This is a genomic window from Shewanella sp. MM_2022_3, assembly GCF_022557375.1.
In the GTDB taxonomy this organism is placed as follows: Bacteria; Pseudomonadota; Gammaproteobacteria; order Enterobacterales; family Shewanellaceae; genus Shewanella; species Shewanella xiamenensis.
In genome coordinates this window covers 1-57,671 of record NZ_JAKZGV010000018.1, presented here as the reverse complement: position 1 = coordinate 57,671, position 57,671 = coordinate 1, and the positions used below count along the sequence as shown (strand labels likewise).

Below are 57,671 nucleotides of genomic sequence, written 5' to 3'. Positions count from 1 at the left end.
TAATAAGGTGTTTCAATATGTATCACTCCGTGTTAAAACGCTGAGCTGAAGTTCTATTGGTAACAGAAATTTAATCGATTCCTGTACTGAATAAATATTAAAAATTGAACTTTATAGAAATAAATCGATATAGCGAAGGAAGCGACAATGAAAACAAAAATTGCACTAGCAGTGTCTATGGCACTGTTGTCATCTGCAGCAAATGCACAGACAGTATTATCTCCAACGGGTGAAACAATACAGTTAGATATTCCAGCCGAATTATCAAATGACTCAACTCGAGGCAGATTAACCGCAGTTAATAACCAAGATGTAAAATTTATTCCTGAACCAGAATTTGCCGAAGGTGAGCATACTTATATTGTTCGCTTACGTGACAGTGCTGTCGCGAATTATCAAGGGGAGATTCCTGGCTTCAAAGCAACTAGCCCACAACATGTAAAGTCGACCTCACAGGCAAAAGGCACTGGAAAGACTGGCAATGTTAAACTTAACGCCGCGGCTCCTGAGGTGAAAAACTACGTTAGTTTCCTTAAGGTTAAGCAAGAGCGCTTTTTGACGAGTGCCAGCGCAGCGATTGGTACACCGCTAGAGCCATTAACCACCTACCAATATGCACTCAATGGTATCGCTGTGCGTATGACGCAGGCGCAAGCGATAAAAATGGCTGAACTACCTGAGGTGATTTATATCGAACGTGAGCGTATTGAGCAGCTTGAGACCGATGTGAGTCAGGCACTGATCGGCTCCCCAAAGGTGTGGGACGGTAGTGCTACTGGCACCAAGGCTATGGGTGAGGGTGTGGTAGTCGCGATTATCGACTCGGGGATTAACTCTGATCATGCCTCGTTTGCCGATATTGGCGGGGATGGTTATGACCATACAAACCCCTTAGGCCAAGGGATTTATATTGGTGATTGTAAAACCGATTTTGCCAGCATGTGTAACGATAAGCTGATTGGTGTGCGTAGTTACCCTGAAATCACCGATATCTATGACGACGAAAAGATTTTTGGTGCGACGCCTCCCGCTAAAAATGGTGAAGACTACGGTGGTCATGGCTCGCATGTGGCCAGCACCGCGGCAGGGAATATCTTGCTTGATGTGCCTTATGTTGATGGGGAAGTTGGCAAGCTAGAAGGTGATGGTATCGCAACTGGCTTAAAGTTTGCGCAAATCTCTGGTGTGGCTCCCCATGCAAACATTATTGCATATCAAATCTGTAGACCTGGGGATGCGGGTGACAAGTATTCTGGTTGCCCGACTGTACCGATTCTTAAAGCCATAGATGATGCGATTAAAGATGGCGTGGATGTGATTAACTTCTCCATCAGTGGTGGCGGTAATCCATGGAATAGTGCCACTGAACAGGGTTTTTTAGCGGCGCGTAATGCGGGTATTTTTGCTGCCGTTGCAGCAGGGAATACGCGCCCAGCAACCGCAACCAGTGCCGCAATCACCCAGTCACCTTATTCGACTCCCAAAAATGCCCCATGGTATACCTCGGTGGCTAACTCGACTCACAATCGTGAAGTGGTACGTGAGCTGGAATTTAATGGTAAGACATTTGAATTCACCCCTGGCTCTGGCCCTGTGCAAACCGAAGTGATTAAAGGACTTCCTGTGTTTGCTGGCTCTGTCGATGCGACCAATGTGGAAGGTTGTAAAGTCTTCCCCGCCGATGCCTTTAAAGACAAAATAGCGGTCATTAAACGGGGAACATGCGATTTTACAACTAAAGTATCGGGTGCATTAGCTGCGGGTGCTAAAGCGGTGATCGTCTATAACCGAGATGGCGAAGGCAATGATCGTTTAAAAATGGCTTCGCTCGAGACATTAAATATACCTGCGGTATTTATTGGTAATACCGATGGTGTAGCCTTAATCGAGGCCATGGCCGCCAATCCTGCTGTAGAGTTAACTTTAACCCCGACACCGCAAGCGATTAGCCGTGAGGCCGATGTGTTATCGGCTGGCTCACTGATTGGCCCAAATGCGACCAATGATGTGATTGTGCCTTCGGTGGCCGCGCCTGGTTCGGATATTTACGCTGCTTATTCTGATCAACAATTTGGTCACGATAAATCGGGCACAAATCCTGCCGACTTTACCCTCATGTCGGGCACTTCAATGGCAAGTCCCCATGTTGCGGGTGCGGGCGCACTGTTAAAGTCGCTGCATAAAGATTGGACGCCGGACAATATCCGCTCCGCATTAATGCTGACTGCAACGACCGCTCAGGCGATGAAAAAAGCCGATGCTAAAACCGTTGCCGATCCGTTTGACGTGGGCGCTGGCCGTATTCGCGTGGATTTAGCCGCTAAAGCCGGTTTAGTGATGGATGAAAGCGCACTGAACTATGAAATTGCAAATCCTTTATTGAACGGCGATCCTCGTAAGCTCAACGTGCCTAGTATGGCTGATTCTCGTTGTGTCAATACCTGTACTTGGACCCGTACCGTAACCGCAACCCAAGATGGTAGCTGGACGGCGAAGGGCCAAGCGGTGACCGATAATCTGGCACTAACGGTATCGCCTGAAAGCTTTACCCTGAAAAAAGGTGCGAGCCAAATCATTACTGTCACCGCCGATGTAACGCAAGTGGGTGCAGATTGGGGCTTTGGCAACTTAGTGCTCGAGTCAGCTAACTTCCCTACGGCGACTATGCCGATTGCGGCTAAGATTGGTAAGCGTAACCTGCCAAACTTGGTAAGCATTCAAGCGACTCGTAATGCGGATGAGATCACTCTTGAAGGCTTGAAGGCGGTGGATTTTGCTAGCGTTGGTGCCGAAGTGACGGGCCTCAAGCTGAGCCAAACCATTGAGTCAAGCGTGAAGCAAGACTCGAATAATGCTTCATATACAGATGATCTTGATGATGGGGTCAAAGTGTTTAAGTTTGACGTTAATGAAAATGCTCTGTATTTCCGTACCTCAATTAGTTACACCACATCGCCCGATCTTGATATGTATGTGCTACTCGATAAAAACGATGGCAGCAAACTTGCTCGAGTGGCCTCATCAGCCAGAGATGGTTCAGAGGAAAGTGTCTTACTCAATAATCCTGTTAAAGGCACTTACTATGTGATTGTGCAAAACTACAGCGCTTCATCAGCGACGGCCGATGACGTGTTTGGTTTAAAACAATTGACCCTCTATGACACGGCTGAGGATAACCTCACTGCGACGCTTTCTGGCGATACCAATGACTTTGACGTTAAGCTGACGTGGAAGGATGCGCTTAAAGTCGGTGATGAAGGTTTAGCTATGCTGACCCTCACCACTGGCGATGACAAAGTAGCACCAGTGAAGCTCCCCGTCGTCTTTGAACGTGTCGGTGATGATGTGCTGTCGCCTCTGGGCAATACGCTGAGCGGTCAGTTAACACCGGGCGTGGCTAAGATGATGAAAACCCGTATCGAAGCCAATAAAACCCAAGTAACACGTGTTTATAACTTAGAAGCTATGCTGCCTGAAGGCCATGAAGTGGCTAACATCAGCCATGACGGTAAGCAAGATGGCAATAAGATCACTTGGACGATCGAGATGCCATCGGGCGCTGAAGCGAAAGACATCAGCTTTGAGCTGGTTCCACGTAAGGCGGGGGTTGATAATGAGTTAAGCCTGTCGAACAAGGTCAACAATGCGTCGTCAGAAACCTTGACTCAGCGCTATCAGTTTGATGTTGCTGAAGTGGCGCCTGTGGCCAAGGTGGAAGCGCCAACGTCAGTACAAGAAGGCAAGCCGCTGTTTATCGATGCCAGCAAATCATCGGATGCGAATAATGATCCGCTGACCTACAAGTGGACTCAGTTAGGTGGCGCAAGCTTTAATTTTGACCCCGCAGCGGCCAAATTAAACTTAGTGGCGCCAAGTGTGAATGGCGCGGCACAAACCGTATCATTCCAACTGACGGTATCCGATAACCACGGCAATAGCGATTCGAGCTTAGTATCTGTCTCTATTACCGATACTCCGCCGAAGAAGGATGACGGTGGTGCCTTAGGCTGGTTAAGTTTATTACTGCTGCCATTTGCCTTTGGTCGCCGTAAACTGCGCTAAGTGGTTCGAGCTGAAACCGGTTAACCTTAGCATGTTTAAGGGTTAACCTTGATGAGGGCCGAGATTATCGGCCCTTTTTTATTGCCCGTTTATTATCGATTTTTCATTAAAAATTCCACAAAGGCGCGGTCGGCTTGGCTGACGGGGCGCTGTTTTTTCCACGCAATATGCAGATTTAAAAACACTGGCGGATCAAAGGGTTTGGCGAGAATATCGTCTTTTGGACTGATGGCCATTTCGAGCACGCTGGTGATACCAAATCCCTGCGACACAATCTGTTTGATTAAGTTAATCAGATTGGTCTCAAAGGCAATATTGGGCTTTTTACCCAAGTCTTTTGCCTGAGAGAGGATCCACTCGCGGTGAAAATAGCCGGTTTTGAACATCACCAGTTCATGGTCAAAGAAGTCGTTTAAGCTCACGGCAGAATGCTCGGCAAGTGGATGCTCGGCGCCCATGGCGATCACCATCTGCTCACGGATCAGTAATTGGCTATCAAAATCACTCTGCAGATCTTGGGCAGTAATGATAGCAATATCCACTTCTTCCTGTTGTAACATCCGCAGCGCGTCACGGGTACCGCCTTCGAATAGTGACAGCTTTAACTCGGGATATTGATGGCGAAACGCCATAAGGCGTGAGGGCAGATAGAAGGAGCCCAACATACCCGGCACCGCAATCCGCACTTCCCCTGAGGTCAAATTCGCCATGGCGCGGATTTGCGCTTCGGCCTGCTTGATTTGTTTTAGGATTAACGTGGCATGTTGGTGCAGTACTAAGCCTTCGGCGGTGAGTGCGAGGTGCTTGTCATTCTTATTACTGGTGCGATTAATCAGTGTCACTCCAAGTGACTGCTCAAGCCGTTTAATACTTTGGCTTAGGGCAGGCTGCGCCATATTGAGCTTCTTGGCCGCGGCGGTAAAACTGCCGGTATTAGCAAGTGCATCTAAGTGTTTAAGTTGGCGTATATCCATGGTGTGAGCCTTTTGCTTGTGATGCACGCTTACGCGCGACAATTTGCGATAACCATGTCAGTTATCAAAGATTTGCCATAACAAAAATCAATAATGTCGATATAAATTATCTATTATTGTTATGTTATGCCCAGTGCTAACCTTTGTCTATTCTTAGAGTGAGGCGTTATCGAGGCTAAAAGTGCAAGCCGTGTTAGACACTATTATCGACAATAAACAACGTGATACCCGACTGATGTGGGCCCTGTGTGTGGCTTCCGTGGTGGTATATATCAATCTGTATTTGATGCAGGGCATGTTACCGCTGATCGCCGAGCATTTTTCTGTGCCAGGCTCGCAGGCTACGCTCATTCTCTCTGTGACCAGTTTTTCATTGGCGTTTTCGCTGTTAATTTATGCGGTTGTGTCCGACAGAATTGGCCGGCATACGCCGATTGTGGTGAGTCTTTGGTTATTGGCATTGTCGAACCTGCTGCTGATTTGGGCTGGGGACTTTAATGCGCTTGTGTATGTGCGTTTTTTACAAGGCGTATTGCTCGCTGCGGTGCCTGCCATTGCCATGGCTTATTTTAAGGAACAACTCTCGCCAAGCACTATGCTCAAAGCAGCGGGCATTTACATTATGGCCAATAGTATTGGCGGGATTGTTGGGCGTCTGCTGGGCGGGTTGATGTCGCAGTTTTTATCTTGGCAGGAGTCCATGTGGCTACTGTTTTTAGTGACCCTCGCAGGTGTTGCCTTGACCAGTTTTTTATTACCTTCTGGCGCAGATGCTAAGGCGATATCTGGCGGGCAAACCTCGGCGCCTTCAGTCTCAAAACGGGCTCGGTTACTTCAGGATTTTTACGGCTTTAGTCACCATCTAACCGATCCACAAATGCGGTTAGCCTATGCCATCGGTGGGATCACTTTTATGATGATGGTGAATCAATTTAGCTTTATTCAACTGCATTTGATGGCGGCGCCCTACGAGTGGAGCCGCTTTCAAGCGACCTTGATTTTTTTGTGTTACTCCAGTGGTACTGTGGCCTCCTATTTTACTGCTAAGTGGCTGGCAAAATTTGGTCAGCACAAGTTATATCAATGGTCTTGGTGTTTGATGCTGTTGGGCAGTTTATTGACCCTGTTTGATACCACAGCCACCATTTGCATGGGCTTTTTGATGACGGCATGTGGATTCTTCTTAACCCACAGTTGTTGCAACTCTTTTGTGGCGATGCGCGCAAGCCGCGATCGCGCCAAGGCCACCTCGCTGTATCTGTGTTGCTATTACTTAGGCGCCGCTTTGGGTGGACCTTACTTGATGCTATTTTGGCATAAAGCCGAATGGCAAGGGGTGGTGATGGGGTCGTTAACGCTGCTTGCGTTAATTGCATTGTCAATCAGTCGTCTGCGTTACCACCAAACGAAGATGAGCCCAATTGCGGCATAAGCTGCTTTAGTGCTTGACCTAAATACCCATAGATGACTATAAAAGCAAAGGCCAACAATTCAGTGTTGGCCTTTGCTTTTGCAATTAATAAGGTAAAACAACCCCATGACCCAAGCTAAGTTTGTTGAAGGTTCAATTCTTCGCCATATTCTCGTGATGAGTTCAACCGCTGCGGTGGGGATTTCTGCGTTATTTGTAGTCGATTTACTGGATATATTTTTCTTAAGCTTATTGGGCGAACATGAATTAGCTGCGGCTGTAGGTTATGCGGGCAGTATTTCATTTTTTACCACATCAATTGGCATAGGTCTCTCCATTGCGCTCGGGGCCTTGGTGTCTCGCTCTATTGGCGCTAAGGATATCGAATTAGCGAAACGCCTATTACTTAACAGTGCGGTGGTGACCACGATCATTAGTGTGTTGGTCAGCATTGTGGTCACGACTTTTATTCCTGAGTTAGTCACGCTTGTGGGGGCCAGCGGTCATACTGCCGAGCTTGCAGAGAGTTATCTGTATATTTTGGTACCTTCACTGCCTTTTATTTGCCTTGCGATGGCCCTTGGCGGTGCGCTGCGTGCCGTGGGAGATGCAAAACTTTCGATGATGTCGACCTTAGCGGGCGGTGGTGTGAATGCCGTGCTTGATCCGATTTTTATTTTCCTGTTTGCGATGGGGATTGAAGGGGCTGCACTGGCATCAGTATTGGCTCGTATTGCGGTATTTATCATCGCGGGTCGGGGTGTTGTGGTCAAACATCAACTCCTTGGCAGGTTTAATCTTCGCTATTTTAAAGCCGATCTTAAACCGATTTTCGCGATTGCAGGACCAGCCATACTGACCAACATTGCCACACCAATTGGGAATGCGTTTGTGACCCGGGCAATTGCGGATTTTGGTGATGCTTATGTTGCGGGTTGGGCGGTACTCGGCAGGTTAGTGCCTGTCACTTTTGGGATGATTTTTGCCTTATCCGGCGCTATTGGGCCTATTGTTGGGCAAAACTTTGGAGCTGGACGATTCGACCGGGTGCGCGAAAGTTTAACGAAGGCGATTCAATTTTGTACCTTGTATGTGGTGGTGATGTCGTTACTTTTGTTTTTACTTAAAGCGCAGATCGTCAGTTTGTTTGATATGAAGGGCGATAGTGCGGCACTTATTGAATTTTTCTGCAGCTATATTGCGGTGTTTTTTATCTTCTCTGGGATTTTATTTGTCGCAAACGCCTCCTTTAATAATTTGGGTAAGGCCAAATATTCCACCTTATTTAATGTGGGCAAGGCGACTTTAGGTACCGTTCCCTTTGTGTATATGGGCGCGCAGTGGGGCGGGGTTTATGGGGTACTTATTGGCCAAGTCATAGGCTCAATTCTTTTTGGTATTTTAGGGGTTTGGGTTGCCTATCGTTTAGTTGATAAGGTCGCGTTGACATCGACCGGACATGGTGTTGCTGGCTTAGCAGCCGATGTGGACGAATTGATGACGAATGAGGTGGCACAGAATCTACCGAGTGCAACTAGCCCTCTTTCATCCTCCTGCGCGCAGATGGCACAATTGACGGAAGAGCAAGAAATGGAGCCTGTTATACCCTTTATAGAGCAACAGGATAATGCTAAGCGTTAATGTATTTAGTGACTAACAACTGACTATTTAAAAGAAAAATGCCACAGTTTGGCTGTGGCATTACTTATTGGTCTTATTAGCGCATAAGTTTGTTTTCATTAAACAATATTATTGCTCAGTTGTTGCCTCTTGTGGCTCACTTGCTGCTGATTCTATTTCTGCAGCCGCAGCAACTGCTGCGATCTTGGCGCGTTCAGCCTTAGAGATATAGCCTGATTTTGCGGGTGCGCCAATGGTGGCAGGATCGACTTTATTCAGTCTGGCTTTAGCACGTTTCGCAATTTTTTTGATGATCTTTTGTTTCTTGTTCATAAAGTCTCTAATGTCGTTCGCACCCGCTAAGCGCAGGAATATGAGGCCAATGGCTCAATTGAGGTCGAATTCTAACTTAAATCGCGCAAACTGACCATGTTTTGCTGTATTTTGTGCCGTACTATCGGCATTTTGACTGGATAAATAGAGGGATTAATCTTGTTAACTGACATCACTTTTTTTGAACGCTTTGAACACGATATTTTGATGGGCAAGAAAACGATTACGTTACGTAATGAAGCTGAATCCCATGTGATACCAGGGCAAATCCTCCCCGTATCGACCTTTGAAACTCATCGTTGGTTTTGTGACATCCAAGTGTTGGAGGTAATGCCAATAACATTGTCTGGACTCACAACATTGCACGCCCAACAAGAAAATATGACCTTACCCGAACTGCACCAGGTGATTGCCGAGATTTACCCAGGTCTTGAACAGTTATATATGCTCCGTTTTAAGGTGCTAACAAAATAATAAAGGCTGCGATGCAGCCTTTTTAATGAGCGATGTCATGCTATCCCGTCATATCATGCTTTGGCTGTCCACGGTAAGAGTTTTTGGGCGATACGATTCGATTCGCCAAGTCGGACTGCGGCGCGGTAACGCATTCTATAGAGGAGTTGATAACACAATGGCACCAAATATAGGCTAGTTACGGTTGAGAAAGACAAGCCGCCAATAATGGCAATTGCCATCGGATAATATGGCGGGCCGCCGCCACCAATTTGGGTATCGCCCATCGCCAATGGAACAAGGCCCAGTACTGTGGTTCCAACCGTCATTAACACCGGGCGCAAACGGGTAATACACACTTCGCGAATGGTGTCCGACAGCTTATCGAGATCGGGTGTCATTTGGTTGATTTGATCGACCAAGACGATACCGTTATTTACCACGATGCCCATTAAAATCAGGATACCGATCATCGCCATGACCGACATAGGCGTGCCTGTGAGCAGCAACGCCCAAAACACCCCGGTTATCGAGAAGAGGATTGAGGTAATAATGGCCGTCGGTAATAACAAGGACTCAAATAGTGCCGCCATCACGATGTAAATCATGGCGATAGCAAGTAACATATTGATTGCCATGATACTTTGGTCTTCATCTTGGCGTTCAAAACCGCCCCGTAGCGAATAGTTATAGCCATCAGGAAAACGCACATTCTCCATCACTTGTTTGATCTTAGTTTGGGCTTCCTCTGTGGTGAGATTATCCAAGTTCGCTCCGATAGACAGCGAAGTTTGGCGATTATAGTGCTTGATGGTATCGAATCTAGGTTGGATTTCGATACTGGCAAGGTTATCAAGTGTGTAAAGGCGTTGATCAATTCGCACTACCGGCAATTGCTTAAGCTTATCGAGGGATTTTTGCCATTCCTTCTCATAGGCCATTTCGATACGCAGTTCCCCGTTTGGATCGTGCCTAAATGAGCGCAGTGGTGTCCCTCTTAGTGCCATTGAAATGCTGGAAGCTACTTCGTTCAGTTTTAAATCCAGTCTTGCCGCCATTTGCCGATTAATTCGGATAACCACTTCCTGCTGAGCACCGTTGACTTCAGAACGTACATCCACTAAGCCTTTGATCGTCGAGAGTAATGGCAACACTTGTTCACTCAAATAGATAAGCTCTGAGGTGGAGCGTCCAGTGAGGGTGACGCGTACACCCGAGTTATCGTCACCCCAGCCAAACTGAGGTTTAGCGATGGAGTACTTAGGAAAGCCACTGCGAATATTCTTCTTCAGTTCATCAAGGGACATGGGCAGATCTTTTTTCAATAAGATGACCGATGAGGCTTCGTCGGGAGCATAGTAGCTATACACAGAGTCAATATGGAATTTTTCTTTATTTTTATAAAGATACTCCTCCATTTGACCCACCATCGCTTCGGTCACGTTGAGATTATGGCGCCCTTCAACTTGGTAGTTAATGTAAATTCGCTCTTTACTTTGACTGTCCTCTTGATCCTGCTTGACCATTGACAAGGGCAGGGCGGTAGATGCGAGAATCGCGATGGCGATCAGCCCTGAACGCCAAGGTCTGAGAAGCACCCAATTAAGACTGCGATTGTAGAAACTTTGCAATTTACCCGCAGATTTCTCTGGTGCAATCTCAAAGTGGAACTTAGTCAACATCAATGGAATTAATGTTTTAGCCACCAAAAGTGATGCTGCCAGCGAAATACAAATCGCAATTGCTACATGCTCAAGGAAAATAGTCAGCTGAACTTTTACCCCAAAAATATTGGGTAAAAACACAATCGCTGTAGTCATAGTACCCGCCAGTACCGCAAGACTCACCTTATCGACCCCCGTCATAACGGCGTTTTCATTATCTTGGGCGCTGGTTTTGAGTGAGTTACCTTGTTTTTCTTGCAGTACACTTTCGGTGACCACAACGGCGTTATCGATAAGCATACCTACAGCCAATAACAAGCCCATCATCGATAGAATATTCAAGCTGTAACCGAGCAGATACATGGCGGCTAACGTCATACCGATAGAAATTGGTACTGATGACACCACAATTAGGGTCATCTTGAGGTTTCTTAGGAACAGATAAAGCACGACAAATGATAACAACGCACCGATCAATCCCGACAGCAGTAGATCTGATAAAGAGGATTTCACGCCTGAGGCTTGATCTTCCATAATAAACAAGCGAATACCTTGAAATTGTTGGTCTTGTTTGGCCTGTTCAATCACCTTAAGCACGCGATCAGACACGTCCACCAAGTTTGCACCAGACTCCTTAAACACATCCAGACCCACAGCATAGTGTTGATCTAGATGACGTCCTTCACTGCGCTCAGGTAGAGAAAACTGCACATCGGCCACATCACCTAAGGTTAAGCCTGGAACTAATACTAACGCCTTAATATCCTCAAGGTTTCTAAATTCCCCCTTAGGGGAGACTTGATAAACGAGGTTACTTTCTCTCAAGGTGCCAGCACTTAACACGAAGTTTTCGCGCCCGAGACGAGCTTGTAATTCAGTCGCTGAAAAACCGCTTGCGGCGAGTCTATTTGCATTGATCCGCACTTCAATCTGCTTTTGTTCAACCCCATAGAGACTCACCTTAGAGACGCCCTCTACCCGCTCTAATGGTCGTTTTAGCTGCTTATCGAGTAAATCGAATGCACCAGAGAGCTCGCGGTCGCTCGAAATGCGTATGGTCAAAACGGGCATATCGGCCGTAGAAAATTGGCGGATAAATACCCGCTCAACATCCTTGGGCAATAAATGCCGCACGGCATCGATTTTTTCGCGTGCTTCTAAGCTTTTTGTGGCAACGTTTTCGCCCCATTTCATATTGATTTCAATTTCAGCGCCCTCTTGGGAGGACTCTGATTCAAGTTCATCGATACCGCCCATGGTGGCGAGCGACTCTTCGAGCACCTTAGTGATATCGCGTTCCACTTCTGCAGGAGTCGAGCCTTTGTAAGGCACTTGCACCACAATCTGCGGAATATCGATACCAGGGAACATTTCGAGCGGTAACAGGCGGCTAGAAGCCAGACCAAACAGCAAGATTGCAAAGAAAAACATGCTGGTGGTGACAGGGCGCTTTATCGCTAGATGGGTGAGGTTCATAGGCGAGCCTCCGCAGTTTCTGCCGTGTTGTCTTGCTCAGTGGCAGTATGCGTAAACTCTTTACGGTCAAACAGGGCATAGAGCACTGGGATCACAATCAAGGTTAATAACGTCGATAAGCTCAAGCCAAATATCACGGTAATCGCCATTGGTGCGCGAACTTCTGAGCCATCGCCTAGCCCTAATGCCATAGGGAGCAGACCTAGTACAGTGGTGAGCGTTGTCATCATAATCGGGCGAAGACGGGATTTAGCTGCGACTTTAATGGCTTCAAGCTTCTGCACGCCCTCAGCACGTAGTTGATTTATTCTATCCACTAATACAATGGCATTATTGACGACGATCCCCGCCAGCATGATAAGGCCAATAAAGACCACCACGCTTAGATGGGTTTGGGTGATATAAAGACCAAGCACACTTCCAGCCAGTGCCATTGGTACAGCGAATAAAATGAGCAATGGATGCAGCAGTGACTCAAATTGGCTTGCCATCACGAGGTATACCAAGAACACCGCTAGGATCAATGCAATTTTTAGTGATTGGAATGAATGCTCCATTTCCTCATTCTGGCCACCGAAACGGGCTTGCACCGATGCCGGCAATACCTGCGTAGACAGGATTTGCTGCGCCTGGGCTACGGCATCACTTAAGTCGCCGTAGGCAAGGTTTGCCGATACCAAGGCCACCCTTTGTTGACTGATACGGTTAATCGCCGATGGGCCTAATTGCAGTGATACTTCTGCTACTGCGCTAAGGGCTATGGGTTGGGAGCTGTCTGGGTTGATAATTAAGGTATCGATGTCGCTAATTTGATCCCGCTCATCCAGTTGACTCCGAACGAGAATATCAATCTTGCGGTCACGAACCGTATATTGACTGGCGACAGTGCCACCAACACGTTGGGCAATGCGATTAGCAACCGTAGGGGCATCCATTCCTAATGCGGCTAAACGAGCATGATCGAAACGGATGCTCAATTCTGGCTGACCATCACGCAGGCTAGTATTTACATCGGCAAAGCGATCAGATGCTGACAACGCCTTAACAAGGTTATCGGCACTGCGTTTTAGTAAGGTTAAATCGTAGCCTGTTAGCTCAATCTCCAATGGCGTCTTAAAGCTAAAGAGTTCAGGTTGCTCGATTTTTGCCTCAAGCTCGGGGATGCGGCGCGCCGTGTCTCGTAGCACTTGCGTCACCTGATGATAGGCGTTGTGATCTCCAAGTACGACCTGTAATCTGCCCCAGTTTTCGCCGCCACGAGCGGTATCTGAGGTCATTAACCCTCCGCTACCCGCTTGGCTGTAGGCATGTTTCACTTCTGGTCTGTCTTTAATCGACATCGCCAGTTGTTGCAAGACCCTATCGGTTTCACCCACAGCAGTGCCGGGTGGTAGCAGTATTTCAACATAGAATTCCCCTTGGTTCATCGGTGGAATTAATTCCATTCCTAAACGGGGAAGCAAGCTAATACAGGCACCAGTGATCCCAATCGTCAGTAGTAACGTCATGATTTGCTTACGCAGCGCCAAAGCCAGTAGCTTATGGTAAATAGACTCTATACTGTGGTACACAACATTAAAGCCATTGCTCAGCGGGCGCATCACTAAGCCAAACAACCAAGAAAAGAAGCGGCCAATAATCAACACTAAGGTGAGTAAGGCACTCGGCAAGTAACTAAATAGCAACACAATCGGGAAGGAGAACACCGTCGCACTATAGTGTTTTAATTTGCCAAGTTTAGTGGTCGGTTTTTCCTTCGGCGTTTTATTCATGAGCTCCGGCAAAGCTTTAAATCCTTCCCGTGAGGCCAGCATAGGAATCGAGGTTAAGGCAACCAGCAAGGAGGCCAAGAGCGCAAAGGTTACCGTTAAGGCTTGATCTGAAAAGAGGGCGCCAGCAATACCGTCGACAAAAACTAAGGGAACAAACACCGCGAGCGTCGTCATTGTCGAGGCGAAAATCGCGCCAGCAACCTCCTTTGTGCCCGTTACCGCAGCATCCAATTTACTCATGCCTTCACTGCGACAGCGGTCGATGTTTTCGAGTACCACAATCGCGTTGTCAACCAACAGACCAATCGCCAGCGCAATACCACCTAATGACATGATGTTTAAGCTGATATCGGCAAAGTACATCATGTTAAAGGTAGCGATCACCGAGAAGGGGATTGAGATAGAGATAATCAGCGTCGGGATAATATTTCGCAGGAACAGATAAATCACCAGCATGGACAAAATACTGCCTATTAACGCTGAAGAGGTCACTTCACTGACGGCACTTTCGATAAATTCTGATTGATCGTAAATCACTTCCAGTTTGTTCTGCTGAGGATCTTTGTTGATCTTCAATAGTTCATCGCGCAATTTTTTGGCAACGGCGACCGTGTTGGCATCACCTTCCTTATAAATAGCCAGTTCTATCGATTCTTGGCTACCGATACGGGTGATATCGCTGCGCTCTTTAAAGGCATCGGTAATCGTAGCGACTTCAAATAGACGTACTAAGGTTTGTGCGTCGCGATAGACGATCACTTGCCCTAGTTCTTCCAATGAATTGAATTGGTTAAGGGTTCGTACCAGATATTCGCGGTCGCCTTGGATCACTTTGCCCGCAGATAAGTTGATGTTTTCCTCGTTGATGCGACGCTTAATGTCATCGGCATTCAAATTGAGTTGGGATAATTTTTCCTGATTGAGCTGAATATGCACTTCCTGTTCTAAACCGCCGGATAAACGCACAGCGGCAACCCCAGAAAGAGCCTCTAGGCGGCGCTTAAGCTCTTCTTCTGCGTAGGTACGCATCTGTTTGAGCTCTGTCTCAGTGGCATTTGGTACAGACAGCGCTAGGCGCATGATAGGATCAAGGTTGGGGTTAAAGCGCAGTAGTAATGGCTTTTTAACATCGAGCGGCAGAGCGATAGTGTCGAGTTTTTCACGCACATCGAGACTTGCCATATCCATAGTGGTGCCCCATTCAAACTCGAGTACCACATCGGACATGCCTGAGCGAGAAATCGAGCTGATTTTACGTAAGCCTTTAACCACGCCGACGGCTTCTTCAATCGGTTTAGAGACAAGTTGCTCAATTTCAACGGGGGCCGCGCCGTCGTACATGGTGCGGATCGTCAGGGTAGGATAGCTTAAATCGGGCAGGAGTTTTACCGCTAAGCGCGAAAACCCGACCATACCGAATAACATAATGGCCAGCATGAACATCCATACCGTGACTGGCCGTTTAACTGAGGTGCTAATGATTGACATGAAAGACTCCTATCAGTTCTTCGCTGAGGCCAAATCGAGTGGGGTAATGACTTCAACTAAGGACTGGTCTTTCAAATTTTGCTGACCACGGGTAACGACGAGTTCGCCAGGCTTGATACCAGAAACAATTTCAATTAAATCACCTTCGCGGTATCCGATTTGAACTTCGCGATGGTTAGCATTGGTGCCGTCAATGACGTACAAGGCTTGCTTATTATCTTGATTGATTAAGGCGCTGTAGGGCACGGTAATCACATTTTCATGGGTGTCATATTTTAATTCGACCCGAGTGAACATCCCCGCTTTTAGGCGGGCGTCTTGATTTGGTACGGCCAAGGTGACTTTAAATGTGCCGCTTTGTGGATCCACCACAGGGCTGATACGTAGCACAGTTGCATGGATAGCATTTTTACTCTGTTGATTGCTAAATACTTGAGCCTCTTGGCCTAAGCGCAAACTGGTTAATTGCTGCTCTGGTAGATGCACAATGCCGTGCAATTCATCTTGGTTAACGATATAAAACAATTCGCCATACTCTTTAGCCATATTGCCCGCTTTTACATATCGCTTGGCAATAATGCCATCAATCGGCGAAACCACATGGCTTTCCTTCACTTGTAGTTCGGCAAGATCCCGTCTAGCAATAGCTGCTTGCAAGTTGTATTCAAGCTTGGCCATAGAGTCAGCGCTAACAAATTCTTTATTATTCATTTTCTTTAAGCGGTTTAACTCTTGCTCAATGATTTTAACTTCCGCTTCGGAACGATCTAAATCATATTGCTGACGTTTGGCATCAATAACCGCTAGTATTTGTCCTTTCTTAACGCGGTCGCCTTCTTCCACATTAATGGCTTCGATTAGGCCAGCGATTCGACTGACAACATTCGCCTCCTGTGGGGCTTCAAGGGTGGCCGTAGTACTGTAAAAAGAAGAGACATTACCCTGAATCACGGTCGTCGTTTCAACGGGAATAGCATATTTTTCTTCTTTTTTAGCTACTTCCTCTTCACCACAAGCCGCCAACATTGACACTAATAAAACGGGTAGGGCGAACTTAATCATTTTAGACTTTTCCATAAGAACTGTTACCTATTGTTTGAATATAATGATGCTAAACAGCATAAAACGTGCCACTTGTTAAGCTGCTGTTTTTACTTGTTAATTATTATTTTTGACGATTTTGCGCTAAGATGAATACGCCATATGTAGCTAAAAAGTTTAAAAAGTGATGAAAAATGCTAAATAAGTTTTCATCGTGGGGCAAGAAGCATGTCATCGGGTGAGGGGCTACTGTCTTAGTAGAACATGCTTAGAGTTAGAGTGAGATAAATGGCAATAAAAAAGCGCCCTTGAGGGCGCTTTGAATCAATAAACCGCAGTGCTTAGCGTTTATCTAGGTCGACGAAGTCACGCGCAGTCTCGCCAGTATAAAGCTGACGTGGACGGCTGATCTTGTGACCAGGTTGATCCAACATTTCTTTCCAGTGAGCAATCCAACCCACAGTACGCGCTAATGCGAACAGTACAGTGAACATGCTGGTAGGAATACCAATGGCTTTCATGATGATGCCTGAGTAGAAGTCGACGTTTGGATAGAGTTTCTTCGAAATGAAGTACTCATCTTCCAGCGCAATACGCTCAAGTTCCATGGCGACATCTAATAATGGATCTTGTACTTTTAGCTCTTTTAACACTTCGTGACAGGTTTCACGCATCACTTTGGCACGTGGGTCAAAGTTTTTGTAAACACGGTGACCAAAGCCCATCAGACGGAATGGGTCGTTCTTGTCTTTCGCACGGGCAATGAATTCAGGAATACGGTCTACTGAACCGATTTCCTCTAACATTTGTAGACAAGCTTCGTTCGCGCCGCCGTGTGCAGGGCCCCATAGAGAAGCAATACCCGCAGCGATACACGCGAATGGATTCGCGCCTGAAGAACCGGCTAAACGTACGGTTGACGTTGACGCGTTTTGTTCGTGATCCGCATGAAGAATGAAGATACGGTCCATAGCACGTTCAACAATTGGGTTTACCTTGTACTCTTCACAAGGAACGGCAAACATCATGCTTAAGAAGTTGCCTGCATAGCTTAAGTCATTACGTGGATAAACGAATGGCTGGCCTGAAGAGTACTTGTAGCACATAGCAGCAATCGTTGGCATTTTGGAGACTAGGCGATAAGCGGCGATTTCGCGGTGGCGAGGATCGTTGACATCGAGTGAGTCTTGATAAAATGCAGACAATGCACCAGTAACACCACACAACATCGCCATAGGATGAGCATCACGACGGAAGCCTCTAAAGAAGAAGGCGATTTGCTCATGCACCATAGTGTGGGTTTTGACTGTGTGTACAAATTCAGCATATTGCTCTTTTGTCGGCAGTTCACCGTAAAGCAGCAGATAACACAGGTCTAGGTAATCGGAGTCAACGGCAAGTTGCTCGATTGGATAGCCGCGGTGTAACAATATACCTTGATCACCATCAATATAGGTAATTGCAGATTCGCAGGAGGCTGTCGCAAGAAAACCCGGATCAAAGGTGAAGTAACCTTTGCTGCCAAGTTTACTGATGTCGATTACGTCAAAACCAGCGGATCCTTGCTTTACTGGCAACTCTATCGAGTCATTCCCTGGTAATTCTAATTTGGCTTTTAAATCAGCCATACCCCGTTCTCCTTACTTCGTTCTTATCTGTGAGTGCGGCATGTCAAACCGCCATTACTTTACAGCCATTGTAGATCACATTTCAATTTAAATAAGCGTTTAAATTTGTTAGACCATGGTATAAAACGCTTTACTTTCCTTGCTACAGCTGGCACTTACGCGAAAATTTTCCTAAAAAAACAAAATTTGCATTCTGTGATGTTTGTATTTGACATTTCCCGCGAGTATACTTGCCTCCGCCTAATAATGGCTGCAAACGATGATGTTAAAGCACCCTTTGTTTACATGTTAAATGAGTGAGTGTTCAAATAGTTATCTGTTTGTTTAAACTTTGCTTTTGTGTTTACTTTTGCTGTGATTAATCACTCAGTTTAAAGTTTGTACAAAAGCGGTTCACATAACAAAAAAAATGCTCAATGGAGCTGAGTGAGCAGAACGTGAAAAAGCAAAGACCTGTCCATTTAGATCTGCAGACCATTCGCTTTCCTGCAACAGCGATTGTGTCAATTCTTCACCGTGTATCCGGTGTCATCATGCTGTTCGCTGTTGGCATTCTTATTTGGTTGCTAAATTCATCTTTAGCCTCCGCTGAAAGTTTCGCAGGCGTTCAATCTCTGTTTGATAACTTTGTTGTGAAGTTCATCATTTGGGGCATTTTGACTGCTTTGACCTTCCATTTATTCGGTGGCCTGCGCCACTTAGTGATGGATACTGGTCGTTGGGAAGAGTTGGCTTCGGGCACCGCCTCAGCGAAAGCTGTATTTGTGTTAACGGTAGCCTTTTCAATTTTAGCGGGGTTATGGGTATGGTAACCAATGCAGCAAGTTTTGGACGCAGTGGTGTTCATGACTTTATTCTACTACGCGCTAGTGCAGTAATCCTCGCCTGTTACACCATTTTCATGGTTGGCTTTATTGCATGTAGTTCCCCTCTCACCTATGACGTGTGGCATGGCCTCTTCAGTGCTCTGCCAATGAAAGTGTTTACACTGCTCGCGTTAGTTGCATTGCTTGTTCACGCTTGGATTGGTGTATGGCAAGTATTGACGGATTACGTCAAGTGCACATCGTTACGCGGTGTTTTACAGTTCACCTTTGTCGTTACCGTTTTCTGCTATTTAGCGGCCGGCATTGTTATTGTGTGGGGTGTCTAAGTGAGTATTCCAGTACGCGAATTTGATGCTGTAGTGATCGGCGCCGGTGGTGCAGGTATGCGTGCAGCACTACAGATTTCTAAAGAAGGTAAGAGCTGTGCGCTTTTATCTAAAGTATTCCCAACCCGTTCTCATACTGTGTCTGCGCAGGGTGGTATCACCGTTGCGCTGGGTAACGCCCATGAAGACCATTGGGAACAACACATGTACGATACCGTAAAAGGTTCCGACTTTATCGGTGACCAAGACGCTATCGAATTTATGTGTCAAACCGGCCCAGAAGCCATTATTGAACTTGAGCACATGGGGTTACCATTCTCTCGTTTCGAAAATGGTAAGATTTACCAACGTCCTTTTGGTGGTCAATCTAAAAACTTCGGTGGTGAACAAGCGGCTCGTACCGCAGCAGCGGCAGACCGTACCGGTCACGCACTGCTTCACTGCTTATACCAGCAGAACGTAAAACACAAAACCCAAGTGTTCTCTGAATGGTATGCCCTCGATTTAGTGAAGAACCAAGACGGTGCCATCGTAGGTTGTACTGCGATTGAAATCGAAACCGGCGAAATCGTTTACTTCAAAGCCAAAGCCACTGTATTAGCTACAGGCGGTGCTGGTCGTATCTACGCTTCTACCACTAACGCTCACATTAACACTGGTGACGGTGTCGGTATGGCAATGCGTGCTGGCGTTCAGATGCAAGATATGGAAATGTGGCAATTCCACCCAACCGGTATCGCTGGTGCGGGTGTACTTGTGACAGAAGGTTGTCGTGGTGAAGGTGGTTACCTGCTAAACAAAGACGGTGAGCGTTTTATGGAGCGTTATGCACCAAACGCGAAGGATTTGGCATCTCGTGACGTAGTTGCACGTTCTATGATGACCGAAATCCGTGAAGGCCGTGGTTTAGATGGTCCATTAGGCCCACACTGCTTACTGAAACTCGATCACTTAGGTAAAGAGACTTTAGAAGCCCGTCTACCAGGCGTGTGTGAATTATCTCGTACCTTCGCTCATATCGATCCGGCTGATGGTCCGATCCCTGTTCTGCCAACTTGTCATTATATGATGGGTGGTCTGCCAACTAAGGTGAGCGGTCAGGTTATTCGTAAGAATGCTGACGGCACTGAGCAAGACGTAGTGGGTCTGTTTGCTGTGGGTGAGATTGCCTGTGTGTCTGTACATGGCGCGAACCGCTTAGGCGGTAACTCATTGCTAGATTTAGTGGTCTTTGGCCGTGCAGCTGGTCAACACTTAGGCAAAGCGCTCGATGAGACTGCCGATCCTAAGGATGCGACTGATGCTGATATTCAAGCTTCTCTGGCACGTTTACAACGCTGGGAAAACAATAAAGATGGCGAAGATCCTGTGCAAATCCGTAAGGATTTACAACTTTGCATGCAATTAAACTTCTCTGTATTCCGTCGTGGCGATGCCATGGCCGAAGGTTTAGAGCAGTTAAAAGCCATCCGTAAGCGTTTAGAAAATGCTAAATTGTCTGATAACTCTCGTGAGTTTAACACCCAACGTATCGAGTGTTTAGAATTAGACAACTTGATGGCGACGGCGATTGCTACTGCTTATGCTGCTAACTTCCGTACAGAGAGCCGTGGTGCTCACTCACGTGAAGACTATTTAGAGCGTGACGATGAAAACTGGCTATGCCACAGTTTGTTTGACCCTGTGACTGAAACCATGGACCGTCGTGCTGTGAATATGGCGCCTAAGTTGCGTGAAGCTTTCCCGCCGAAGAAACGTACCTACTAGTAGGAGTTGCAAAGATGAAATTGGAATTTGCAGTTTATCGCTACAATCCTGATGTAGATACAAAACCTTACATGCAGGATTACAGCCTTGAAGTGGCTGCTGGCACTGACATGATGGTGCTCGATGCACTGATCAAGTTAAAAGAACAAGACCCAACCTTAGTGTTCCGTCGCTCTTGCCGCGAAGGTGTTTGTGGCAGCGATGGCCTGAACATGAACGGTAAAAACGGTCTGGCTTGTATTACCCCAATCTCTACTTTTAAAGGTAAGAAGTTGGAAATCCGTCCACTGCCAGGTATGCCAGTTGTACGTGATTTAGTGGTTGATTTAACTCAGTTCTACAAGCAATACGAGAAGATTAAACCCTTCCTTATCAACGATGATAAGCAGCCTGCTCGTGAACATTTGCAGTCACCTGAACAACGTGCCCATTTAGATGGTCTTTATGAATGTATCATGTGTGCCTGTTGTTCAACGGCTTGTCCATCATTCTGGTGGAATCCTGATAAGTTTATCGGTCCTAGCGGTCTGCTGCATGCTTACCGTTTCTTGATCGACAGTCGCGATACAGCAACAGAAGAACGTCTTTCTGAGCTGGACGACGCCTACAGCGTATTCCGTTGCCACGGCATCATGAACTGCGTTGACGTTTGTCCAAAAGGACTTAATCCGACCAAAGCAATCGGTCATATTAAGTCAATGCTGCTTAAGCGAGCGGTGTAATGCGAGAACCTGAGCTGAAATCAATAATAATATAGCTCTCAAAGAGTCACTTTCTGGGCATAGAAGGTGGCTCTTTTGTGTATGTAATGGAAGACAACGCGCCGTGAAATCTGGATATTCTAGGGGCGGCAGAAATTATGTATCAAAGGTCCTGACCTGAGATCACATAAAAAAACTATGGCTAAGCACGTGTATAAAGTTTGAAAGGAATAGAAATGCACCAAGGCATCATGAAAGCCTGGCTCGAATCATCTCACTTAAGTGGTGCAAATTCGACCTACGTAGAAGAGATGTATGAAGCCTATCAAGAAGACCCTCAGTCAGTTTCTGACGATTGGCGTGCGGTTTTTGATAATCTCCCTCCGGTGAACGGTGCCTCTAAAGACGCGCCAGAAGCGGCCCACTCAAAAGTACGTGATTATTTTCGCAGTTTAGCGATGGAAGGACGTCATAAGAGCGCAGCTCGTGTGACCGATCCTGAGTTGGATGCTAAGCAAGTTAAAGTGCTACAGCTAATCAACGCCCACCGTTTCCGTGGTCACCAAGGTGCTAACCTTGACCCGTTAGGTTTGTGGAAACGTGAACCTGTTGCCGATTTAGATCCCGCATTCCACGGTCTAACTAAAGAAGACATGGAGCGTGAGTTCAACACTGGCTCATTCGCCCATGGCGGCGAAACCATGAAGTTGGCTGATTTAGTCAAAGCGCTAAAAGCCACTTACTGTGGTTCTATCGGCGCCGAATACATGCATATTACCGACACCGATGAAAAGCGTTGGATCCAACAACGTCTCGAACCATCCTTAGGTAAAGCTAACTACGATAAAAACGTTAAGACCCGCATTCTTGAAGGCCTAAATGCTGCTGAAGGCATTGAAAAATACTTAGGTGCTAAATTCCCTGGTGCGAAACGTTTCTCGTTAGAAGGCGGTGATGCACTAGTACCTATGATGCGCGAAATTATTTATCGTGCAGGTGAAGCGGGCACTAAAGAAATCGTCGTCGGTATGGCTCACCGTGGTCGTTTGAACGTCCTTGTGAACGTATTAGGTAAGCGTCCTGCTGAACTGTTTGATGAGTTTGCGGGTAAGCATGCTGATACTCATGGTTCTGGTGACGTGAAATACCACCAAGGTTTTTCATCTGACTTTGAAACACCGGGTGGCAATGTGCATTTAGCGCTTGCCTTTAACCCGTCTCACCTTGAAATCGTTAACCCTGTGGTTATGGGGTCTGTACGTGCTCGTCAAGACCGCCGCGGTTGTAAAGATGGTTTACAGGTGATGCCAATCACTATCCACGGTGACTCTGCCATTACTGGTCAAGGTATCGTACAAGAGACATTCAACATGTCTCAGACCCGTGGCTTTAAAGTGGGTGGTAGTATCCGCATCGTTGTTAACAATCAAGTGGGCTTTACCACTTCAAATCACCACGATGTGCGTTCAACTGAATACTGTACTGACATCGCTAAGATGGTACAGGCGCCGATTTTCCACGTAAATTCAGACGATCCAGAAGCGGTTGCCTTTGTTGCGCAGTTGGCCGTTGATTACCGTAACGAATTTAAACGTGATGTGGTGATTGATTTAGTGTGTTACCGCCGTCATGGCCACAACGAAGCTGATGAGCCAAGTGCAACTCAGCCACTGATGTATGCCAAGATCAAGAAACACCCAACGCCACGTAAGATTTACGCTGACAAACTGATCGCAGAAAACACCATTGCTGCCGATGATGTGACTAGCATGATCAACACTTATCGTGATGCCTTAGATCAAGGTGATTGCGTAGTGAAAGAATGGCGTCCAATGACACTGCACACCGTGGATTGGACTCCTTACATTGGTCGCGAATGGGATGAAGCCTATGACGCTTCACTGCCTATCGAACGTTTGCAGAAACTAGCCGATAAATTGAGCTACGTGCCTGAAAGCCATTCACTGCAATCCCGTGTTGCTAAGATTTATAGTGACCGCGTCGCGATGGCAAAAGGTGAGAAGTTACTCGACTGGGGTTTTGCTGAAACCTTAGCTTACGCAACGATTCTTGAAGATAAACAACGTGTTCGTATTACTGGTCAAGACTCTGGTCGTGGAACCTTCTTCCACCGTCATGCGGTTCTGCACAACCAAAACGATGCGACTACGTATTTACCATTGCGTAATATTGCCGAAAACCAAGGCCCAATCGACATCACTGACTCAGTATTGTCTGAAGCGTCAGTACTCGCCTTCGAATACGGTTATGCAACCGCAGAACCCGGCGGTCTGGCGATTTGGGAAGCCCAATTCGGTGACTTTGCCAACTGTGCGCAAGTGGTTATCGACCAGTTCTTGTCCTCTGGTGAGCAGAAGTGGGGCCGTTTATGCGGTCTGACCATGCTGTTACCACATGGCTATGAAGGCCAAGGTCCAGAACACTCAAGCGCCCGTTTAGAGCGTTTCTTGCAGCTATGTGCTAACCACAACATGCAAGTGTGTGTGCCATCAACGCCAGCTCAGGTTTACCATATGCTGCGTCGCCAAGTGGTGCGCCCAATGCGTCGTCCACTGGTCGTGATGTCACCTAAATCATTGCTACGTCACCCATTAGCGGTTTCTAGCATGGAAGAATTGGCTAATGGCAGCTTCCAAAACGTGATCGGAGAAATCGATACGTTAGAGGCGAGCAAGGTCGATCGCGTGGTGTTCTGTAGCGGTAAGGTATACTTCGAGCTGCTGGAAAAACGCCGTAAAGAAAATATCAATAACGTCGCAATAATCCGTGTCGAACAGTTATATCCGTTCCCGCATGAAGAAATGGTTGCAGCCTTAGCTGATTACCAACATGTGAAGGATTTTGTATGGTGTCAGGAAGAGCCGCAAAACCAAGGTGCTTGGTACTCTAGCCAACATCACTTCTGGGCTGCTATCCCTGCGGGTGCAAAACTGACCTATGCTGGCCGTGAAGCGTCTGCTGCACCAGCTTGTGGTTACCCAGAGCTGCATGCTCACCAACAAGAATCTTTAGTGAACAGTGCGTTAAAGCTCTAATTGATAAGACTGTAGTCATAGACATTTTATAAAAAGGATCGTTTTTCATGAGTATCGAAATCAAGGTACCCGTACTGCCAGAATCTGTTGCCGACGCAACTATCGCCACTTGGCACGTAAAAGTGGGTGAACAAGTTTCTCGTGATCAAAATCTGGTTGATATTGAAACTGACAAAGTGGTGCTAGAAGTGGTTGCACCAGAAGATGGTCATATTGGTGAATTTCTATTCCACGAAGGCGACACCGTTCTGGGCGAGCAAGTGATTGCTAAGTTCATTGCTGGTGCGGTTTCTGGACAAGAAGTGACTAAAGCGCAAGCTGAAGCTGCTGCACCTGCTGCTGCGACAGAAGAGTCTAACGATGCGTTAAGCCCATCAGTACGCCGTTTACTGGCTGAACACAATGTTGATGCTAGCAAAGTGAAGGGCACTGGTGTGGGTGGACGTATCACTAAAGAAGACGTTGAAGCCTTTATCAAGTCTGCACCTAAAGCGGCTGTAGCACCTGCGGCTCCTGCGGTACAACCTTTAGCGGCGGGTCGCAGCGAGAAACGTGTACCAATGACACGTTTACGTAAGACTATCGCTAACCGTTTATTAGAAGCGAAAAACTCTACCGCGATGCTCACGACCTTCAACGAAGTGAACATGAAGCCCATCATGGATATCCGTAAGCAATACCAAGATATCTTTGAAAAGCGCCACGGAATCCGTTTAGGTTTCATGTCTTTCTACGTGAAAGCGGTGACTGAAGCCCTGAAACGCTTCCCTGAAGTGAACGCGTCAATCGACGGTGACGACATCGTTTACCACAACTACTTCGATGTGAGCATCGCAGTATCTACACCACGTGGTCTGGTTACGCCAGTGCTGCGTGATACCGATACCATGAGCCTGGCTGATATCGAAAAAGCAGTACGCGATCTGGCGATCAAAGGCCGTGATGGCAAGCTGACTGTGGCTGATATGACAGGCGGTAACTTCACTGTGACTAACGGTGGTGTATTCGGCTCGTTAATGTCTACCCCAATTTTAAACCTGCCACAAAGCGCGATTTTAGGCATGCACGCCATTAAAGACCGCCCAATGGCAGTGAATGGTCAGGTTGAAATCCTGCCCATGATGTACCTAGCTCTCTCATATGACCATCGTATTGTCGATGGCCGTGAGTCAGTTGGCTTCTTAGTCGCCATTAAAGACTTCTTGGAAGACCCAACTCGTCTGCTGCTTGATCTGTAATCCAACTCTATAAACGATTCAGTTTAAAGAGTTTATTAAAGACAAAAGTAAGACATACCCTCGTGACTGGTCCAAACGGGCCAGTTGGATTTGATTAGAAGTATACGGATAGATCATCATGAATTTGCATGAGTATCAGGCAAAATCCTTATTTGCCGAATATGGTTTACCAGTGTCAGAAGGTTTTGCTTGTGATACAGCCCAAGAAGCTGTAGAAGCAGCTGGCCGTATTGGCGGAAATTTATGGGTTGTTAAGTGTCAAGTACACGCAGGCGGCCGCGGTAAAGCGGGTGGCGTTAAAGTCACTGGCGATAAAGAAGAAATCAGAGCCTTTGCCGAACACTGGTTAGGCAAAAATCTGGTGACTTATCAAACAGATGAGAAAGGTCAGCCAGTTGCTAAAATTTTAGTAGAAAGCTGCACCGACATCGCTAACGAACTGTACTTAGGTGCAGTAGTTGACCGTAGCACCCGTCGTGTGGTGTTTATGGCATCAACTGAAGGCGGTGTTGAGATTGAGAAAGTGGCCGAAGAAACGCCAGAACTCATTCACAAAGCGATCATCGATCCCCTGACGGGTCCTCAGCCATACCAAGCGCGTGATCTTGGCTTCAAACTGGGCTTAAGCCCAACTCAAATGAAGCAATTCACCAAGATTTTCATGGGTCTGGCAACGATGTTCGTTGATCACGATTTCGCACTGCTGGAAATTAACCCACTGGTTATCACCACTGAAGGTAACCTGCACTGCTTAGACGGCAAAATTGGTATTGATGGCAACGCACTGTTCCGTCAACCAAAAATCAAAGCAATGCACGATCCATCACAGGATGACGCCCGTGAAGCTCACGCTGCAATGTTCGAACTGAACTATGTTGCGCTGGACGGAAACGTAGGTTGTATGGTGAACGGTGCTGGTCTGGCGATGGGTACGATGGACATCGTTAACCTGCACGGCGGCAAGCCAGCTAACTTCCTCGACGTAGGTGGTGGCGCGACGAAAGAACGTGTTGCTGAAGCATTCAAGATCATTCTGTCTGACAGCAATGTTAAAGCCGTTCTGGTTAACATCTTCGGTGGTATCGTACGTTGTGACATGATCGCAGAAGGTATCATTGGCGCGGTTAAAGAAGTTGGCGTTAAAGTTCCAGTTGTCGTGCGTTTAGAAGGTACTAACGCTGAATTAGGCCGTGAAGTATTAGCTAAATCAGGTCTTGATATCATTGCAGCTAACAGTCTGACTGATGCGGCTGAGCAAGTAGTTAAAGCTGCGGAGGGCAAATAATGTCTGTATTAATTAACAAAGATACCAAGGTAATTTGCCAAGGCTTTACCGGTGGTCAAGGTACTTTCCACTCTCAACAAGCTATCGATTACGGTACGCAAATGGTCGGTGGTGTATCTCCAGGTAAAGGCGGCAGCGAGCACTTAGGTCTGCCAGTGTTCAACACTGTGAAAGACGCTGTGGCTGCGACTGGTGCAACGGCTTCTGTTATCTACGTTCCAGCGCCTTTCTGTAAAGACGCTATCCTCGAAGCTATCGACGGTGGTATTGAGCTTATCGTTTGTATCACTGAAGGTATCCCAACACTGGATATGCTGGAAGTGAAAGTGAAGCTAGAAGAAACTGGCGTTCGCATGATCGGTCCAAACTGCCCAGGTGTTATCACCCCAGGTGAATGTAAGATTGGTATTATGCCAGGTCACATCCACTTAAAAGGTAAAGTGGGTATCGTTTCTCGTTCTGGTACGCTGACCTATGAAGCGGTTAAGCAAACCACTGACGAAGGTTTCGGCCAATCTACTTGCGTAGGTATTGGTGGTGACCCAATCCCAGGCACTAACTTCATCGACGTATTGGAAATGTTCCAAAACGATCCACAGACTGAAGCCATCGTGATGATCGGTGAAATTGGTGGTACTGCTGAAGAAGAAGCGGCGGCATACATCAAAGCTAACGTGACTAAACCAGTTGTTTCTTACATCGCGGGTGTTACTGCTCCTGCGGGTAAGCGTATGGGTCACGCGGGTGCGATTATCGCTGGCGGTAAAGGTACTGCTGCTGACAAATTTGCTGCATTAGAAGCAGCGGGCGTGACCACTGTCCGCTCGTTAGCGGATATCGGCAAAGCGCTGCGTGCTAAAACCGGTTGGTAATCTAACCGTTAACACACGAAAAGGCGCCTAAGGCGCCTTTTTTATTGTGCATCTGTTAGCCAGTACTCTGGTGGAAGTGTGAGAATGGACAAAGCTAACACCATGCAGGCTAGCATTTTAGTTGGCAAAGGGTTAGATTGGGGTTCTCTACTGGGCGTCATAATCTGATTGACGTGCAAATGTATCCGTAGAGCCACAACCCTAAGCCTTACGCTTATGGCACCATGGCTGTTCAGCTATAAATCTTGTACTTAATTATCACACGATTGCGGCATTAAGCTGCGAGCGTATTTTTTATTGGCTTATCCCATTGGGGGAGGATAAGCCCAGAGCAGATGGCTAACCCTAAGGGGCATCTATTTACATGAGGGAAAGACTGTGAAAACGCCAAAGATTATTATTTCAGAAATCGATTTAGAAAGACTCGAGCGTCTGCTGGAGTCATTACCTGCGAATGCATTTCCGGGACGTGCAGCATTGGAGGCGGAACTCGACCGAGCAGACATTGTGCCCGCAGCGCAGATGCCCGCTAATGTGGTGACGATGAATTCTGAAGTGAAATTTAGTGTGTCATCCAGTAACGACACTTTTTGTTTGCGTTTAGTTTATCCTAAGGATGCGACGGGTGAGGGCACGATTTCCATCCTCGCTCCCGTAGGCAGCGCCTTATTGGGCTTATCACAAGGTGATGAAATCGAGTGGCCAGGCCCAGGGGGCTCAATGGTAAAAGTCCGTATTGAAGAAATTGTTTATCAGCCAGAGCGTAGCGGTGATTTTCATCGTTAGTTGCTAAGCTGGACATGAGTGAGTATATAGAGGGCAATATGAAGGAAGCCAATATGATTATACAGACAGAGCGTTTAATTCTTAGACCCTTTACCGAGCAGGATATCGATGCCCTCTATTTGATGAACAGTAACTCTGCGATGTTGAAATACATTCCAACCGAGCCTTTTACTGAGCGTGAGCAAGCTCGTGAACTGTTCCACAATGTGATCCTTCAGGATTATCAACAACGGGGATTTGGCCGCTGGGCTGTTGAGCATAAGGCTGATAGCAAGGTGATTGGTTTTTGTGGGCCAAAATTTATTCCTGAGTTTAACGAAGTCGAAATTGGCTATCGTTATTTTCCTGAATATTGGGGCAAAGGCATCGGTACCGAAGCTGCTCAAGCAGCAATCAGCGTGTTCCCGCAGTTTGGCATTACGCAAATCATCGCTTTGATCTTAGAGGGGAATTTAGGTTCTGAAGCAGTGGCTAAACGCATAGGAATGCATTGGCGTGAACCTAGCGAGTTTATGGGGTATAAAGTCAACGTCTACGCCAAAACTTTATAACTAACCATTTGTATTTTAATAAAAAAACCAGCCGATGGCTGGTTTTTTTATGATATAGCTTACAGCTAAGACACTATTGAAATATGCCTTCGAGCGAACTTATTCGTCGTTATGATCACAGGTGTCATTTGTGCAATGGCCGTACAAATATAAACTGTGGTTTGTCAGCTTAATATTATGTTTACTGGCCAATTCTTCTTGACGACGTTCGATCACTTCATCTGAAAATTCAATTACTTTACCGCAAGACAGGCAAACTAAGTGATCGTGGTGATGCTGAGTCGATAACTCGAACACGGCTTTACCACTTTCAAAGTGGTGACGACTGACTATGCCGGCATCATCAAACTGGTTTAATACACGGTAAACTGTCGCTAGACCAATTTCTTCGCCTAAATCGAGCAGTTTCTTATATAAGTCTTCTGCACTGATATGTTGGTTTTCAGGTCCTTGCATCAGTTCTAGGATCTTGACTCGTGGCAGGGTGATTTTCAAACCGGCTTTTTTTAGCGCTTGATTTCCATCTGTCATTGCTAATCTCTTGATTGCAGAACCAATAGGTTCATCCGTGGATAGTGATTGCCATTATAGAGGCTCAAATTAAAAACTTAAACCTTTGTTCTAGCTTTATGGGGCTATATGCAGATAAATTGTGTTACTGAGCGTGAAATCGCAATAAATTACGGCAATTCAAGCATAGTTTTTGTAAGGTTATACCAAGGAATAATGTTCAGGATGCGAAAAATTCGGGACAATAAATAGAATAATTACAATAAAAGGAAACAGTATGTACAAACATATTGTGGTATTAACTGGCGCGGGTATTTCTGCCGAGTCGGGATTACGAACTTTTCGCGATCAAGATGGATTGTGGGAGGAGCATCATATTGAAGATGTAGCCACCCCCGAAGGTTATGCCCGAGATGCCGAGCTTGTTGAACGTTTCTATAACAGCCGTTGGGAGCAGTTACACAGTGGTACTGTGATGCCTAATGCGGCTCATGAAGCGTTAGCCAAGTTAGAGGCTGAGTTTTCTGGACAGTTATTGGTTGTCACCCAAAATATTGATAATTTACATGAGCGGGCTGGATCGCGTCGCTTACTGCATATGCATGGGGAATTATCTAAAGGCCGCTGTCCTCGCTCCCGTCAGACCTTTTTATTAAGAGAACCCTTTGGGGTAAACAACTGTTGTACGTGTTGTATTCCTGCACAAAGGTTACGTCCCCATGTGGTGTGGTTTGGCGAAATGCCGTTAGGCATGGATAGAATTCACGATGCGCTCGATAATTGTGATTTATTTATCGCCATTGGTACCTCGGGCACGGTATATCCCGCAGCGGGTTTTGTTGACACGGCCAATCATCATGGGGCGCAAACTGTCGAGGTTAATTTACAATCGCCCGATAGACACAGCCAGTTTCAATATCATTTAACCGGTAAGGCAGGGGAGTTGGTGCCTAAATTAGTCGATACTATACTCGCAGGCAAAGTGATTGGCTCCGATTTAGCCGAGTCTGATTTAAAAGAATGAGCAACGAGCCCATGGCGCAAAAACTGGCGATTATCATGCGTGGCTTGCCGGGCTGCGGTAAATCCTATTGGGTTGAGCAGTTTGTCGCTAATCTGCCGTTAGAATATGCGCTGCGCGTCCGTCAAGGCGGCATTTTCTCGACCGACAGTTTTTTCTACGAGGGAGAGGTGTATCGATTCGATGCGAAAAAACTTTCCGAATACCATCAACGTAATTTAACTGCATTTATTCAAGCACTCAGCAATGCCCAACCTGTGGTGATTTGTGATAATACTAATCTCTGCCGCTGGGAGTACATGGCTTACGAGGCCGCAGCCAAAGCCCTTGGCTATCAAGTGCGAATTATACTTGTTGGTAATCCATCAGATCCTGTTCATCAAAAACTGTGTGCTGAACGTAATCGTCACGGTGTGCCGTTAACTCAAATTCGTAGAATGGCAAAACAATTTGAGGATTGTTAACTTTCCTTTGTTTGTCATCTTTTGGTGTTATCTTCGATTCAAAATTAATGTCCAAGCCCCTGAGTAAGAGTTTCATAAGCTTGATCTTAATGACAGTTTCCCTTTTATTTGTCGATTATACTACGGCGAGTTAGTTCCTCTGGAGTGTACCTTGTTAACAAAACTGCTGCTCACCCTCGCCGTCATCATTATGGCGATTTTGCTGCTTGCTAAACGTAAGCCTGGTGTGGTTCAAGCGTCATTACAAAATACACCTGTGTTGCCGAGCCTATTGCGGCGCTACGCTATCAGTGGGGTATTTTTACTGCTGGGGCTTTGTATTTTAAGCTACAGTGTGTGGTATTGGCACGATCAGCTTAAAGTGGTGACCGTGACAATTGTATCCCCATCAGGTGACAGTTTCGGTGTTTATCATGCCCGTAAAGGCGATATCTCAGAAGCAAAGATGGTCACGGTTGAGGGGGTACATATTCGTTTTTCAAATGCTGAGCGACTAGAGATCCTCGAAGACTAAGGCATATTTATTTTACGAATTTATCTCTCCCGCCTTTTCATTGCGAAGTTATGCGTTAAACTAGCGACAATTTTTTAGCCTGCACTTAAGTGGACTTTTTAGCTTAAGTTTTTTTCAGGAGGACACATGATTACTGCCTACGTCTATAAAAACCGTCAGTTGACGGTGACAGAGATTAACACTAAGGACAGTATTCCGGCGTCGACCATATGGTTGGATCTTTATAAACCTGATGATGCAGAGCGAGAGTGGTTAAGTCATTTTTCAGTTGAAGAAGTGCCAGACGAAGAAGATATCAACGAGATTGAGGCGTCGGCACGTTTTTATCAAAACAGCGACGGGCTGCATATCAATTCCTTATTCCCACAACGGGTGGGGCAAGATGTGCGTGGGGTGAACGTTTCCTTTAACCTGCGTACTAATTTTTTACTGACTATCCGCGAAGAGGATGTCGGACTTATCCGCCTATTACGAAACTATCTGCGGTTAGGTCGGCTAGAAGTATCAACCCCTCAGGAATTGTTTCTCGAACTATTTAATTTAAAAGTGGATTATCTCTCTGACTTGATCGAAGACGTGTATACCGTGCTTGAAAATGTCGGTGAGCAGGTTTTTGACAGTGAAGAGCTTGATGATGTGTTTAAGCTGATCACATTGCAAGAAGACTCCAACGGTAAGATTCGCTTAAGTTTGCTCGATACCCAGCGCTCACTACGTTATATGCAGCGATATTACCGCGGGCAATTATCCGATGAACACTTAAAAGACTTACGTGAAATGCTCTCGGACATTGAGTCTTTAATGCCACACAGCCAGTTTATCTTCGACAAGTTAAACTTCTTGCTGGATGCTGCGATGGGTTTTAGTGGATTACAGCAGAATAAGATCATCAAAATTTTCTCGGTCGCTGCCGTTGTCTTTCTGCCTCCGACACTTATCGCGAGTAGCTACGGAATGAACTTTAATGGTATGCCAGAGCTAGAATGGCAATATGGTTATCCGATGGCGATTCTAATGATGCTTGCGAGTGCTGCGGGGACTTACTTTTTCTTTAAGCGTAAGCATTGGCTGTAATTGGCCAATTTGATTTAATCGCAAAGTATTCGCAAAAAGCCGGAGTTTCTCCGGCTTTTTTATGGGGATTATTTGCGGCTATCGCCACCAAAGTAATAACTGACGCGTTCTCGAGGGTTGAGATATTCGTGAACTTTTTCAGGTAGTGCCGCGGGAGGAAGGCAGCGGACGATACTGATCCCTTCGATTTCAAGATCAACGATAGGCGCTTGATCTTTTGGCACTAATGCATCGTAAACGAGGATTTTAGGGCAAAGTAGCTTTTGCAGATTGACCGACATCACCATCGCATATTGGCCGCTTGACAATTCCACCACACTTCCCGGGGGATAAACGCCAAGCATCTTGATCATTTTGCCAATATATTCCTGATTTAATTTCGTTTTATATTGTTTATACAAGTGTCCCAACGCGGCGTATGGCATACGAGCTTTACCCTGATTACCTGGATAACACAGGGAGTCATATTCATTCACCACTGCTAATAGCTGGGACATCTTATCAAGATCCGTTTCTTGCAATCCCTTGGGGTAACCTGTGCCATCAAGAAACTCATGGTGATTGGTGATAGCAGGGAAGGCAGCCTCAGGGAAATTCTCAGCCAGTTTGAGTAAATCAATCCCAAGAAGGGGATGTTGTCTAATAAAATTAAGCTCAGGCGCAGACCAAGGTGTGGTCTTTTTCAAAATCTGCGGTGGCACTTTGAGTTTACCCACATCATGAAATAGCGCACTTAAACCGATTAATTCAATTTCACTTCGGTCCCATTCCATCTCTTTGGCAATCAGCATGGCCAGTATGGCAACGTTTAATGAATGGTAGTAAATACTCTCATCCTGTTTGGCGTCACTCATTAAGTGCAGTACTAGATTATCGGAAGTTAACAGCTGTTCCACCATACTGTGGACTAACACCTTAGCATCATCAACGGCATTCAATGGTCGATTGCGTAGTTTAGAAATCATACTGCGCATCATGGCCACTGAACGGGTGAAGTTTTGTTCCGTTTTATGAATATCTCGGCGTAGTTTTTTCTGGACTTCGATTTGCTCAGCCTTATAGACATCCATATCATTTTTAAGATCGTGCAGTTCTGGACTCGGTGGCAGCTTGATAGGGTTAATGGCCTCAGGATTTAGCGGTGCGGTTTCACTGCGCTCTAAATCGACAATTACGTGTTCAATACCGAGATTTTTAATTAATTCAATTTGCGCAGCCTGTTTTATGTGAAAGCTACTGAATAAAAAAGGATGATCTTTCCAAGCAACGGGTAACCGCACAAAATTACCCACTTGTAATTGATGAATTGATACTTTACAGCTTTTTTTCATATTTTTGTTATCGTGAAGCCAATGGCGTTATTTTATATCAATGGTGCAGCTTTACAATTACTTAACTAACATGTCAGCATAGTAAGATTGGAAAATAACCGAAGCATTGAGCCTATATGGATTTTATCGAAGTATACCCTAATGCGATACCTGAAGACCTATGTGATCGTCTCATTCTTGCGTTCGAAAACCACTCAGGTGTGGTTGATGGGCAAACCGGTAACGGGGTAGATCTTGAAAAAAAGATCAGTCGAGATCTTACACTAGATAATTTCATAGATTTACAGCCACTTAAGAATGAGTTGTTATCTTATACCCTTAAGGGGACCGCTGATTATTTTACTCAATATTCGATGGCGTTGATGGGGGCGGTGGCGGTTTCTGTTAGTGATGAACAAGGTCAAGCTGTGACTCTAACGCCAACGAATTTTGAGCGTCTTGGTAAGCCGAGAGCCGAAGCATTGGTCAAATATTTATACCGCAGTGGTAGTATTAATATTCAGAAATATCAAAAGAATAAAGGTGGATATCCCCACTGGCATTCCGAGCAATTTCCTCAGCTTAACCACAACGAGGCCTTACACCGTGTGGTGCTTTACATGTTTTATTTAAATGATGTAGAAGAGGGCGGCGAGACCGAGTTTTATTATCAGCAGCGTAAAATTGCACCTAAAAAAGGCACAATGGTGATTGCGCCAGCAGGTTTTACTCATTCTCATCGTGGCAATATGCCTATCAGTAATGATAAGTACATTGCCACCTCTTGGGTGATGTTTAATCGCGCCGAGCAGCTTTATGCTGTTTATGCATAGGATAGTTAAGTTGGGATGGTAATTCTGAATCGCGCGCCTTCAAGATGGCTTTCTTCAATACTTAGACTTCCGCCATAACTACTGACAATTTCATCACATACGGCTAAGCCAATCCCTTGCCCCGGCGATTGGCTGTCAGCTCTCACGCCGCGCTGAATAATTTTTTGCCTAAGTTGTTCTTCTACGCCTGGGCCATCATCTTCGACGATCAATTCAAAATCACCCTGCTCATTAAAATGTGCTGTTACCTGTACTTGGCTAATACATAGCCTGAAGGCGTTTTCCATTAAGTTACCGCAGAGTTCCATTAAATCGCCTTTATTACCGGGAAACAATAAATTAGTCGGGATGTTGGCCTTAAATTTCACCTGTTTGTCACGGTAAATTTTAAATAGCATTTGCGCGAGTTGCTCAACAAGTGGGGCAATAGCGGTGTGTTCCTGCTTTAATCCCTGGCGACCTAACATGGCGCGTTTTAGTTGATATTTAACCAGCTGATCCATTTGGCTGATCTGCTCCATGATTTTTTCATTGGCAGATTGCTTTGTCAGACTTGTATCATCGGTAATGGCGTGAACGGCTGCAAGACGAGTTTTTAAGCTGTGCGCCAGATCGTTCATCGCGTTTTGATAGCGTTGTTGTTGGGCGCTCGATTGCTGTAATAGTTGGTTAAGCGCTTGAGTTACGCCTTCAAGCTCAACGGGGTAACCTTCTGAAAGTGACTTAGTCTTACCTTGGTTTATCGACTGCAACTCGTTTTGCATTCTTACTAGTGGACGCATCCCCCAATATGCCGCACTGACCAGCAGAATCAGTGCGAGAGCGAGCACCATGGCCAGACGGATATAGGTGCGTTTACTGAATTTGCTGTATTCCTGCTCGAGCTTAGCTGCATCTTTCATTACAAGCAGGTTGTAATGTACGCCAGCGATTTCTACCGCGAGCAAATATACAAAGTAACCTCTGTCATCGGCCATGGTGAGGTAATAGGGCGGAGAGTCGTTACGGATTTCGTTGAAACGTTCGCAGGTATCGAAGAGGCCACGGTCAACAGCGAGGGATGAGGTCCATACTTGTTTAAACTTCTCATCACAACTTGCGATTACATACCGCTCTTGCTTGTTGTTTTCCTCTAACCAAGCACTGGTATCAGGAATAAGATCATGTTCTCTAAGCTCGGCGGCAACTTGTGGAATTTCGGCGATAAGCTGGGCGGTTTCTTCGTTATAGCTATTTTGCGCATGCAGAATGTTGACCATCCAAGCGAGGCCAAACCCTACTAAGGTGATGATAGATAACGAGGTGAGAAACATCCGGGTAAGCAGACGTTTCTTGAATTTGAGCCTTAGTTGCATGGCAGATTAAATTTATATCCTTGGCCACGGATTGTGGCTATCGGATTATCAATGCCATCGCGGGTGAGTTTTTTACGTAAGCGACTCACCATCACTTCGATAGTATTAGGATCGCCTTCTTTGTCGCCATAAATGACATCTAATAGCCGCTGTTTTGCGACGACTTCATGACAATGGCGCATTAAATATTCGAGGATAAGGTACTCGAAGGCGGTGACTTCCATAATGTCATTGCCGAGCGTTACTTGTTTAGCGGCAAGATCAAGTTTTAACTCACCACTGGTAATGACCGGTTTGACAAAGCCTGCGCTACGTCTGACTAAGGCGTCAAGTCTTGCGACAAGTTCTTCTTTTTGGAAGGGTTTAACTAAATAATCGTCAGCGCCCGCATTGAGGCCTTCAACTTTATCTTGCCAATTCACCCTCGCTGTGAGGATAAGAATGGGGGCTTTAACGCCTTCTTCACGTAATTGTTGGATAAGACTAATACCATCTTGATCGGGCAAACCTAAATCGACAATGGCAACATCTATGGGGTAATTGGTTGCTTGGAAAAAACCTTCTTTGGCAGTGAGGGCCACTTGAACTTGGTTGCCCAAATCGCTTAACTGTACTTTTAGATGATGGGATAAAATAAGATCATCTTCAACAACCAAAATTCTCATAATACTCATGCCTTAACGTCGACTGGACTCAGTGTACGCAAATTATACGCGGGAGCCAAATATTGTCTTATCTTACCCACAAGGAACTTAACCTCGGCTGACCAAGGTTCGTTAGTGGTGAAAATAAGTACTAATCCATTGTCTTTAAAGTCATTATCTTTAATGTATTGTTAATGGCTATTGCCTTTATTTCGCTTTATTCCAGATGCCGTTGCCGCTCCACACAGCTCCTAAACTAAATAGCATTACGCTGCCCATGATGATCGCCAGCCTTAACCAAGGCTCTCCATGAGCGAGCCGTATCTGTACAGCATCGATTGCAGTGGTTCCCCAAACGGTGATGACACTGATAAACAAAGCGGCTTGAACTATTCGAATCACAAGTGGTTGTTTAATAAGCAGGAAAAAAGGTGCTATAGCAAAAAGGCTTGTGAATACAAGCTGGTCATACCGTAAAAAATGTGCGCTTAACAGCCAAAAGGCGACAATCATCCAACTCACTCTCCACCACATAATCTTCTCCAACGCCAATATTGATGCAGGCTAATATAGCGATATTTAAAGGACTATTCTATTTACTTGTTCACAGAATGGTGATATTGCAGAATAAACAAGCCCAACAAAGTTGGGCTTGGGATGATCAACATAAACGATAAATTATAGGGATATTTTTAATCTATTTTATGGACTTGCTCATCAAAGCTTGGGGCAACTTTGCCAGCTTGAGTATTATTAAAGACGGTTTCATTAAATTCGCCTTCTGATTTGGCGATCACGACTGTGGCCACACAATCACCAGTGACGTTTACTGCGGTACGTACCATATCCAGTAGTCGGTCGACACCAATAATTAACGCAATACCTTCAACGGGGAGGCCAACTTGGTTAAGCACCATCGCGAGCATTATGAGGCCAACACCAGGAACGCCTGCAGTACCAATTGAGGCCAGAGTCGCGGTTACAACCACCGCCGCATAATCGGTAAGGGTTAACTCAATGCCAAATACTTGAGCGATAAATACCGTTGCGACACCTTGCATAATAGCCGTGCCATCCATGTTAATGGTGGCACCTAATGGCAGGGTAAAAGAGGCGATTTTATTATCTACACCAAGTCGGTGTTCTGAAGCTTCTATGGTAATAGGTAAGGTAGCGTTAGAGCTGGCGGTGGAAAAGGCAAATAACTGTACATCGCGCATTTTGCGAATAAAGATCAACGGACTTAAACCTGAAAACACCTTAAGTAAAATGGGATATACAATAAAAGCGTGAATAAGCAATACGACGAGTACGACAAAGAAATACTGAACCACGCTGCTGAAAGTTTCTACGCCGAGAGTTAAGGCAAGTTTACCCATTAGAGCAAAAACACCGTAAGGCGCAAGCTGCATAATCAGGGTAACTACGCGCATAATCACTTCGTTTAAATCTTCAAACAATACAGCAATACGTTTACCACGCTCGCCAATATGAGCGATAGCAAACCCGAAAATCACTGCAAAAATAATGATTTGCAGCATATTGCCTTCGCTCATGGCTTGCATTGGATTGGTCGGCACTATGCTGATTAATACATCAGCGAGACTCGGCGCTTCTTTTGCAACGTAATGCATTTTCTCTGACGCGAGTGAAGCATTACCCGGGTGGACTATCACTGCACTGATAATAGCTAGTACTAAGGCTATAGCGGTTGTGAATAAATAAAAGGCTAATGTTTTGCCGCCTAATCGCCCTAATTTTGAGGGTTCACTTAAGGAACATGTCCCACAGACTAAGGAAATAAATACCAGTGGAACGACTAACATTTTTAAACTTGAGATGAAAATCGTACCGATAACATGTAAAAAGCCGTTGGTAATATAGTCCTTAATAAATGCACTATCCGGAAAGTAATTACGTAGAAATAGTCCAATTGCAATACCCGTAACCATGCCGATTAAAATTTTACTGGTAAGGCCGAGTTTATGTTGTGATGAGGTTGCCATGGGGGTTCCTGTGTGTTTTTTATACGTTCTAATATTGGCGACGACAAGACTAGCAAGAAAATGCAGAAGTTTAAATGAGTTCTAATGTTAAACTAAGTTCAAAATATGCAAAATAAAATAAGAGAGTAATGGAAAAGTTACGTGAAAATTGTGTAATGTTAGCCTATAAGTTATAAGCGTCAATCTTAGTATTATCATTAGAATAACAGGGAGCCTGACAATGAAGTCAGCGTATAAGGTTTTTCTCGCAGGACTATGTTCACTTTTTTTGGTTGCATGTGGAGGCGGAGGCAGTATCTCCGATGATGGCTCCGGCACCCCCCCAACCCCAGGTGTTATCACTGTCACTATGGGTATTTCCAATACCGATATTTCCGCTTTAGCTCCCGCAACAGTAACTGCGAAAGTTGTTGACTCCAAAGCCGGTGCGTTAGTTGGTGAATTGGTGACATTTAGTTTAAGTAGCGCCAATATCGGATCATTTGACCCTTCTACAGCGACAGCATTAACTAATGGCGAAGGTATTGCGACCATTATATTAAATACTGCAACTATCGCAGGTGCTGGTACAGTGACTGCAAAAATTGATACAGGCGAATCTGGCAAAATTGGCTTTGTTATGAAAGGCGATGGTGGTGAGGCTGGCGGTGGTGCGCAAGTTAATCTTGCTCTCACTGACACGAACGGAAACGCAATTCAAACTATTACCTCATTAAATCCTGGAAAACTCACCGCAACAGTGACAGGTATTAATAAACCTACGATTGTGACTTTTGATAATGATATTGGTGATTTACCTATAAAAACTGCAGTAACCAATGCTCAAGGAAAAGCGAGTGTTGATATTTATGCTGGTAATACCTTAGGTGCCGGAACCATTACTGCTTCGCTTGCCAGTGGTGAAAAAGGTACGGCTGTGGTCGTGGTGGGTGCAACTAATGTTGTAATGGGCAGTGGCAATCCATTTGTTGCTGGTAAAGCAAGTGTCAGCGTGACTGACTTAACCGCAGGTGGCACAGCCACAATTTCTGTAGTGATTCAGGATGACCAAGGTAAGCCTTTTACTCAAGCTGTCGATGTAAAATTCTCTTCTTCATGTTCCACTAAATCTTCTCCAGAAGCAGAGATTAGTTCTCCTGTTCCTTCTGTGAATGGAGTTGCTACTACCACTTATTTAGCTAAGGGGTGTTTGGGTCCCGATCCCATTAATGTTACGGCCAATGCTGGTGGTTTAAACCTTTCTGCTACTGCTTCAATCAATGTGTTACCAGCCAATGTTGGCAGTATCGTATTTCTTTCCGCAACACCACAAAACATTGCCATTTTAGGTACGGGTGGTGCAGAGTCTTCTGAAGTTAAGTTCAAGGTGTTGGATACTAACAGTAATCCTGTGAGCAATCAGCTGGTCAACTTTAGTCTTAACACTACAACTGGTGGTATCGAGCTAGATCCCGTAAGTGCAACGACTAACAACCAAGGGATTGTCCAAACTGTCGTTAAAACCGGTACAGTGGCTACTTCTGTTCGTGTTACAGGTGTTGTCGCAGGTTCGTCCCCAGTTATCTCTAGTCAATCTAGTCAATTAATCGTATCTACAGGCATTCCTGACCAAGATAGTTTTTCACTATCTGCATCGACTTTGAATGCTGAAGGTTGGGATGTTGATGGTACTAAAGTAACAGTGACTGCTCGCTTAGCGGATGCATTTAACAACCCTGTACCAGATGGAACTACAGTTTCATTCACTACTGAAGGTGGTGCGATTGAGGATGCTTGTCAAACGGTAAAAGGGACTTGTAGTGTGGTATGGACCAGTCAACTTGCCAGACCTGAAGGCCAAACGTTGATAGACGCTACTGGCGCATTAGTTCGTCCACCTGTTGCTACACTTGCAGCTAATTTAGGCAACGTTTACGGCCAAAAATACGGCGGTAGAGCAACCATAACGGCTACCGCGATTGGCGAGGAATCTTTCCCTGACCTAAATGGTAATGGCCGCTTTGATGCATCCGAATTTAGCGCCTTTTTAACTCAAAAAGATGTGAGCGGTAAACCTTTCGATTTAGATGATGCTTTTAACGACTATAATGAGGACGGTTTTTTCAACCCTCAACAGTCTGGAGGCCAAGCGGGGGGAGAGCTAGAAGAGTTAATCGATTTTAACTCTAACGGTGTTTTTGATCTCAAAGACAGTAAATACAATGGTGTGCTTTGTTCTGTACCTGCTCATGCTGGTTGTGCAGATGGAATATCTGAACCCAAATCACTCTATGTTCGAGGCAGTTTAGTGATAGTGATGTCAGGAAGTACAGCTTATGCAACACCTAGAGCAGATGTACTTATTGACGATAGCTATAGCCTAAGTAAAGACCAGAGTATTGATATTATTGGTAAGGATGCCGCAACGGTTTACTTCACCATCTCTGATTTACACAACCAACAAATGCCTGCTGGCACCATCGTTCGATTTAAAGCAAGTGCAGGTTCAATAGCTAGTGGTGCAGAATATACATGGCCAAGTAGCAATTATAATGCTGGGCGTGAGTTTAGTGTGTCCATCAAGGGTGAGGAAAAACCTAACGCGGGTACCTTCATTGTCGAAGTTGAAACCCCAAGTGGTGTGGCAACTCAAGTTCTGTCTCTGCCGATAAGAATTAATTAGTCATTAAAATTTGTAATTAAAACGGGGAGCTATATGCTCCCCGTTTGTTTTTGATTAGATACTTGGTAAAACGTCAGCATGGCATTTACCATGCTGACGGTTGATTACTCAGCAAGTAAACCGCGGCTACGCAACAACGGTTCGATTCCTGCCTCTTTTCCACGAAATTTTTTATACATCAACATAGGGTCGTCACTGCCACCCTTAGACAAGATGTTGTTGCGGAAGGCATCGGCGGTCGCCTTATCGAAAATGCCATTTTCTTTAAAGGCTTCGAAGGCATCGGCACCTAAAATATCCGACCAGAGGTAGCTGTAGTAACCGGCTGAATAACCGCCCGCGAAGATATGCGAGAAGTAAGTGCTGCGGTAACGTGGGCTGATCTCATTAATCAATCCCATGGCAGCTAACGAGTCGGCCTCAAACTTGGCGGCATCCTTAGGCGTGGTATCGGTTAGGGTGTGCCAATCTAAATCGAGCTTTGTGGCGGCCATATATTCAACGGTCGCAAAGCCTTGGTTGAACTTGCTGGCGGCTTGGATTTTTTTCACCAGTTCCTGCGGGATCACTTCACCAGTTTTGTAGTGCTTAGCAAATTGCGCGAGCACTTCGGGCTGAGTCATCCAGTTTTCGTTGACCTGTGAAGGGAACTCCACATAGTCACGAGGTACTGCTGTTCCGCCCTGTGAGCGATATTCGACATTGGATAACATGCCGTGCAGCGCATGGCCAAACTCATGGAACAGGGTGCTGGCTTCATCGAAGGTGAGCAACGCAGGTTCATTACCCGCTGGGCGAGGGTAGTTCAACACGTTGACAATAATGGGTTTAGAATCGACACCATTCATATGGTATTGCTTGCGGAACGAGTTCATCCAAGCGCCGCCGCGTTTGCTATCACGGGTAAAATAGTCGCCCATAAAGATGGCCATAAGCTTGCCGTCTTTATCATGCACTTCCCAAGTACGCACTTCTGGGTTGTATTTGGGTAAGTCGGTACGTTCTTTAAAGGTTAAACCATAGAGGCGATTGGCCGTATAGAACACGCCTTTTAGGGTGCTGTCGAGGGAGAAGTAAGGACGAGTTTGCTGCTCGTTAAAGCTGTACTTCGCAACACGGATTTTGTCTGCGTAGTAATCCCAATCCCAAGCTTGCAGCTTAAACTTGCCGCCTTGGCTGTCGATTAACGCCTGCATATCCGCAACCTCAGCCTTGGCTTGGGCAAGGGCTGCTGGCCAGACTTTGTTGAGTAAGCCATAGACATTTTCAGGCGTCTTGGCGGTGCGATCTTCTAACACAAAATCCGCATGGGTTTTATAGCCCATGAGCTGCGCACGTTCGGCACGTAGCGCGGCAATTTTTGCCAGAATGACTTTGTTATCATTGGCATTATTGTTATTACCACGCTCGATATAACCCTTATAGAGTTTTTCGCGTAGTTCGCGATTATCGGCATACGTTAAAAATGGCGTGATAGACGGGCGTGACGTGGTAAATACCCATTTGCCTTCGTGGCCACGCTTTTTCGCGGTTTCGGCGGCGGTGGCAATCACATCGGCGGGTAAACCAGACAGGTCAGCTTGCTTATCAATCACGAGCTCGAAGGCATTGGTTTCAGCTAACAGATTGTCGCCAAAGGCTAAGTTAAGCTTGCCGATTTCTTCGTTCAGGGCGCGCAGCTTGGTTTTATCCTGCTCGCTGAGGTTAGCACCGCCACGAGTGAATGATTTATAGGTGTCTTCCAGTAATTTGGCCTGAGCCGTGTTGAGCTTTAGGCTGTCTTTGCTGTTATAAACGGCTTTAACGCGTTGAAACAGCTTATCGTTCAATAAGATATCATCTTCTGCCGACGATAACATTGGCGAGACTTCCTTGGAAATCGCTTGCAGCTCAGGAGTAGTATCAGCGCCAGTTAAGTTAAAGAAGACGTTGGATACGCGGGTGACGAGATCGCCCGAAAACTCCATCGCTTCAATGGTGTTGGCGAAGGTCGGCTTGTCTTTATTATCGACAATCGCTTGGATTTCTTCGTGTTGTTGGGCGATACCCGCCTTAAAGGCAGGGAGGAAATGCTCGGGCTTAATCTTATCGAAGGCCGGTATTTCCATAAACGTATCATAGGGTTTAAAGAATGGGTTGCTGGCATTTTGGCTGATGATCTGTGCCGACATGGCATTCGGTGCGACTTTCGCCTGCGCCGCAGCATCGCTATGCTGTGCACTGCAACCGCTTAAGGCGAGGGCGAGCGTGATAGCGCTAAAGGTCAGTGTGATTGCGCGTGGTTTGAGTGTTCGCGCGTTAAGGGCCTGTGATTTTAGGCTTAGTCCCTTCATGTCAATTCCCCGTTAGGTGATTATTATTCTATCGGATTAATGGTACAGCAAGCCATTAATATTATTTTAAGCTGACTGTTTAGCATGTATCCGACTAAGGGTTCCATCGATTTTGTGTTTTGTTTGTAACAAATGGTTAGCCTGCGGTTTTTAACGGAAGAACTATGGCAAACTGAGCCCCGCACTAAGGCAATATTCGGCAAAGGATAAAGCCATTACTTTGGTGCGTTTGAATGTAAGTCCCTCATCATACAAATAATAAATAGGACCTCTATGGAATTGCTTCAGTTTAACTGTACGAGCCTCTGTCGTCGTTTTTCTTATTCCCTATTAGCCGCTGCGCTGTGGACATCGCAAGCAGCAGCGTCATCAACTAGCATTAGCCAAGATGCGCTTAAGGTGGCCGATTATGCGGTGAGCACCTATGACGCACAGATGGTCAAGAGTCTGGCGCATTTAATCAGTTTTAATACCCAAGCAGTGGAGGGGCAAACGCCCGATACCAACCCCGCTTTTATTGGTTTTAAGTCGAGTTTAAAAAGCTTGAGCCAAGAACTCGGGCTCGATTATGCCGACCACGGTTATGTTGTATTGATTGGCCTCGATGCCAATGTTGTCGATGCCCAACGCTCACAGGTTGAGAAATTGGGAATCGTTACCCACGGCGACGTGCAACCCGCCAATCCCGCGCTCTGGACTAAGAGTCCTTATGTGCTGGATACCGAGTCTGAACCTGGCAAGCTGATAGGTCGCGGTACCGAAGATGATAAAGGCGCGATTGTCACCGCCATGTATGCGATGAAGGCCATCAAAGATAAACAACTCAAACGGGAAAAACGCATTGAGCTGTTGGTGTATTTAGCCGAAGAGTCCGATTGGGATCCACTCAAAGCCTTTTTAGCCCATTACACTCCAGCGCAGATGAATATCACCATAGATGCCGAGTATCCTGTCGTCACCGCCGAAAAGGGTTGGAGTAAGATTGGCTTTACTGTACCGAATCTTGAGTCAACGCAGGAGCTGGGCGTCGCAAAAGTTCCTAGCTTAACGGCATTCTCAGGCGGCTATTTTGCTAGCCAAGTGCCACAGCAAGCCGAGGCGCAAATTCATGCCATTACCCCAAGCTTGTTTGAACAATTACAGGCGAGCGCCGCAAAGCAGCAGGGGATGAAGTATCGATTCGAGCGTACTTGCGAGCAGGCCGTGTGCGACTTGCATATTTTTGCCGACGGTAAGGCGGCCCATTCCTCAACACCAGAAGATGGGGTGAATGCCGTGACGCATTTGGCCTCGCTACTTCAGCCATACACTTGGCCTAAAACCACTGCGGCTTTGACGGTCGCCGCCATGAATGAGTTAGTAGGGGTGGGGATTTATGCCGAGCAGTTTGGCGAACTGGCCTATAAAGATGATTTTATGGGCGCTTTAACGCTGGTCCCCACTGTCGTTGCGCAAACGAGTAAAGGGACTGAAGTCACCATTAATTTACGTCGACCAGTGGGCAAAACGCCTGAGTTACTCTCAGCCCAAGCCAAGGACGCGCTGAACAAATGGCAAACTGAGCATCAAGTGACACTCATCGACGTGGAAAGTTATTGGGGCGAGCCTATGGTGATGAAGGACGCGCCACAGCAACAAACTCTGCTCGACGTGTTTGCCCACTTTACTGGCATAGCCGACCCTAAACCCGTTGCGATTGGCGGCTCAACTAATAGTAAATTATTCCCGAATGCCTTAAGTTTCGGCCCCGCCATGCCGGGCGTGGAATACACTGGCCACACCGAGAAAGAATTTATTACCCATAAACAGTTTATGCTGAATCTGAAAATGTACACCGCCGCTTTTATTGAGTTAACCGCCGCAAAATAGTGTGCTTTTTAATGGGCTTGATTAATTAAAGCGATGGGTAAAATACAACATAGGGTGAAAGGCGCTGATTTCACGCCAAAACTCATCGGTTTATAAGATAATGGCGGCTAATCCGAAATAGCCGCCATTGCATTTAATCGTTAAAACAAGATAACAACTGTTTATCCGGCTAAAAGTTATTGCCCCAAAACGAGTTAACTCGTTGTCTGTGGCGCAGTCAAACGCAGACTTTTTCGCCTACAAATTTTCATCCATATATCTCAAATGTTGCAATGTTTTGGGATGCCTAAAAACTGGACAGGCATACAGTCATATCGGAATCATGACGATTTTTATTCCAACTTCGTGCGCGTTTTCACATTCCAATATGAATAAATATTCTTAAAATCATTCAATTATAAAACCTATGGGTTAGATAATAGGTTTGGGAAACGCGCATGCGCGTTTTTCCAGATGGTGAATTTAGCAAAATGCTGATAAGTTCATTACATACAAATAGTTAACTGTGCGCGTTTTCACTGGTCCAACGAGGTAAACGCGCATGCGCACGAATAAAATGTTAGTGGTCAATGATGAATCGAATCCTATTTTTTATCTTTGCTCTTCTGAGCTCACATGGGATCGCTGAGGAATCAGAAGCTCCAGAAACTATCTGGTTAGAATCAGATGAAATGGTTTCTTGCATTCCACGCGAGTTAGGCCGCGACGATGTTCTCCGAGTTAATCTTAGTGAGCATCACGGTAAGGAACTTGCCTTATACAGGCACGACGAAAACCTATGGCTATTTTTGGTAGTTGGCTCACCGCCATCAACCATGAAGTCTTTAATGTCTTCTCAACAGTTTGAAAGCGCAAAGAAAATTGAAATATCTCCAACCACAACAGGGTATCGGTGGGATAACAAAAGCGCTAATGAGACGATATTTTCTAAACCTGGGAAATATACCCTCTATGTAAGTGAAAACTTGGAAAGTGAGGACGGCGGCTATAAATGCGAGCTATTTGTCAAAGGCCACTAACAAGCAAAGGCAGCATCGCCCTGCGGGCTGGACGCGCTAACGCGCGCCGCTGCTTTGGTAGTTATGAGGCAAGCCATGTCTGAGTTACGTCGCCTTGTCGGTGAACATTTGGTTGAACTTTCTCTTGAGGGTGGAGAGTTATTTGCTCGTTTTGGTTGTGGCAGCCTCAGAGCATTTACGCCGGCCTCATTGACAGGGCCTGTAAGCGAGCTGGTTGGCAGGGTGGTCCAATCAATAAATTTTAAAGATTCAGTGGCATTGATCTTAATTATGGGTGGCGGCGCTACTATAGAAATCTCATTAGCTCCGAGCGACTACAGTGGGCCTGAAGCATTTTGTGCAAGATTTAACGATGGGGTGATTGTGGTTGAGAATAAAACTGGACACCCAGCCTTAATCGAGCGGTAGTTAATCTTCGACTATGCTTTGGTTAAGCATTGAACAAGGAGGTTTGTATGCCGCGCCCTCGTAGAGCCCAGATAAGTCTTGAAGATACACCCTATTACCATTGCTGTAGCCGCGTTGTTCGGCGGGCTTTTTTATGTGGTGATGATAGTTACTCGGGTAAAAACTATGACCATCGCCGTTCTTGGGTGGAGTCATTATTATTTGAACTTGCAGACGTTTTTGCAATTGATGTGGCGGCCTTTGCAGTGATGTCGAATCATCTGCATCTGGTGCTGCGGGTGGATATTGACAGTGCTAATCGTTGGACTGACCGCGAAGTGCTTGAGCAATGGCATAAGTTGTTTAAAGGCGATGAGTTAACGCAAAAGTTCGTTAAAGGTGAGTTGGTCGAGGCGTATGAGGTCAACCGATTAAAGCACTCAATCGCCCTTTATCGCGGTCGATTATGTGATATTTCATGGTTTATGCGCTGTCTGAATGAACCGATTGCAAGACAAGCAAATCAAGAAGATAACTGCACAGGTCGTTTCTGGGAAGGTCGGTTTAAATCCCAAGCATTACTCGATGAAGCCGCAGTATTAGCCTGCATGACTTACGTTGATTTAAATCCGATTAGAGCACAACTCGCTGATACACCTGAACAATCCGACCATACCAGTATTCAACTACGTATTCAGGCCGTATTAAAAGGTGAGCAGCCGAGCAATCTCCTGCCATTTATTGGTCACGAGTGCGACAACCAACCCAATGGCATTGCGTTTGTCTTAACGGATTACCTTCAATTGGTGGATGATACCGGCCGAATCATTCGCAATGATAAACGTGGATGCATCAGCGAAAGTAGCGCCAAGATACTGAACAGATTAAATATTCCCCATGATAATTGGCTCAAGCTGACCACCGAGTTTGGCAAACTATTTCATGGGCCAGTGGGCACATTGCAAGAACTGACCTATTACTGCGAACATCTCGAAAAGCGACGACGGCACTTTGCATCAAGCTGCCAGCACTTGCGCTGCAACTGACAACGACTTATATAACTTCGAAAATAACCCTTGCTGAGTATCTCCTAAGAGCTGGGATGATTTATCTCGTCTGAAATGCCCGATTTTTTAAGGGATTAGCGCAATTTATTGCCTCAGATGCTGTCCCTATAACTTTTGATGGTTCTTTTTTAACAATGTTAACTTTTACAAGTTGTAGGCAAACTGAAAGTGCATTATGTTGTTGATTTAAAATGGGTGGCTTGATTTATCGGTGGGCAATCAAATTGATTAGAATATTATCACCAAATTACGATTAATGAAGATAAAGAAGCCAACCGAGCGTACCATCAATGACTGACTCACAGTTTCGAGTTGCACCAAATTTCGATTTTTACACTGAAGTAGTTCTCGAGCAAGCAGATGTAATGTTTGCCACCTTCTTCGTTAGCAAAATGACCTCTAGCTAACTCCAACATCAATATGTTGACCAAATTTTAGTAATACTACAGAGTTCTGGCCTTATCTGTTATCTCCCCCTAGCTAATAAGAAAATCAGGTATGAGTGTTAGCTTGAATACGCGGCAGAAAAGCGACAATAATCAGTCGAAAGTGAGCATGACAGAATTAGAACGGTATCCGATATCAAGTGATTACCCGCTGAACTGTATAAAAAATAGCTACCAAAAAAAGCCAATTCCTTTAGCATCATTTATACCTGTTGATATAGATTTGGCGGCAAAGTCAAACAACCGATTTTTGCCCTGTAAACAGCGCAACATTTAAATACTAAGATGTTAGGAGAAAAATGCGTTCACTCTCGTACTTCGTTGTAATTGCTCTAGGAACCTATATTGGCTACCATTTTATTGGGCTTGCTGCATTATATTTTTGGGTTGGCATTATCGAAAACATTCAAACGCCATCACCAACTACTGCAAAAATAATAATTTACTTACTTTCTACTCCGGGCTGGGCTTTTATGTTGTTTTTGCTTTTTCGTGTTTATATATGCGTTAGACAAAAACAGATTATTGTCCCGAGCAGCTATACGGGATTATATTACAAAATAGGGATTGTTATTGCCTTTGTGTCATTTCTAGCGTTTCTTGGTACATTTGTTAGTGTCCTTGGCCTGCCTGCTGGAGGAATGTCTGGAGCACCACTGGCAATGGTAATATTCCCAGCGGGCCTAATATCTGCAGCTTTAATGCTGCGCTTCGAAATACCAGAAATCTGGCGGCATCTGTGTAATGCCTCCTAACAAGAAAATTTTGTCGCCTGAAAAGAGCACGAACTTGGACCTCTATTCACTGCAGCCGCATATTCAGGTACTGTACGTATTATTACAACCATGGCTACAATTGGTCTTAAGCCATAGGAATTCTAATCCGAAACTCATCAGTTTGAGTTAATAACCTAACTCATTTATGTCCCAATGCGAGTCAGTATCTTCTTTAAGATCGACATCCGAAATGACAGTTGAAACCAACACAAATCCAACTGTCTCTTGAAGAGTTCTTCTGGCGAAACAACTCATTGCGATAATATTTTCGCTCTAAATTAACTGTTGGAATAAATCCTGATCAGTTAACTGTATTAACTAGAGCTTGTGACTATTCCAGGGGGATGCTCGGGGTTGTGATATCAGCTTTTAGCACTAAGACAATCAAGAAAATAACGCCCAATAACGGGAATAATCCCAGTATCGCGCCTAGCATCCCTGTGAGCTTAGGATGTGTCGTTTTTTTGCGACCGAGTGAATAACTCAATATGCCGAAAAACATCATGCTGGCGAAGAGCAACAGCAAGAACATTGACACAATAAATTCCTTTTTAATTCATATGTTAGAGCTGGATAATATAGAGTGAGTTAATGCTAAGTCAATCTTATTCATAAGGATTGAACGCATGGCGGTAAGCAATAGGTGAGTTTATCTATTGCTGAGTGAATCCTAAACGCCCGTAAAACAGAGAGTATCGAATAAGATCTAGATGGCGATCTAGTTAGCCATGCTACATAAACCAACATTGAGGCCCGCCTTCAGCATGTGATGTTCCCAGCATTTTACGAATTTTAGAGTGTAAATGTAGTGAGAATTGTTATCAATTGATGTGTATTGATAATTATTTTCAATTAAAATGCATCTCTCAAACAACAATGATGGGGAATCATGATGCAAAAAACGCTGTTAGCTACACTCATTGCGAGTTTTTTATTCGCACCAAGCACCTACGCAAGTGAAGACAAGTCCGCGACTAATATTGAGGTCATTAGTATCAAGGGAAGTCGTTTAGATAAGGCCGCAACAGCAACAGGGTTACCTTTAACTCTGCGGGAAACGCCACAATCCGTTACCATTATCGATCAAGAGTTTATTCAAAGTTTTTCACTCAATAGTGTCGCGGACTTAATGTTTTTAACCCCTGGCATTTATGCTCAAAAAGCTGAGACCAACCGCTATTTCTTTAGCTCTCGCGGTAATCCGATTACTAATTTCCAGTTTGATGGTGTGCCCGTTAACTATTCGAGTTTCTTTAATGACGCCTCAACTGACACTATATTATTTGACCGCGTCGAAGTGGTCCGCGGAGCAACGGGACTCTTAACAGGAGCGGGCGAACCATCGGCGGCAATTAACCTTATCCGCAAACGTCCTAAAGCGACACCTGGCGGCTATGTCAGCGCAAAAGTCGGTTCATGGGATAGCTACCGCGTTGAAGGCGATGCCTCTGTTGATGTGACGGATAGTGGTGCTGTGCAGGCTCGTTTTGCCGCTGCCTATGAGAAATCAGATAGTTATATTGATCTTGCCAAAGATGAAAACCTCCAAGTTTATGGCGTGATCATGGCAAAACTCAGTGACAGTACCTTATTTACCCTAGGTGCTGATTACAGTGACCGTGATCCAAAAGGCTCAACTTGGGGTGGTCTTCCTCTATTTTATGCTGATGGCAGTTTGGCCAATGATCTACCTCGATCGACCACAACCGCAGCCTCTTGGTCGAGTTGGCAACGTAATGGCGCGAATGTCTTTGCCACGCTTCAACATGATTTTGATAATAATTGGGACCTTAAATTTGACGTCGAACATCGTGAAGATGAGATGGACGGACACTTGCTTTATCTTTATGGCGCGCCGGATAAAACGACAGGGTTAGGAATGGGGGCATCGGCGATGATCTATCAATCGACCCGTAAACAAGATGCTGCGCGACTATTTGCTTCAGGGCCATTTGAGCTCTTTGGCCGCGAGCATAAATTGACTGCGGGTTTATTGTATTCTAAGCAAGACACAACCGCAGATTCCTATTACCCATTGAATAGCATAAGTATTGGTAACTTCTTCGAATGGGATGGCTCAGTTGCCGAACCTAATTATCCGTCGACGCCAATCTATCAAGAAGGTGAGGAAATTCAAAAAGGGGCCTATCTCGCGACCCAAATTAATTTACATGATCAATGGATGTTGTTACTGGGTGGCCGCATTAGCCAATATAAGTTTGAATCAAACGCGGCGGCTGACTACAACAATAGCGATGTCTTTACGCCCTACGCGGGCCTTATATACAACCTGAACGATAGCATCTCGATTTACACCAGTTATACCGAAATTTTCCAGCCACAGGATGCAAAAGACGCGAACAATAAGCGCTTAGATCCCATGACCGGAAATAATATAGAACTGGGTGCGAAAGGGGATTTCTTTGATGAGAAACTGACCGCTAGTATTGCCGTATTTAAAGTGCAAAAGGAAAATGTGGCAGAACGTGACCCAAATTATCCCACGCCTCTACCAGATGGTAGCTATCCAATGCGTGGAGTGGACGGAACCACTAACCAAGGTTATGAAGTTGAGTTAAACGGTAGACCAGTAGAAGATTGGGATCTGTTTTTCAGCTATACCCATAGTACATCGGAAGATCAAGACGGGGCAGCCTTTAGCACTCATCTACCGAAGGATTTGATTCGTTTATCCTCGCTTTATCACTTTGATGGTGCACTCGCGGATCTGACAGTCGGTGGTAACTTAAGCTGGCAGAGTAAAATCTACAAAGATGACGCAGGTCCCAATGGCGAGCGTTCCGAGCAAGATAGCTATTATCTAGTCAATATGATGACAAGCTATCAACTGACAGACGATGCTAAAGTTCAACTAAATATCAATAACTTATTTGATAAAAAATATTACTCCAGCATTGATTTTTACAACCAAGGTTTCTTCGGTGAACCACGGAATATTGAGTTAAACCTAAGCTATAACTTTTAAATAATCATTCCTGTAAGTTAGAGCTGTGAATGCCGTGTCTATTACAACACGGCATTCACATAACTAGGTGGTCGTAAGGTTCAACATTCGCTGAAAATAACCACTTTGCTTTGTTGGTTTGCCCGATCCTTGCAGAGATAATCGATATCCGCGACTTAGTTTAAATGTTCTTAATCAAACCGGGCGCTTGGCCTTATCTCCAATTCATTGCTTCCATGCCTTTATTACATATCACTTGTATGCCAATCAGCGATTAGTAACCGACGGCTTCGCTACCTGAATGACGGGGATCGGTGGCGCCAAATATCCCTTGGTCTGTCACCATAATGGATTGAGTGCTACCCATGGCCGATTGCACACTCACCTTATGGCCTTTGGCTTCGAGTAATGAAATGGTATCGCGGTTCAGGCTGGTCTCGACCCGCAGTTCATCGGGGAGCCATTGGTGATGAACCCGCGCAGCATTGCTGGCTTCGGCAATGTTTAAGCCGTGGTCAATTACGTTCATAATGATTTGCAGCGTGGTGGTAATGATGCGTGAACCGCCTGGGCTGCCCGTTACTAAGAAGGGTTTGCCGTCTTTCATCACTATGGTGGGGCTCATTGAACTTAATGGACGTTTATTACCTTCCACCGCGTTGGCATCGCCACCCACTAAGCCATAACCGTTAGGGGTGCCTGGTTTAGCGGAAAAATCATCCATTTCGTTATTGAGTAAAATTCCCGTGCCTTTGGCGACTAAGCCAGAGCCGTAGCTGAAGTTTAAGGTGTAAGTGTTGGACACCGCATTACCCCATTTATCGACCACCGAGAAGTGCGTGGTTTGGTCACTCTCATAGGGCGCTAGATTACCGGGTTTGATTTCTTCGCTTGGCGTTGTTTTGTTCAGGGCAATTTGGCTGGCAATTTTTTGGGCGTAGTCCTTATCCGTTAGTTGCTTGACGGGTACTTTATAAAAATCGGGATCGCCTAAGTATTCGCTGCGATCGGCGTAGGCATGCTTCATGGTTTCAGCCATCACATGGATAGTTTGCGCCGTATTGTGACCGAATTTATCGATAGGGAATTGCTGCAACACATTAAGCATTTCAATAATATGCACACCACCTGAAGATGGCGGTGGCATCGAAACCACCTCATATCCTCGGTATTGACCACGAACGGGTTCACGCTCAACAGCTTTGTAGTGTTTTAGATCTTCTAAGGTAATGATACCGCCAGCTTCTTGCACGGCCTTAACCAGCTTTTCTGCGGTTTCACCTTCGTAGAACCCTTTGGTGCCTTTCTCGGCGATGAGTTGCAGGGAGTGGGCGAGTTCTGGCTGCTTTAAAATATCATCCACTTGGAAGTCGCTACCGTCGGCCTTATAGAAGATGGCTGCCGTGCTTGGCCATTGACTCATGCGGCGCTTTAAGCCTGCAAGGGATACAGCCAAATCTGGGCTAACGCTAATCCCTTCTTGTGCCATTTTGATGGCGGGCGCAGTGACCTGTGCCATGGTCATCGTGCCATATTTTTCAAGGGCTAAACTCATGCCCATTACGGTGCCAGGTACACCGACAGCAAGGCCATGTTCACGGCTTAATTTAGTCACCGCATCGCCATTCTCATCGAGGAAAATGTCTTTTTTCGCCTTTGATGGCGCCATTTCCCGATAATCGATAGCGATAGTTTTATTTTCTTTGGCCAGATGAACGAGCATAAAGCCACCGCCGCCAATATTGCCAGCACGGGGTAAGGTAACCGCTAAACTGAATGCCACCGCCACCGCAGCATCGACGGCATTACCGCCTTGTTTCAAGATTTCAACCCCTGTGCGACTGGCCAAGGTTTCTTGGCTGGCGACCATGCCATGTTTTGCCCATACGGGTTGTGCCGTGGCCATTTGGCTGAAAATCGAAGGCTCTTCAGCATGGAGAGTGGGCGAAGACAATAAAGGCAGTGCCATGGCGATGGCGAGAATTAGAGGTCTAAAAGGTACTGCGCGGCGCATATTCAATCCTGAATTTATTTTCATTATGACTATGCAATGTGCCGAGAATTAGGCTTAATTGCAACCTTGGATCTTGGCTTAGTGTGTTTAACGGATAAGAATTCAACTCATGAGACAACTCATTTTCGCTTTTGCCAGCGCGGCGCAGAGTATTGACGCCGATAATTGGGATAGCTTGATGGGGAGGGATAATCCCTTTGTCCGACATGCCTATTTACTGAGCTTAGAGGAGAGTTTGTCGGCCTGCGCCGCCACGGGGTGGCGTCCACATCATCTGTGTGTATTCGACGCCACTGGCAGTGAATTAGCGCAAGAATTAGCGCCTGATACCGTAATAATGAGTCCAAAAGATGCCGCAGATTTTATGGATTTACCCCTGCTGGCATTGATGCCGCTTTATCAAAAATCCCACTCCTATGGCGAATATGTGTTTGATTGGGCGTGGGCGCAGGCCTATGAGCGTCATGGCCTTGAATATTATCCTAAATTATTAAATGCCATCCCGTTTACCCCTGTGCAGGGGCGGCGGATGGGGCTGTCGCCTACGCTTTCAACCGCGGAAATCAAGCTGCTAGGTCTCGTCGTATTGTCTTGTTTAAATGGGCAATTAGCGAATGCGAATGCGAATGCGGATACGCCTATGTCCTCTTGGCATAGTTTATTTGTCTCGTCTTCGCAGCAAGCACTATTTACTGAGGCATCGAATCACACCGCCCTTCGGCGTCTAAGCACTCAGTTTCATTGGCATAACCGTGGCTATGCAGATTTTGCAGCCTTTTTAGCGGCGCTCACCTCCCGTAAGCGCAAAAATATCCTTAAGGAGCGCGCTCAATTACAGCCCTATGGTTTGCAATATGAGTTTGTTGCGGGAGCGGAGATTAACAGTCAGCAATGGCAGCATTTTATTGAATGTTATCAACTAACCTACCTTAAACGATCCGGCCATCGCGGCTACTTAACCCCGACATTTTTTAACATGATCGCCGAGCGTTTGGCCGAGCAGATTGTGCTGTTGGTGGTGAGTGATGCCAAAGGGCAGATGGTTGCGGGCGCGCTGTATTTTACGGGCCGCAACGAGCAAGGGCAGACGTGCCTGTTTGGCCGTTACTGGGGCAGTATTGTCGAGCTTGAGGGATTGCACTTTGAGGCCTGTTATTATCAGGGCATCGAATATTGCATCGCCCATGGCATTGATCTATTTGATGCAGGCGCGCAGGGCGAACATAAAGTACTGCGTGGGTTCGAGCCTGTGGTGCTCTATTCCTACCACAATATTGCCCATCCTGAATTTAAGCGGGCGATTGCGCATTTTACCGAGGAGGAAGCTGCGCAAATGGAAGTGTATATACAGCAGATGCGTGAGGTATTGCCCTATAAGAAGGGCCAATAGCCACCATAAACCTAAAGCGTCGTGTCAACAAATCCGTTGGCGCGATGCGAATGATGCTATACAAAAAGTGATGTGCTAAGCACATATGACTCAAGACGGCATGTTTGATTAGCTCATCGCTAACCAGATCCCAACACCAATCATTAGGCTGCCGGCGATACGATTTAGCCAACGAATGTTATCGCCGCGACTTAAAAAGATCCGCAAACTTTTGCCACCACTAGCGTAGGCCAACATAGAAGTAAACTCTGTCACCATAATAATACTCAGTAGAGCAAGGAGCTGCGGCGCGACTTCCCGTTCTGCATTAATAAAGGGCGGTAGGAGTGACACCATAAACGCCCAACCCTTAGGGTTGGCAATGGCGGTAATAAAGCCCTGTGAAATTAAGGTAAAGTTACTGGCTCTTGGATTAGTGTCATCATCGCTGAGCATCGCCATCTTGCCTCGAGCACGCCACATCTGCACACCGATATAGCCTAAGTAAATGCCGCCAACCCATTTAAACACCTGAAAAACCTCAGGATAATTAAGCATGATGCTAGCTACGCCCATGACTGCCGCTGTAGCGACCAAGGCAACTCCCACAAGCTCGCCGAGCATCATCCACAGGGTGCGGCGAACACCAATGCTCATCCCGAGTGTCATGGCGAGTGTCATACACATACCCGGTGTGATAGAAACAAAAAAGAACGTCGGAATAAAAACAGCGAGTAAGGCAAAGTCTGGCATGGTCTAAGCGGTCTATATGAAATTAACTAGAACGCTAGTGTAATGAAAATGCTTAAGTTAGCCAACGTAGACAGGATGATGTTTCTTTTTCTATGGCTGAATGGGGTTACTTACCGCTAACTCTCTGTTTCTAATGTGGGGGAGTGAACCATCAGGATGATTGCCAAGAGCTAGTAGTCCAATTTACAAAAAGAACAGTTATGGCTTGTTTAAATAGGATTTCCTGTAAACAAGTCTCTTGTAATCGTATCGTTTAAAGATGAGCAGGCTATGCTCGCGTTTTTACATGTGATTAACCGTGAACCCAATTAGGCTGATATTGATATAAGACTTTTAAAACAGTGCTTTTTAAATAATCAATTATGTTTAAATGAGCAATTGTGTAACTTCAGGTTCGCATTCGGTATCAATTAAATATACGCATTCTTGGCTAACAATATAATAACTGTATAACTGAGTGTAAATGTGTTTGCCTAGTTCACCATAACAATCAAGCCGGGTATTTTTTACCGACTTCCATATCGGCCATGGCAACCTAAAATATTCACTGTTTTTTGTGCTGATGTTTAGGTCTTCATCTAACGGAAAGGTAATATTACGATTACCAACATGACTCAAATAAGTCTGATAGCTTGATTCATCAACTACCTGTAATCCCGCAATGGTATCGAAATGGATTTTCATGGTCACAGAGTCTTGCTGCCAACTAAGTGTTAATGAAAGATTATCTAGTTGGCAATGTACTAATGGATAGGGCTTTAGCGGAGTCTTAAGTGGAAACCAAGGCTGATACATGGATTTTTCCTCAATTTTTGAATAGAAAGCAGCTGAATAGAAAGCAGCCTAAGCATAAAGGTCATATTAAGTGTCATTGCAGTTTTATGGCAGCGAGATACGGTAAATTATGTTGATGTGATTTAGTGATTAAAATGCAGCATAACTTATTCAA

The 57,671-nt window shown here is 45.6% G+C and carries 44 protein-coding genes; 27 read left to right on the top strand and 17 right to left on the bottom strand.

The window, feature by feature from the left end:
- Positions 1-147 precede the first annotated feature (147 nt).
- Positions 148-4,062, top strand: coding sequence for a S8 family serine peptidase (locus tag MMG82_RS11545; protein WP_172590861.1), 3,915 nt, complete (start codon positions 148-150; stop codon positions 4,060-4,062).
- 92 nt (positions 4,063-4,154) lie between these two features.
- Here the strand turns inward: MMG82_RS11545 and MMG82_RS11540 are convergent, their stop codons facing one another.
- A complete protein-coding gene (locus tag MMG82_RS11540; RefSeq protein ID WP_169546754.1) occupies positions 4,155-5,036 on the bottom strand; it encodes a LysR family transcriptional regulator in 882 nt (293 codons plus the stop codon).
- 181 nt (positions 5,037-5,217) lie between these two features.
- On the opposite strand from MMG82_RS11540, the gene MMG82_RS11535 reads away from it, so the two are divergent.
- Both MMG82_RS11535 and MMG82_RS11530 read left to right on the top strand, forming a co-directional pair.
- Entirely contained in the window at positions 5,218-6,468 is a 1,251-nt protein-coding gene (locus tag MMG82_RS11535) for an MFS transporter (protein WP_144346034.1), read from the top strand.
- Between the two features lie 105 nt (positions 6,469-6,573).
- Positions 6,574-8,088 (top strand): MATE family efflux transporter, encoded by a 1,515-nt coding sequence (locus MMG82_RS11530; protein ID WP_241406871.1) that lies wholly within the window; start codon positions 6,574-6,576, stop codon positions 8,086-8,088.
- 108 nt (positions 8,089-8,196) lie between these two features.
- On the opposite strand, the gene MMG82_RS11525 is transcribed toward MMG82_RS11530, so the two are convergent.
- The gene (locus MMG82_RS11525) at positions 8,197-8,400 is read right to left on the bottom strand and encodes a DUF2986 domain-containing protein (RefSeq protein WP_037417483.1); all 204 of its coding nucleotides are present in this window, start codon (positions 8,398-8,400) and stop codon (positions 8,197-8,199) included.
- 156 nt (positions 8,401-8,556) lie between these two features.
- Between MMG82_RS11525 and yqfB the strand changes: the two genes are divergently transcribed.
- On the top strand, positions 8,557-8,874 hold the full coding sequence (gene yqfB, locus MMG82_RS11520) for a N(4)-acetylcytidine aminohydrolase (protein ID WP_069454765.1): 318 nt from the start codon (positions 8,557-8,559) through the stop codon (positions 8,872-8,874).
- Positions 8,875-8,927: 53 nt separating this feature from the next.
- Here the strand turns inward: yqfB and MMG82_RS11515 are convergent, their stop codons facing one another.
- The 4 genes from MMG82_RS11515 to MMG82_RS11500 all read right to left on the bottom strand — a co-directional run bounded on the left by MMG82_RS11515 (position 8,928) and on the right by MMG82_RS11500 (position 17,922).
- A complete protein-coding gene (locus MMG82_RS11515) occupies positions 8,928-11,993 on the bottom strand; it encodes an efflux RND transporter permease subunit (RefSeq protein WP_241406870.1) in 3,066 nt (1,021 codons plus the stop codon).
- Positions 11,990-15,253, bottom strand: a complete 3,264-nt coding sequence (locus MMG82_RS11510) for an efflux RND transporter permease subunit (RefSeq protein ID WP_241406869.1) — start codon at positions 15,251-15,253, stop codon at positions 11,990-11,992. Before MMG82_RS11510 ends, MMG82_RS11515 begins: the two co-directional genes overlap by 4 nt.
- Before the next feature lie 12 nt (positions 15,254-15,265).
- The gene (locus MMG82_RS11505) at positions 15,266-16,330 is read right to left on the bottom strand and encodes an efflux RND transporter periplasmic adaptor subunit (protein WP_241406868.1); all 1,065 of its coding nucleotides are present in this window, start codon (positions 16,328-16,330) and stop codon (positions 15,266-15,268) included.
- A gap of 305 nt (positions 16,331-16,635) precedes the next feature.
- Complete coding sequence (locus tag MMG82_RS11500) at positions 16,636-17,922, bottom strand: citrate synthase (protein WP_037425617.1); 1,287 nt, start codon at positions 17,920-17,922, stop codon at positions 16,636-16,638.
- Positions 17,923-18,338: 416 nt separating this feature from the next.
- Here MMG82_RS11500 and sdhC point away from each other — a divergent pair, with 416 nt between their 5' ends.
- From sdhC to MMG82_RS11450, 10 genes are all read left to right on the top strand, one after another.
- Complete coding sequence (sdhC, locus tag MMG82_RS11495) at positions 18,339-18,734, top strand: succinate dehydrogenase, cytochrome b556 subunit (RefSeq protein ID WP_037417467.1); 396 nt, start codon at positions 18,339-18,341, stop codon at positions 18,732-18,734.
- Complete coding sequence (gene sdhD, locus MMG82_RS11490) at positions 18,728-19,075, top strand: succinate dehydrogenase, hydrophobic membrane anchor protein (protein ID WP_011622411.1); 348 nt, start codon at positions 18,728-18,730, stop codon at positions 19,073-19,075. Before sdhC ends, sdhD begins: the two co-directional genes overlap by 7 nt.
- A complete protein-coding gene (gene sdhA / locus MMG82_RS11485) occupies positions 19,076-20,842 on the top strand; it encodes a succinate dehydrogenase flavoprotein subunit (RefSeq protein WP_047536607.1) in 1,767 nt (588 codons plus the stop codon).
- 14 nt (positions 20,843-20,856) lie between these two features.
- Positions 20,857-21,564: a succinate dehydrogenase iron-sulfur subunit gene (locus tag MMG82_RS11480; protein WP_037417461.1), complete on the top strand. Its 708-nt coding sequence runs from the start codon at positions 20,857-20,859 to the stop codon at positions 21,562-21,564.
- Positions 21,565-21,779: 215 nt separating this feature from the next.
- Complete coding sequence (gene sucA / locus MMG82_RS11475) at positions 21,780-24,599, top strand: 2-oxoglutarate dehydrogenase E1 component (RefSeq protein ID WP_037417459.1); 2,820 nt, start codon at positions 21,780-21,782, stop codon at positions 24,597-24,599.
- A gap of 47 nt (positions 24,600-24,646) precedes the next feature.
- Positions 24,647-25,837, top strand: coding sequence for a 2-oxoglutarate dehydrogenase complex dihydrolipoyllysine-residue succinyltransferase (odhB, locus tag MMG82_RS11470; protein ID WP_099457926.1), 1,191 nt, complete (start codon positions 24,647-24,649; stop codon positions 25,835-25,837).
- A gap of 118 nt (positions 25,838-25,955) precedes the next feature.
- Positions 25,956-27,122 carry an ADP-forming succinate--CoA ligase subunit beta gene (sucC, locus tag MMG82_RS11465; protein ID WP_172590865.1) on the top strand — a complete coding sequence of 389 codons (1,167 nt, stop codon included), beginning with the start codon at positions 25,956-25,958 and terminating at the stop codon, positions 27,120-27,122.
- Complete coding sequence (sucD, locus tag MMG82_RS11460; protein WP_037417452.1) at positions 27,122-27,994, top strand: succinate--CoA ligase subunit alpha; 873 nt, start codon at positions 27,122-27,124, stop codon at positions 27,992-27,994. Before sucC ends, sucD begins: the two co-directional genes overlap by 1 nt.
- 378 nt (positions 27,995-28,372) lie before the next feature.
- Complete coding sequence (gene rnk, locus MMG82_RS11455) at positions 28,373-28,780, top strand: nucleoside diphosphate kinase regulator (protein WP_037417450.1); 408 nt, start codon at positions 28,373-28,375, stop codon at positions 28,778-28,780.
- A gap of 53 nt (positions 28,781-28,833) precedes the next feature.
- On the top strand, positions 28,834-29,331 hold the full coding sequence (locus MMG82_RS11450; RefSeq protein ID WP_037417581.1) for a GNAT family N-acetyltransferase: 498 nt from the start codon (positions 28,834-28,836) through the stop codon (positions 29,329-29,331).
- Positions 29,332-29,430: 99 nt separating this feature from the next.
- Here the strand turns inward: MMG82_RS11450 and fur are convergent, their stop codons facing one another.
- Positions 29,431-29,862, bottom strand: coding sequence for a ferric iron uptake transcriptional regulator (gene fur, locus MMG82_RS11445; protein WP_037417447.1), 432 nt, complete (start codon positions 29,860-29,862; stop codon positions 29,431-29,433).
- Positions 29,863-30,118: 256 nt separating this feature from the next.
- Between fur and cobB the strand changes: the two genes are divergently transcribed.
- The 4 genes from cobB (at position 30,119) to corA (ending at position 32,914) form a co-directional block, all read left to right on the top strand.
- A complete protein-coding gene (gene cobB / locus MMG82_RS11440; protein ID WP_037417445.1) occupies positions 30,119-30,865 on the top strand; it encodes a Sir2 family NAD+-dependent deacetylase in 747 nt (248 codons plus the stop codon).
- A gap of 11 nt (positions 30,866-30,876) precedes the next feature.
- Positions 30,877-31,326 (top strand): ATP-binding protein, encoded by a 450-nt coding sequence (locus MMG82_RS11435; RefSeq protein WP_047540380.1) that lies wholly within the window; start codon positions 30,877-30,879, stop codon positions 31,324-31,326.
- Positions 31,327-31,477: 151 nt separating this feature from the next.
- Positions 31,478-31,840, top strand: coding sequence for a hypothetical protein (locus tag MMG82_RS11430; RefSeq protein WP_047536602.1), 363 nt, complete (start codon positions 31,478-31,480; stop codon positions 31,838-31,840).
- Positions 31,841-31,966: 126 nt separating this feature from the next.
- Positions 31,967-32,914, top strand: coding sequence for a magnesium/cobalt transporter CorA (gene corA / locus MMG82_RS11425; RefSeq protein WP_047536600.1), 948 nt, complete (start codon positions 31,967-31,969; stop codon positions 32,912-32,914).
- Between the two features lie 68 nt (positions 32,915-32,982).
- Here corA and MMG82_RS11420 read toward each other — a convergent pair whose 3' ends face one another.
- Complete coding sequence (locus MMG82_RS11420; RefSeq protein WP_047536598.1) at positions 32,983-34,245, bottom strand: DUF3391 domain-containing protein; 1,263 nt, start codon at positions 34,243-34,245, stop codon at positions 32,983-32,985.
- Between the two features lie 116 nt (positions 34,246-34,361).
- Between MMG82_RS11420 and MMG82_RS11415 the strand changes: the two genes are divergently transcribed.
- On the top strand, positions 34,362-35,057 hold the full coding sequence (locus MMG82_RS11415) for a 2OG-Fe(II) oxygenase (protein WP_037417437.1): 696 nt from the start codon (positions 34,362-34,364) through the stop codon (positions 35,055-35,057).
- Positions 35,058-35,062: 5 nt separating this feature from the next.
- Here the strand turns inward: MMG82_RS11415 and MMG82_RS11410 are convergent, their stop codons facing one another.
- The 4 genes from MMG82_RS11410 to MMG82_RS11395 form a co-directional block, all read right to left on the bottom strand.
- Positions 35,063-36,412, bottom strand: coding sequence for a sensor histidine kinase (locus MMG82_RS11410; RefSeq protein WP_047536596.1), 1,350 nt, complete (start codon positions 36,410-36,412; stop codon positions 35,063-35,065).
- A complete protein-coding gene (locus tag MMG82_RS11405) occupies positions 36,403-37,077 on the bottom strand; it encodes a response regulator (RefSeq protein ID WP_011072043.1) in 675 nt (224 codons plus the stop codon). Before MMG82_RS11405 ends, MMG82_RS11410 begins: the two co-directional genes overlap by 10 nt.
- 186 nt (positions 37,078-37,263) lie before the next feature.
- The gene (locus MMG82_RS11400; RefSeq protein WP_037417429.1) at positions 37,264-37,590 is read right to left on the bottom strand and encodes a hypothetical protein; all 327 of its coding nucleotides are present in this window, start codon (positions 37,588-37,590) and stop codon (positions 37,264-37,266) included.
- A 158-nt stretch (positions 37,591-37,748) separates the two neighbouring features.
- Positions 37,749-39,062, bottom strand: a complete 1,314-nt coding sequence (locus MMG82_RS11395; protein ID WP_037417427.1) for a dicarboxylate/amino acid:cation symporter — start codon at positions 39,060-39,062, stop codon at positions 37,749-37,751.
- Between the two features lie 220 nt (positions 39,063-39,282).
- On the opposite strand from MMG82_RS11395, the gene MMG82_RS11390 reads away from it, so the two are divergent.
- On the top strand, positions 39,283-41,724 hold the full coding sequence (locus MMG82_RS11390) for a hypothetical protein (RefSeq protein WP_047536594.1): 2,442 nt from the start codon (positions 39,283-39,285) through the stop codon (positions 41,722-41,724).
- 104 nt (positions 41,725-41,828) lie between these two features.
- Here MMG82_RS11390 and MMG82_RS11385 read toward each other — a convergent pair whose 3' ends face one another.
- Entirely contained in the window at positions 41,829-44,057 is a 2,229-nt protein-coding gene (locus MMG82_RS11385; RefSeq protein WP_241406867.1) for a M3 family metallopeptidase, read from the bottom strand.
- Between the two features lie 273 nt (positions 44,058-44,330).
- Here MMG82_RS11385 and MMG82_RS11380 point away from each other — a divergent pair, with 273 nt between their 5' ends.
- From MMG82_RS11380 to MMG82_RS11360, 5 genes are all read left to right on the top strand, one after another.
- Positions 44,331-45,926, top strand: coding sequence for a dipeptidase (locus MMG82_RS11380; RefSeq protein ID WP_241406866.1), 1,596 nt, complete (start codon positions 44,331-44,333; stop codon positions 45,924-45,926).
- Positions 45,927-46,495: 569 nt separating this feature from the next.
- Positions 46,496-46,945, top strand: coding sequence for a hypothetical protein (locus MMG82_RS11375; protein ID WP_144346304.1), 450 nt, complete (start codon positions 46,496-46,498; stop codon positions 46,943-46,945).
- 75 nt (positions 46,946-47,020) lie between these two features.
- Positions 47,021-47,353, top strand: a complete 333-nt coding sequence (locus tag MMG82_RS11370) for a hypothetical protein (RefSeq protein WP_144346305.1) — start codon at positions 47,021-47,023, stop codon at positions 47,351-47,353.
- A 47-nt stretch (positions 47,354-47,400) separates the two neighbouring features.
- Complete coding sequence (locus tag MMG82_RS11365) at positions 47,401-48,378, top strand: transposase (RefSeq protein WP_241406865.1); 978 nt, start codon at positions 47,401-47,403, stop codon at positions 48,376-48,378.
- A gap of 766 nt (positions 48,379-49,144) precedes the next feature.
- Positions 49,145-49,600 (top strand): hypothetical protein, encoded by a 456-nt coding sequence (locus MMG82_RS11360; protein ID WP_241406864.1) that lies wholly within the window; start codon positions 49,145-49,147, stop codon positions 49,598-49,600.
- Between the two features lie 352 nt (positions 49,601-49,952).
- Here the strand turns inward: MMG82_RS11360 and MMG82_RS11355 are convergent, their stop codons facing one another.
- A complete protein-coding gene (locus MMG82_RS11355) occupies positions 49,953-50,153 on the bottom strand; it encodes a hypothetical protein (RefSeq protein WP_241406876.1) in 201 nt (66 codons plus the stop codon).
- Between the two features lie 357 nt (positions 50,154-50,510).
- Here MMG82_RS11355 and MMG82_RS11350 point away from each other — a divergent pair, with 357 nt between their 5' ends.
- On the top strand, positions 50,511-52,607 hold the full coding sequence (locus tag MMG82_RS11350; protein WP_241406863.1) for a TonB-dependent siderophore receptor: 2,097 nt from the start codon (positions 50,511-50,513) through the stop codon (positions 52,605-52,607).
- Positions 52,608-52,860: 253 nt separating this feature from the next.
- On the opposite strand, the gene ggt is transcribed toward MMG82_RS11350, so the two are convergent.
- The gene (gene ggt, locus MMG82_RS11345) at positions 52,861-54,600 is read right to left on the bottom strand and encodes a gamma-glutamyltransferase (protein ID WP_241406875.1); all 1,740 of its coding nucleotides are present in this window, start codon (positions 54,598-54,600) and stop codon (positions 52,861-52,863) included.
- Positions 54,601-54,709: 109 nt separating this feature from the next.
- Here ggt and MMG82_RS11340 point away from each other — a divergent pair, with 109 nt between their 5' ends.
- On the top strand, positions 54,710-55,990 hold the full coding sequence (locus tag MMG82_RS11340; protein ID WP_047536746.1) for a GNAT family N-acetyltransferase: 1,281 nt from the start codon (positions 54,710-54,712) through the stop codon (positions 55,988-55,990).
- Positions 55,991-56,098: 108 nt separating this feature from the next.
- On the opposite strand, the gene MMG82_RS11335 is transcribed toward MMG82_RS11340, so the two are convergent.
- Together MMG82_RS11335 and MMG82_RS11330 are read right to left on the bottom strand one after the other, a co-directional pair.
- Positions 56,099-56,722, bottom strand: coding sequence for a LysE family translocator (locus MMG82_RS11335; RefSeq protein ID WP_047536748.1), 624 nt, complete (start codon positions 56,720-56,722; stop codon positions 56,099-56,101).
- Between the two features lie 366 nt (positions 56,723-57,088).
- Complete coding sequence (locus MMG82_RS11330; protein WP_047536750.1) at positions 57,089-57,517, bottom strand: hypothetical protein; 429 nt, start codon at positions 57,515-57,517, stop codon at positions 57,089-57,091.
- Between the last annotated feature and the right edge of the window lie 154 nt (positions 57,518-57,671).

Bases quoted from the DNA above. Each gene is read 5' to 3' on its own strand.
- MMG82_RS11525 (WP_037417483.1), bottom strand. From the start codon at position 8,400: ATGAACAAGAAACAAAAGATCATCAAAAAAATTGCGAAACGTGCTAAA.
- odhB (WP_099457926.1), top strand. From the start codon at position 24,647: ATGAGTATCGAAATCAAGGTACCCGTACTGCCAGAATCTGTTGCCGAC.
- MMG82_RS11450 (WP_037417581.1), top strand. From the start codon at position 28,834: ATGATTATACAGACAGAGCGTTTAATTCTTAGACCCTTTACCGAGCAG.
- MMG82_RS11505 (WP_241406868.1), bottom strand. From the start codon at position 16,330: ATGGAAAAGTCTAAAATGATTAAGTTCGCCCTACCCGTTTTATTAGTG.
- MMG82_RS11330 (WP_047536750.1), bottom strand. From the start codon at position 57,517: ATGTATCAGCCTTGGTTTCCACTTAAGACTCCGCTAAAGCCCTATCCA.
- MMG82_RS11415 (WP_037417437.1), top strand. From the start codon at position 34,362: ATGGATTTTATCGAAGTATACCCTAATGCGATACCTGAAGACCTATGT.
- MMG82_RS11540 (WP_169546754.1), bottom strand. From the start codon at position 5,036: ATGGATATACGCCAACTTAAACACTTAGATGCACTTGCTAATACCGGC.
- MMG82_RS11480 (WP_037417461.1), top strand. From the start codon at position 20,857: ATGAAATTGGAATTTGCAGTTTATCGCTACAATCCTGATGTAGATACA.
- MMG82_RS11510 (WP_241406869.1), bottom strand. From the start codon at position 15,253: ATGTCAATCATTAGCACCTCAGTTAAACGGCCAGTCACGGTATGGATG.
- MMG82_RS11545 (WP_172590861.1), top strand. From the start codon at position 148: ATGAAAACAAAAATTGCACTAGCAGTGTCTATGGCACTGTTGTCATCT.
- corA (WP_047536600.1), top strand. From the start codon at position 31,967: ATGATTACTGCCTACGTCTATAAAAACCGTCAGTTGACGGTGACAGAG.
- MMG82_RS11400 (WP_037417429.1), bottom strand. From the start codon at position 37,590: ATGTGGTGGAGAGTGAGTTGGATGATTGTCGCCTTTTGGCTGTTAAGC.
- MMG82_RS11395 (WP_037417427.1), bottom strand. From the start codon at position 39,062: ATGGCAACCTCATCACAACATAAACTCGGCCTTACCAGTAAAATTTTA.
- MMG82_RS11340 (WP_047536746.1), top strand. From the start codon at position 54,710: ATGAGACAACTCATTTTCGCTTTTGCCAGCGCGGCGCAGAGTATTGAC.
- sdhC (WP_037417467.1), top strand. From the start codon at position 18,339: ATGGAGCTGAGTGAGCAGAACGTGAAAAAGCAAAGACCTGTCCATTTA.
- MMG82_RS11405 (WP_011072043.1), bottom strand. From the start codon at position 37,077: ATGAGAATTTTGGTTGTTGAAGATGATCTTATTTTATCCCATCATCTA.
- sdhD (WP_011622411.1), top strand. From the start codon at position 18,728: ATGGTAACCAATGCAGCAAGTTTTGGACGCAGTGGTGTTCATGACTTT.
- sucC (WP_172590865.1), top strand. From the start codon at position 25,956: ATGAATTTGCATGAGTATCAGGCAAAATCCTTATTTGCCGAATATGGT.
- ggt (WP_241406875.1), bottom strand. From the start codon at position 54,600: ATGCGCCGCGCAGTACCTTTTAGACCTCTAATTCTCGCCATCGCCATG.
- MMG82_RS11370 (WP_144346305.1), top strand. From the start codon at position 47,021: ATGTCTGAGTTACGTCGCCTTGTCGGTGAACATTTGGTTGAACTTTCT.
- MMG82_RS11435 (WP_047540380.1), top strand. From the start codon at position 30,877: ATGGCGCAAAAACTGGCGATTATCATGCGTGGCTTGCCGGGCTGCGGT.
- MMG82_RS11375 (WP_144346304.1), top strand. From the start codon at position 46,496: ATGATGAATCGAATCCTATTTTTTATCTTTGCTCTTCTGAGCTCACAT.
- MMG82_RS11365 (WP_241406865.1), top strand. From the start codon at position 47,401: ATGCCGCGCCCTCGTAGAGCCCAGATAAGTCTTGAAGATACACCCTAT.
- sucD (WP_037417452.1), top strand. From the start codon at position 27,122: ATGTCTGTATTAATTAACAAAGATACCAAGGTAATTTGCCAAGGCTTT.
- MMG82_RS11350 (WP_241406863.1), top strand. From the start codon at position 50,511: ATGATGCAAAAAACGCTGTTAGCTACACTCATTGCGAGTTTTTTATTC.
- MMG82_RS11385 (WP_241406867.1), bottom strand. From the start codon at position 44,057: ATGAAGGGACTAAGCCTAAAATCACAGGCCCTTAACGCGCGAACACTC.
- cobB (WP_037417445.1), top strand. From the start codon at position 30,119: ATGTACAAACATATTGTGGTATTAACTGGCGCGGGTATTTCTGCCGAG.
- MMG82_RS11515 (WP_241406870.1), bottom strand. From the start codon at position 11,993: ATGAACCTCACCCATCTAGCGATAAAGCGCCCTGTCACCACCAGCATG.
- MMG82_RS11420 (WP_047536598.1), bottom strand. From the start codon at position 34,245: ATGAAAAAAAGCTGTAAAGTATCAATTCATCAATTACAAGTGGGTAAT.
- MMG82_RS11335 (WP_047536748.1), bottom strand. From the start codon at position 56,722: ATGCCAGACTTTGCCTTACTCGCTGTTTTTATTCCGACGTTCTTTTTT.
- MMG82_RS11530 (WP_241406871.1), top strand. From the start codon at position 6,574: ATGACCCAAGCTAAGTTTGTTGAAGGTTCAATTCTTCGCCATATTCTC.
- fur (WP_037417447.1), bottom strand. From the start codon at position 29,862: ATGACAGATGGAAATCAAGCGCTAAAAAAAGCCGGTTTGAAAATCACC.
- MMG82_RS11355 (WP_241406876.1), bottom strand. From the start codon at position 50,153: ATGTTCTTGCTGTTGCTCTTCGCCAGCATGATGTTTTTCGGCATATTG.
- MMG82_RS11380 (WP_241406866.1), top strand. From the start codon at position 44,331: ATGGAATTGCTTCAGTTTAACTGTACGAGCCTCTGTCGTCGTTTTTCT.
- MMG82_RS11390 (WP_047536594.1), top strand. From the start codon at position 39,283: ATGAAGTCAGCGTATAAGGTTTTTCTCGCAGGACTATGTTCACTTTTT.
- MMG82_RS11360 (WP_241406864.1), top strand. From the start codon at position 49,145: ATGCGTTCACTCTCGTACTTCGTTGTAATTGCTCTAGGAACCTATATT.
- sucA (WP_037417459.1), top strand. From the start codon at position 21,780: ATGCACCAAGGCATCATGAAAGCCTGGCTCGAATCATCTCACTTAAGT.
- MMG82_RS11410 (WP_047536596.1), bottom strand. From the start codon at position 36,412: ATGCAACTAAGGCTCAAATTCAAGAAACGTCTGCTTACCCGGATGTTT.
- MMG82_RS11500 (WP_037425617.1), bottom strand. From the start codon at position 17,922: ATGGCTGATTTAAAAGCCAAATTAGAATTACCAGGGAATGACTCGATA.